Genomic DNA, 57671 nt, shown 5'->3' with positions numbered 1-57671 from the left:
ACAGCAGGCCCGCCTGATGATCAACCATCAAAACCGCGGCGTTGTCCTTGTCCAGACGCTTGTAGGAAGAAGTCATTGCAGTAGTCCTCGCATGTTATCGATGCCGATTGGAAATCGGCGTGGGGTAACCGGTTAGCGCTGGGAGTCCAGCGCTTCGTGTTCGTTCGCCACTTGCTGGGCCTTGAGGTAGCTCTCGATCAGCAACTGATAATGCGGCATGGCCTGGGCGTAGACAGCGGCCCACTGCTCGGCGTCCGGGCGGTTCCACGAACCTTGCAGCTCAGAGAGCGTAGCCATGATGTCGATCGGCACCACCCCGGCCTGGGCCAGACGGGCAACGGTCAGATCAGTGGCCAGTTTCGAGTGGTTGCCGGAGGCGTCGACCACGGCAAACACCTTGTAGCCCTCATGCACGGCGGCGATGGACGGGAACGCCAGGCACACGCTGGTCAAGGTGCCGGCGATCACCAGGGTTTTCTTGCCGGTGGCTTTGACCGCCGCGTGAAACTCCGGGTTGTCCCAGGCGTTGATTTCACCTTTGCGCGCCACGTACTGCGCATGGGGCGCAGCCTCGTGGATTTCCGGGATCAACGGCCCGTTCGGCCCCTGGGGAACGGAAGCGGTGGTGATCACCGGCATCTTGAGCAGGGTCGCGGCCTTGGCCAGGGCAATGGCGTTGGCGCGCAATTGGGGCACGTCCATGTCCTTGACGATCTGGAACAGTCCGCTCTGGTGATCGATCAACAGCATTGCGCTGTCGTTGGGGTCGATGGTCGGTTTCTGGCCGTTGAAGTTGGCCGCGTAGACAGTGTTCATGTGCGTTTCCTCTTTCTTTTGGGCAACAGCCATCCCTGGCCTGAAAACCGGCCTACTCATCCTGTGTAGAGTCGGGTGTAAAAGCGTTGCGAACTAAGCGTGCATCCGGCCGAAGCGACCGGACTGGAAGTCGGCGAAGGCCTGGTGGATTTCTTGCTCGGTGTTCATCACGAACGGCCCGTGACCGACGATCGGCTCGTCAATCGGCTCACCGCTGAGCAACACCACCACCGCGTCTTCGCTGGCTTCGAGGCTCACCTGATCGCCCTTGCGGTCGAACAGGGCCAGTTGTCCCTGGCACACCGATTCCAGGCCGTTGACCTGAACCGTGCCACGCAGAACCACCAGCGCGGTATTGCGCCCTTCATGCAGGTCAAGGGTGAGCAACTTGCCGGCATTCAAACGAATGTCCCACACGTCGACTGGGGTGAAGGTGCGCGCCGGGCCCTTGTGGCCATCGAACTCTCCGGCGATCAGGCGCAGGCTGCCGGCGTTGTCCTTCAAGGGGATGGCCGGGATGTCACGGTCGAGAATCGTCTGGTAGCCGGGGTCGGCCATTTTGTCCCTGGCCGGCAGGTTGACCCACAGTTGCACCATCTCCAGGGTGCCGCCGCTCTTGGCGAAACCTTCGGAGTGAAACTCTTCATGCAGGATCCCCGAGGCAGCGGTCATCCATTGCACATCGCCAGGGCCGATCTTGCCGCCACTGCCGGTGGAGTCCCGGTGCTCCAGCTCGCCCTTGTAAACGATAGTCACGGTTTCGAAGCCACGATGAGGATGCTGACCAACGCCACGCCGTTCGGTGGTCGGGGTGAATTCAGCGGGGCCGGCATGATCCAGCATCAGGAACGGGCTGATGTGCTTGCCCAGGTTGTCGTAGGAAAACAGCGTGCGAACCGGAAACCCGTCGCCAACCCAATGGGTCCGTGGACTGGTGTAGATACCGATGATGTTTTTCATGGTGTCTCCTGGTGAGGTGAGTGAAGCCATGGACAAAGCTTAAAACCGTGACCTTTGCTGCGCTAGACTGCAAAAATCAGCTTTAGCGTTCTATTTGGAGAACGATGGTGGAAGACCTCAACACCCTCTACTACTTCACCCAAGTGGTGGAGCATCACGGTTTCGCCGCGGCCGGCCGGGCACTGGACATGCCCAAGTCCAAGCTCAGCCGACGCATTGCCGAGCTTGAAGAACGCCTCGGCGTGCGCCTGCTGCACCGCACCAGCCGGCATTGCTCATTGACGGAAATCGGCCAGGCCTATTACCAGCGCTGCCTGGCCATGCGGGTGGAGGCGGAAAGCGCCGCCGAACTGATCGAACGCAATCGCTCCGAGCCTCAGGGCCTGGTGCGTGTCAGTTGCCCGACGGCGCTGCTCAATTCCTGGGTCGGGCCGATGCTGACCCGCTACATGCTCAAGTACCCGCTGGTGGAGTTGTTCATCGAGAGCACCAACCGCCGGGTCGACTTGATCCATGAAGGCTTCGACATTGCCCTGCGGGTACGTTTCCCCCCACTGGAAAACACCGACATGGTGATGAAGGTGCTGGGCAACAGCACCCAGAGCGTGGTCGGTAGCCCGGCCTTTTTATCGCGCCTGTCGACACCGGCCTCCCCGGCCGACCTCAGCGGCTTGCCGAGCCTGCACTGGGGCGCGGCGCAGCGTGAATATCAGTGGGAACTGTTCGGTGCCGATGGCAGCACCGCGATGATCCGGCATGCACCGCGCATGGTCACCGATGACCTGTTGGCGTTGCGCCATGCGGCGGTCGCCGGGATCGGCATCGTGCACCTGCCCAGTGTGGTGGTGCGCGATGAAATCGCTGCCGGGCAACTGGTGGAACTGGTGCCGGGCTGGGCACCGAAAAGCGGTGTCATCCATGCGATCTTTCCCTCACGTCGGGGCCTGCTGCCTTCGGTGCGCACGTTGATCGATTTTCTTGGGGAGGAGTTCAGCCGCAGTGATATTGCTTAAGGGCGGGGTAAGGCTTTGGACCGAGTCGCCGCCTTCGCGAGCAAGCCCGCTCCCACAGGGATTCACTGCGTCCACAGCATTTGTGTACGACCCGGATCATTGTGGGAGCGAGCTTGCTCGCGATGGCGTCAGACCAGACACCATCAACACATCTTCCTGCCCCGATTCTTGATTTCCGGTAAACATTGCTTTGCCAATCCAGCGGTTTTTCTCACGGATACAGGCGCGGATACTGCCGCCCATTCCCACTGCAACCTCTGGAGTCTTCAATGTCTATTCCCGCTTTCGGCCTGGGTACCTTTCGCCTGCAAGGCCAGGTGGTTATCGATTCGGTGAGCACCGCCCTGGCGCTCGGCTACCGAGTGATTGATACCGCACAAATCTACGAGAACGAAGCCGACGTCGGCGAGGCTATCGCCGCCAGCGGCATCGCCCGGGAAGAGTTGTTCATCACCAGCAAGATCTGGGTCGCCAACCTGGCCGGTGATCGTCTGATCGACAGCTTGAAAGAAAGCCTGCGCAAACTGCAGACCGACTACCTGGACCTGACCCTGATCCACTGGCCGTCGCCGGACGATCAGGTGCCGGTCGAAGAATTCATGGGCGCCCTGCTCGAAGCCAAACACCTGGGCCTGACCCGGCAGATCGGCGTGTCCAACTTCACCATCGACCTGATGAAACAGGCGATCGCCGCCACGGGTGCCGCGCACATCGCTACCCACCAGATCGAACTGCACCCTTACCTGCAGAACCGCGAGGTCGTCGAGTTCGCACGCAGCCAGGGCATCGGCATAACCTCGTACATGACCCTGGCTTACGGTGAAGTCCTCAAGGATCCGCTCATCCAGCAGATCGCCGAACGCCTGCACGCGACACCGGCGCAGGTCACCCTGGCCTGGGCCATGCAATCGGGTTACGCCGTGATCCCGTCGTCCACTCGCCGGGCCAACCTTGAAAGCAACTTGAAGGCTCGCGAACTGACCTTGAGCGAAGCCGACATGGCCTTGATCGCAACGCTGGATCGCGGCCACCGCTTGACCAGCCCGAAAGGCATCGCACCGAACTGGGATTGAGCCTCAATCCTGCTCCAGATGCCGGTCCAGGCGGGCCATGGCTTGCTGTAGCTGGTCGACGGCGTCGTCGATCAGCACCCCGCGACCGTCATTGCACGCCTGCTCCAGTTGTTCGCAACACTCGACCAGGGCAAGCGCTCGCACCATCAGAGCCCCACCCTTGATCCGGTGTGCCAGTTCCTGCAAGCCCGGGTGATTGCCGCCAGCATGCAAGGCCAGTAAATGCACGCGATCCTCGCGGTTGCTCAGCGCCAGATCGCGCAACAGTTGATCGATCAGCTCACGGTCCACATCCGCAAAGCGCTCCAGCCCGCTCAAATCGAATTCGGCGACGCCTGGATCGTCGATTGCCGTTGAGGGTGCGCTGGAAAACCGCTGGGCGAGCCACGCCTGCAAATCCACCAGGCGAATGGGTTTGAACAGGCAATCGTCCATACCCGCGGCCTGGCATCGGACCTTCTCCTCGGCCTGCGCATTGGCGGTAAAGCCCAGAATCAGTGTCGCCGACAGCCCCTGCACCCGCTCTTGTTCACGTATTGCACCCGCCAATTCGTAACCACTGAGCACCGGCATGTTGCAGTCGGTGATGACCAGGTCGAACCCTTGCCCGCGCCACTGTTCAAGCCCCTGCGCCCCGTCTTCAGCCAGCACCACGCGATGGCCCAGATAGCTCAGCTGCCGCGAGAGCAACAGGCGATTGGCCGGATAATCGTCGACCACCAGAATCGACAACGCCCGGGTCGTGAGCTGCGCCGGATCCAGGGTCTTGCCCCCCGCGGGTAACGCTTGCAGGGCGGGCAGCACCAGGCTGATGTCCACCCGCGTCCCATGCCCAGGCTGACTGTCGAGTTGCAACCGGCCGCCCATCATTTCGCACAGGGTACGACTGATCACCAGACCCAGGCCGGATCCTTGCCGGGCGCTCTGCTGGCTGTTGCCCGCCTGCACGAACGGGCTGAACAGGCGTTGCTGGTCGAAAGCACTGATGCCGATGCCGCTGTCCTCGATCTGTACGCTGACGGCGAGGTGCGCCGGGGCTTGAGGTCGCACTCCCAGCGTCAGCTTCACCTGGCCTTCCCGGGTGAACTTGATCGCATTGCTCAGCAGATTCGACAGCACCTGTTTGAAGCGCGTGGGGTCGAGCATCACGTCACAGTCACTGTGTTCGTCGAGTTCGACCCGCCACTGCAGACTCTTCTGCACCGCCAGTCCTTCGAAAACCCGGCAGACCGACGTCACCAGCGCCTGCAGATTGACCCGCTCCGGCGCCAGCGACAAATGCCCGGATTCGATCCGCGCGACGTCCAGAATGTCGCCGATCAAATCCAGCAATTGCTGCCCGGCGTTGGACGCCACCTCGATGGCGGCGCGGTCGGTCTCCCCTTCATCGGCCCGTTTCAGCGCCAGTTCGAGCATGCCTATCAAGGCGTTCATCGGCGTGCGGATTTCATGGCTCATGGTGGCCAGGAACGTGGTCTTGGCCCGGTTGGCGTCGTCCGCCGCGTCCTTGGCTTCCTGCAGTTGTCCGAGCAATTGCTGACGCTGGCGAATCTGGCGCCGCTGCCAGACGATCCCGGCCAACGCGAGCAACAGCAAGACACCCGCCACTGCAAACGCCTTCACGATCGCCTGCCGGTGTCGCAACCAGTAACTCTGCTCGACCATCGAGTCATAGCGCCAGGGCTGGGTCAGCTCGTCAATTTCTTCGGGAGGGATGCTCAACAGCGCCTTGTCCAGGATCGAATGCAGCTCGGTGGCCTCGCGACTGGTCGCCAGGGTGCTTCGTGCAGGGTCGGTGCCCACGGTGCTGGTCACTTGCAGGCGATCGCGATACTGCCGGGAAATCAGGTAACGGGCGCTGATCAAGGAGTTGATGCCGCCGTGCGTCTTGCCTTGGGCGACCATTTCCATGGCGTCCGTCGACAATGGTGCATCCACCAACTGGATCAGCGGGTAATGCTGGCGAAGGTACTCGCCGACAATGTTGCCCTGGGTCAGTGCCAGGGTTCGCCCTGCCATGTCATCCAGCGTCCTGGGGCTGTCCGCGGCCACGCGGGTCACCAGCACCGAAGGGCTGCTCAGGAACGCCCGGGTGAACAGCAATTGATCTTCACGCTGGGAACTGAGGCCGATACCGGCCAGCACATCGATCTGCCCGCTCCTGATGCCGGTCATCATCTCGGCTACCGATTTCATGCCCCGGATGTCGAATTGCAAGCCGGTGCGCAAACTGATTTTCGTCAGCACATCGACGCCAATACCGCGGAACTTGCCTTCGCTGTCGATAAATGAAATCGGCGGAATGTTTTCGTTGATCGCGACCCTCACCCGTGGGTGGCGTTCGAGCCAGCGTTGCTCGGCCACGCTCAATTGCAATGACTGGGTGCCCGGGATAGACACCCCGTTTGCCCCCCAACGACGCAGGATGTTCATTTGTTCATTGGTGGTGATGGCCGCCAGTGCCTTGTTGACGATGCGCAACAGCGAATCGTTGTCGCGGGCCATCGCAAAGGCAAAACGCCCGGACTCCATGGGCGAGAAGTCCGTCAGGTGCACGTTGTTCAGGTAATTTCTGCTGATCAGGTAATGGGCATTGATCGCATCGCCCAGGTAGACATCGGCCTGGCCGAAAGCCACGGCGCCCATCGCCGCCAATGTCGAAGGAAACAGCTGGACCTGCGCCCTGGAATAGAACTGTTGCACGCTGTATTCGGGCAGGTAGTGATACAGCATCACCAGCCGCTTGCCGGCCAGTGTCGGGTCGAGCACCGGAGGGAAATCGGTGCGCGTGACCAGCACCGGTTGATCGACCGCGTACGCGCTGGACATCTGTAACTGTGGATCTTCGGCTTCAAATCGATTGGCCGTTCCCAGCAGGTCTGCCTGCCCTTCCTTGATGGCCTGCACCGCGTCGGCCCGCGACGGATAACGTTGGACCTCAATGACGACGTTCAGCAATTGTTCGAGCAAGCCGGCGTAATCGGCTGTCAGGCCTTCGAATACCTTGCCCGCCGTGTTGAACTCGAAGGGGGGATAGTCCGGCGCCGAGACAGCCAGCACCAATCGGCCCTTTTTCTGTAGCCAGCGCGACTCGGTTTCCGACAACCTGACGCTCAGGCCTTCGACACTCGAGCGTCCCAACAGGGTCAACGACTGTTGTGCACAGACCGTTGATGCCCAGAGAAGAAGGCCGATCAGTACCCCACCTGCCAGTCGTCGGAGTGCGTTCATTCAGATCAGATGATTGCGCAGGGCGAAATCCCTCAAGTGCACCGACGAGTTCACGTTGAGCTTGAGGGTGAGTCGGGTCTTGTAGGTACTGACGGTCTTGTAGCTCAGGTGCATGATCTCGGCGATTTCGAGGTTTTTCGACCCCCGGGCCAGGTACTGCAGGATGGTCAACTCACGATTGGACAGCCTGTCGATCAACTGCTTTTCGCTGCGTTGCAACTCCCCCATCGACACGGAACTGGAGGGAATCTGAGCGAAATAGGTGTAGCCGGCCATCACGCAATTCACCGCCGCCTTCAGGTCATCCAGGTCCTTGCTCTTGCAAACATAGGCAACAGCCCCGGCACGCATGCAGCGGTCCTGATAGAACTGGGCCTCCAGCGAGGTGAACACCACCACGCGACATCGCATCTTTTCGGTCTTGATACGGTCCATCACCTCAAGCCCCGCCACACCGGGAAGGCCCAGATCAAGCAGCACGACATCCGGTTGATGCTCCCGGATCAACGTCAGGACCTTATCGCCACGGCAGGCCTCGTAAATCCGCTTGAACCCTTCGCCCTTGAGTACGAGTTTGATCATGGAGCGAACCACCGGATGATCTTCCGCAATCAGTGCTGACTTCATGACATCTCCCGTGCAAACCAACACGATCGGGCAAAAAATGCCCTCCAGGCACCGCAGCGGTTGGACACAACGCTGCGCATAGACTTTTGCATGGAAGGCTGCAAAGAACTACCTGACAGAAATGACAGTTCCGACAAACGGTAGCCGACGATCGACAGCGCTCATCAGCTGCGTAATGCACACCAGGTCAGGCAGGGCAGTCCGGCTGACCTGGACGTTGCCCGCGACGGGCGGCAACGGCGTCTGCTGTTCATTGAAGATAAACGCGTGATGAACATGCGGGTTGTCGGCAAAAAAACTCAACAGGTCCAGCCCTTCGCTGGCCATCGCCCCGTTGATAAGCACCAGGTCCAAAGGCTCGCAACCGTACTCCACCAGTGGCAGGAGCTCGTCGAGGCTCTGCACCGGTGCTACGCGAAAGTAGCCGAGCTGATTGAACAGTCGCTCGATCCGCAGGCGGTTGAAGTGCTGCGCATCGGCGATCAGGATGCGCAAGGATTTGTTCGGCATGGTGACCTCCAAAAGGATGTCGATTTCAAGAGGTCGCAAAGCCTACGGAAGACCTTCCTGGGTTTATGTAGGAATTTTCCTAAATAAAAGCCGGTTAGTCTGACGCTTGCCAGGGAAACCTTGGCCCTTACTCCGTGGTACTCGGACTCCAGAACGCCTGCACCACCAGGGTCGAGGTCGAAATCCGTGCCACCAGCGCATCCAGCTCATCACCATCGACCGAAGTGGTGGCCAGGGTGGCTTCGATTTCAATTTCATCCGTGCCGAAGGCGTGCACATCGACATCGCTGGCCGGGTAGTTACTGCGTTCCAGCTCGGCTTCGAGCAAGGCCAGCACGGCTTTCTGCTGCGTGCGTCGGGCAATGACATAGACGATGTTGGTGACCTCCGCCGAAATCACATCCAGCGGCTGACGGTTGATGTTGTTGACGATCGGCCGCAGCAAGGTGTTGGCCGCGAGCACAAACAAGGTGCCAAGCAACGCCTCGGCCAGCAGGTCGGCACCGGCGCAGGCACCGACTGCCGCCGAGGTCCAGAGCGTGGCGGCCGTGTTGAGACCGCGCACGTTGCCCTCTTCGCGCATGATCACCCCGGCACCGAGGAAGCCGATGCCGGAAACTACGTAAGCTACGACCCGCACGGCACCTTCGGCACCGGCGAGACGGTTGGCCATGTCGACGAAAATCGCCGCGCCCACCGCCACCAGCACGTTGGTGCGCAGGCCGGCGGTGCGCTGCCGGTACTGGCGCTCGAAACCGATCAGGCCACCGAGGATGAAGGCCGCGCTGAGGCTGACCAGGGTGTCGAGCAGGGAGGTCAGGTTGAGGTTGTTCAGTGCTTGCATGATGAATCCTTTGAAAAACACACGATCCCCTGTGGGAGCGAGCTTGCTCGCGATGGCGGTGTATCAGTTGACATGGATATCGACTGACACTCAGTCATCGCGAGCAAGCTCGCTCCCACAGGGGTTGCGTTGATTGGCCAGCCTCGCGGCTTTATTGCCAGCCAAACCGACGAATGTAGAACCCCTTCACCGCCTGGGTCAGTGCCATGTACGCCAGCAGGATCACCGGCAGGAACACGAAATACAGCGAAGGCAACGCCTGCAATTTGAAGTAATGGGCCAACGGTCCCATCGGCAGGAAAATCCCCACGGCCATGATCAGCCCGGTCATCACCAGCAAGGGCATGGCCGCGCGGCTTTGCAGGAACGGGATTTTCGGCGTGCGGATCATGTGCACGATCAGCGTCTGGGTCAGCAGCCCGACCACGAACCAGCCGGACTGGAACAGGGTCTGGTGATCCGGGGTGTTGGCATCGAACACGTACCACATCAAGGCGAACGTGGTGATGTCGAAGATCGAACTGATCGGCCCGAAAAACAGCATGAAGCGCCCGACATCCGCCGGCTGCCAGCGCTGCGGTTGCTTGAGCATTTCGTCATCGACGTTATCGAACGGAATGGCGATCTGCGAAATGTCATAGAGCAGGTTCTGCACCAGCAGGTGCATCGGCAGCATGGGCAGGAACGGTATGAACGCACTGGCCACCAGCACCGAGAACACGTTGCCGAAGTTCGAACTGGCGGTCATCTTGATGTACTTGAGCATGTTGGCGAAGGTCCGGCGCCCTTCCAGCACACCCTCCTCCAGCACCATCAGGCTCTTTTCCAGCAGGATGATATCGGCCGCTTCTTTGGCGATGTCCACGGCGCTGTCCACCGAAATACCGATGTCGGCGGTACGCAGGGCCGGGGCGTCATTGATGCCGTCGCCCATGAAACCGACCACATGGCCGTTGCCCTTGAGCAGACGGACAATGCGCTCCTTGTGCGAGGGCGTCAGTTTGGCGAAGACGTTGGTGGTCTCCACGGCTTTCGCCAGTTCGGCGTCGCTCATGCGCTCGATGTCATTGCCCATCAGCAGGCCCTGCTGCTCCAGGCCGACTTCGCGGCAGATTTTCGCCGTCACCAGTTCGTTGTCGCCGGTCAGCACTTTCACCGCCACGCCATGGGCGGCCAGGGCCTTGATGGCCGGTGCGGTGCTTTCTTTCGGCGGATCGAGAAATGCCACGTAACCGATCAGCGTCAGTGCCTGTTCGTCGGCCAGGCTGTAGGTATCGCGGCCTTCGACCATTGGCCGTGCCGCTACCGCAACCACCCGCAGGCCCTCGGCGTTGAACGTGGCCGTGACCTGACGGATGCGCGCCAGCAGTTCTTCGGTCAAGGCCTCATCGACTTCGCCATGACGCACCCGCGAGCACACCGCCAGCACCTCTTCCACCGCGCCCTTGCAGATCAGCAAGTGCGGTTGATCGCGCTCGGCGACCACCACCGACATGCGCCGGCGGGTGAAGTCGAACGGGATCTCGTCGACCTTGCGAAACGCCGTGCCGACCTTCAGTTCACGGTGGATCTCGACGTGTTCGAGCACCGCCACATCCAGCAGGTTTTTCAGGCCGGTCTGGTAGTAGCTGTTGAGGTAGGCCATTTCCAGCACGTCATCGGAGTCATGGCCCCAGACATCGACGTTGCGCGCCAGGAAGATCTTGTCCTGGGTCAGGGTACCGGTCTTGTCGGTGCACAGCACGTCCATGGCGCCGAAGTTCTGGATAGCGTCGAGGCGTTTGACGATGACTTTCTTGCGCGACAGGAACACCGCGCCCTTGGCCAGGGTCGAGGTGACGATCATCGGCAGCATTTCCGGGGTCAGGCCCACGGCGATCGACAGCGCGAACAGCAGCGCTTCGGTCCAGTCGCCCTTGGTGAAACCGTTGATGAACAACACCAGCGGCGCCATCACGAACATGAAGCGGATCAGCAGCCAGCTGACTTTGTTGACCCCGGTCTGGAACGAAGTCGGTGCCCGGTCAGTGGCGCCGACCCGCTGGGCCAGGGCACCGAAATAGGTGCTGTTGCCGGTGGTAATGATCACCGCCATGGCCGTGCCGGACACCACGTTGGTGCCCATGAACAGGATGTTGTCCAGGTCCAGGGGATTGAGCGTGTCACGGTCCTGCTGGCGGGGAAACTTTTCCACCGGCATCGATTCGCCGGTCATGGCAGCCTGGCTGACGAACAGGTCCTTGGCGCTGAGCACCCGGCAATCGGCGGGAATCATGTCGCCGGCAGACAACACGATCAGATCGCCCGGCACCAGGTGCCTGATCGGCAATTCGATACGCTGCGCGCCGCGGTCCTCAAGGTCCCGGCGCATCACCGTGGCGGTGTTGCTGACCATCGCCTTGAGGGCATCGGCGGCCTGGTTGGATTTGGTTTCCTGCCAGAAACGCAGGAAGGTCGAGAGCACCACCATGGAGAAAATCACGACGGCGGCTTTCATGTCTTCGGTCAGCCAGGAGATGACCGCCAGCAACGTCAGCAGCAGGTTGAACGGATTCTTGTAGCAGTGCCACAGGTGCATCCACCAAGGCAGTGGTTGTTCGTGCTCGACTTCATTGAAGCCGAACTGCTCGCGCAAGGCATCGGCTTCAAGCTCGCTCAAGCCGTCGGTGTGACTGCCCAGGGTGTTGAGCAATTGACCCGTGTCGCTGCCGGCAGCGGCCACCAGGGTTTGCGCCAGGCTGGGCGGGACTTCACGGCTGACCGTGGTGTCGGTGAAGGTTTCCAGCAACGCCAGGCTACGGAAGTGCCGGGCGATGTGGCGGTTACGCAGGAAGCCTGCGAAGAATTCCTTGAGGTTAAGTTTCATGGCTGGTGCCCCTTTGGTCAGCCGGGAAACCGTCGAGCAGGCGGGTCCACGCCTCTTGCGCCGGAACAACCGGCAAAGCAAGGCCTGGCACGCCGGTCACGAATGACAGGCGTGTCGATAGAGCGGCGGCCACGACAACAAGTCGAAACCACGCACTGTTCAGCGTCGATGAGAGGGACTTCGGGACACGGCCAGGACGGGCCATGATCGGGATGCCGCTGCTCGCTTGTCGGCGAGACAACGGCACAGGAGACTGCGCGTTATCTTGCCGAGAAAATGCCGGTTACCGAGACCGGCCGACAACTGTCACTCGAACAAGTACCCACTGTGGGTCTCCGTAATGGATGAAAACGCGCGAAGCTTACGCCCCGAAGTTTGGAGAGTAAACCCGCTATAAAAGCTTGCCGGGGGGAATCGCGGGGTTCTTCAGGAAGGGTTCAGGATTGACTGTTTTGGGTGATTTCAATGGCCCCATCGCGAGCAAGCTCGCTCCCACATTGGTCCTGTGGACACCGGTCCACTGTGGGAGCGAGCTTGCTCGCGATGGCGGCCTTTTAGTCGCCGCAGGACTCAGCTGGCAGTGGCCAACAACAAATCCACCACCGACCGGCCATGCCCGCGATGCTTGCCGTGTTCATACAGCGAGCCGGCGATTTCATCGGCGCGAATCGGCAGGATCGACAGCAAGGTGTCGCTCAGCCCATGGCTGGCCTGGCAAAAGCCCTGCATGTAGAGGCCGGCCTTGCAGCGTTCATCGGTGATCAGTTTGTAGTTGCGATCGACCTCGAAATCACCCAGGTACTCTTCGAGCGGTGCCAGCAGCTTGCGGTGCATCTGCCGCTCGTAACCGGTGGCCAGCACCACAGCGTCGTAGTGACGCACCGAGACTTCGCCGGTGGCGTTGTTGCGCAACACCAGTTCGATGCCCCGTTCGTTGGCGGTGGCCTTTTCGATGGTGGTCAGGGTGCGGAACGCATGACGGGCGATGCCCGAGACCTTCTGCCGATAGAAGATGCCGTAGATTCGCTCGATCAGATCGATGTCCACCACCGAGTAGTTGGTGTTGTGGTACTCGTTCACCAGGCGCTCGCGCTCGCTGCCTGGCTGCTGGAACACCAGGTCGGTGAACTCCGGGGAAAACACTTCGTTGACGAAGGGGCTGTCGTCGGCCGGCTTGAGTGCCGAGCCGCGCAGGATCATGTCCACCTGCACCGACGGGAAGCTGTCGTTCAAATCGATGAAGGCCTCTGCCGCGCTCTGCCCGCCTCCGATGATCGCGATGCTCATCGGCCGGTTGTCCACGCACGGCTGCTTGGCCATCTGCGCCAGGTACTGGGAGTGATGGAACACCCGACCGTCATCCCTGAGTGCCTTGAATACCTCGGGAATACGTGGCGTGCCACCGGCGCTGACCACCACCGACCGGGTGGTGCGCACCTGCTGATGCCCGGTCGCATCGCGGGAAATCACCCGCAACGCCTCGACCTGATGGTTGTGCAGCACCGGCTCGATGGTCAGCACTTCTTCGCCGTAGCGGCTTTGCGCGGTGAACTGCCCGGCGACCCAGCGCAGATAGTCGTTGTACTCCATGCGGCACGGATAGAAGGTGCCCAGGTTGATGAAGTCCACCAGGCGCCCGTGGGCCTTGAGGTAATTGACGAACGAGTAAGGGCTGGTCGGATTGCGCAGGGTCACCAGGTCCTTGAGGAAGGAAATCTGCAACTCGCTCTGGGTCACCAGGGTGTTGCCGTGCCAGCGGTAGTCGGCCTGCTTGTCGAGAAACAGCACATCCAGGTTGCCCTGGCTCGCCCCGCGCTCTTGCAGCGCGATGGCCAGTGCCAGGTTCGAGGGGCCGAAACCGACGCCGATCAGGTCGTGAACGAGGGGCGATACAATTGCCTGTGTCATTTCCAGTGTCCTCTGGATGTTCCCCTCAAAGGCGGGGGCATTGAACCTAAGTGACCTGACCGACCAAGGGCCGCACAACAGGTCGTCTGTTGATTAGGAACGAGGACCGTGAAAAAAAATTTAACCGCGCAGGCTCACTGGGTGTCCCACTGTCGCATCCGTATACGGCAATGCTTCATGGCATTGACAATGTGCTTCTCGACCATTGCCCGGGAAATGCCCAGTTGCTCGGCAATTTGCGGATGGGACAGGCCTTCGATCTTGCGCAGCAGGAAACTCTCGCGGCACAACCTCGGCAACTCCGCCAGGGCACACTGGAGCATTTCCAGACGCTGGCCATGATCGAGCACGTTATGCGGCGAAGGGGTGAAATAGCGCTCTTCATTGTCGAGCACCTCAAGAGGTTCGGCCTGACGCAGGGTGTTGCGCCGATGGTCGTCGATAACCAGGTTGAGGGCGGTGCGATAAAGGAACGCCCGGGGTTGCTCGATCGGCGTATCACTGGAACGCTCCAGGACCCGCAGATAAGCGTCATGCACCACATCTTCGGCCACCTGACGGTTGCCCAGCCTGGCGTTCAGGAAACACACCAGTTCGCGATAGTAGTTTTCCAACATGACTCCCGTCCGCACGGGGGTGCGGTTTCTGTCCTTGAGCCCTTTGCGCGACCGTTGAAATAAACAGTGGCACGATAATGGCAGTTCGAGTCGCGTAATTTATAGTAATTCTCATATAGATTTAAAGTACTGCTTCAACTTGCCTGGTATTTAGTCACGACCCCTGTAGGAGCGAGCTTGCTCGCGAAGGCATCAAGGACAACGTGTTGACCCAGACGGCACGCGTTATCGTTAACGTGCATCGCGATCAAGCTCGCTCCTACATTAGTTTGTGTCAGCACCTAAATTCCCCGGCGCTTTCTACGTTTACAGGACAGCTCCCCGTCCCTGTCCGGCCCTGCCGGCAGCGTTCAGCCATCGACCTGCTGCTGAACGACGGGCCGATTTCCTAGGCCGGAACCCTGCATGAAACGTCCCCGACAGACCCGACGCGCCCTGCTTGCAGCACTTTGTCTGATCCCCGTGGTTGCCGTCGCCGCCTGGCAGTTCATCCCGCCGGGCCGCGACGGGCTCGTCACCGTTCAGGTCAGCCGCACCGACATTGAAAGCAGCGTCACGGCATTGGGCACCCTGCAACCGCGGCGCTATGTCGACGTCGGCGCCCAGGCCTCCGGGCAGATCCACAAGATTCACGTGGAAGTCGGCGACGTGGTCAAGGAAGGCCAGTTGCTGGTGGAAATCGACCCGTCCACGCAACAGGCCAAACTCGATGCCGGGCGCTTCTCCATCGAAAACCTCAAGGCGCAGCTGCAGGAGCAGCGAGCGCAGCACGACTTGGCCCGGCAGAAACACCAACGTCAACAGAACCTCGCCGCCGGCGGCGCCACCCGAGAAGAAGACGTGCAGACCGCCCAGGCCGAACTGCGCGCCACCCAGGCACGGGTCGACATGTTCCAGGCGCAGATCCGCCAGGCCGAAGCCAGCCTGCGCAGCGATCAGGCGGAGCTCGGCTACACGCGGATTTATGCGCCGATGGCCGGCACCGTGGTGGCGCTGGATGCCCGGGTCGGCCAGACCCTCAACGCCCAGCAGCAAACGCCGCTGATCCTGCGCATCGCCAAGCTGTCGCCGATGACCGTGTGGGCCGAGGTCTCGGAGGCCGACATCGGCCACGTCAAACCCGGCATGCACGCCTGGTTCACCACCCTGAGCGGCGGCACCCGGCGCTGGACCAGCACCGTGCGGCAAATCCTCCCCGTTCCGCCCAAGCCGCTGGACCAGACCAGCCAGGGCGGCGGCAGCCCCGCCAGCACCAGCAAAAGCGGGAGTGCCCGCGTGGTGCTGTACACCGTATTATTGGACGTCGACAACGCCGACAACGCCTTGATGGCGGAAATGACCACCCAGGTATTTTTCGTCGCCAATCAGGCGCAGAACGTTCTCACCGCGCCCATCGCCGCCCTGCAGGCAGGCCCGCAGACAGACCAGCAGACCGCGCAAGTGGTCGCCAGCAACGGCAGCATCGAGCAGCGCAACGTGCGCACCGGCATCAGCGACCGCCTGCGGGTGCAGATCCTCGATGGCCTGCAGGAGGGCGATCACCTGTTGATCGGCCCGATCGACGGGAGCGGCGGTTAAATGCACACGCCCCTGATCGACCTTTCGGACATCCGCAAAGCCTACGGCGGTGGCGACGCGCCTGAAGTCCATGTGCTGCGCGGCATCGACCTGTCGATCCATGCCGGGGAGTTCGTGGCAATCGTCGGCGCTTCCGGCTCCGGCAAGTCGACGCTGATGAACATCCTCGGCTGCCTCGACCGCCCGACCTCGGGCGAATACCGCTTCGCCGGGGAAAACGTCGCGGCGCTGGACAGTGACGAACTGGCCTGGCTGCGTCGTGAAGCCTTCGGTTTTGTGTTCCAGGGCTACCACCTGATTCCCTCCGGTTCGGCCCAGGAAAACGTCGAGATGCCGGCCATCTACGCAGGCACCCCAGCCGCCGAACGCCACGCTCGCGCCGCCGCCCTGCTCGACCGTCTCGGCCTGGCTTCGCGCACCGGCAACCGCCCCCATCAACTCTCCGGCGGGCAGCAGCAAAGGGTGTCGATTGCCCGCGCATTAATGAATGGCGGCCACATCATCCTGGCTGACGAACCCACCGGTGCCCTCGACAGCCACAGCGGCGCCGAGGTCATGGCCCTGCTCGACGAACTGGCCAGCCAGGGCCACGTGGTGATCCTCATCACCCACGACCGCGAAGTGGCGGCCCGGGCCAAGCGCATCATTGAAATTCGCGACGGCGAGATCATCAGCGACAGCGCCCGGGACAATCCCACCGCGCAAAACTCTGCCAACCCCGGCGCCCTGCAAGCCGTCGATTTGCGCAAGCGCCTGAGCGAAGGCGCCGAAGCCACCGGCGCCTGGAAAGGCGAATTGGTCGATGCCGTGCATGCGGCGTGGCGAGTGATGTGGATCAACAAGTTCCGCACCGCGCTGACCTTGCTCGGCATCATCATAGGCGTGGCCTCGGTGGTGGTGATGCTGGCCGTGGGCGAAGGCAGCAAGCGCCAGGTGATGGCGCAGATGGGCGCGTTCGGCTCCAACATCATTTACCTCAGCGGCTCGGCGCCCAACCCGCGCACGCCCATGGGCATCGTCACCCTCGATGAGGTCGCCGCGATTGCCAGCTTGCCCCAGGTGATGCGGATCATGCCGGTCAACGGCCAGGAGGCCGGGGTGCGCTTTGGCAACCTTGATCACATGAGCTACGTCGGCGGCAACGACACCAACTTCCCGGCGATTTTCAACTGGCCGGTGGTCGAAGGCAGCTACTTCACCCACGCCGATGAACAGAACGCCGCGGCGGTCGCGGTGATCGGACACAAGGTGCGGACCAAATTGCTCAAGGACGTGGCCAACCCGATCGGCCAGTACATCCTGATCGAAAACGTCCCCTTCCAGGTGGTCGGCGTGCTCGCGGAAAAAGGCGCCAGCTCCGGCGACTCCGACAGCGACGACCGTATCGCCATCCCCTACTCCGCCGCGAGCGTGCGCCTGTTCGGCACCCACAATCCCGAGTACATCGCCATCGCCGCCGCCGACGCGCGCAAGGTCAAGGAAACCGAAAAAGCCATCGAGCAACTGATGCTGCGTCTGCACGACGGCAAGCGCGACTTCGAACTGACCAACAACGCGGCGATGATCCAGGCCGAGGCGCGCACGCAAAACACCCTATCGCTGATGCTCGGCTCGATTGCGGCCATTTCGCTGCTGGTGGGCGGGATCGGCGTGATGAACATCATGCTCATGACGGTGCGCGAGCGGACTCGCGAGATCGGTATCCGCATGGCCACCGGTGCCCGCCAGCGCGACATCCTGCGCCAGTTCCTCACCGAAGCGGTGATGCTCTCGGTGGTGGGCGGCCTCACCGGGATTGCCCTGGCGCTGATCGTCGGTGGCGTGCTGATTTTCAGCGAAGTCGCTGTCGCGTTCTCCCTGATAGCGGTGCTGGGTGCCTTCGGCTGCGCCCTGGTCACCGGTGTCGTTTTCGGCTACATGCCGGCCCGCAAGGCTGCCCGACTCGACCCGGTCACGGCCCTTACCAGTGAATGATCGATTGATGAAGCCGCCACTCAGTGTGTTAACCCTGTGCCTGTTGCTCGGCGCCTGCGGCACCCCGCCACAGCGCCCCGACAGCGGCGTCCAACCGCCGGCTACCTGGCAATCCCGGCACACCGCAGGCGCTGTCCATGACAACCAGCAATGGTGGAACCGCTTCGGCAGCCCGCAACTGGGTCGCCTGATCGAACAGGCGCGGCTCGGCAGTTACGACTTGGCCGCAGCCATCGCCAGAGTGCGCCAGGCCCAGGCCGACACGGTGATTGCCGGCGGCTCGCAACTGCCCGAAGTCAAGGCAGGGGTCAACGCCAACCGCCAGAAATTGCTGCGCGGCAACGGCTACAGTCAGCTCGATGCCGACAGCGATAACGACGCCGTCGACTACTTCACGGCGAACCTGGTTGCCAGCTACGAAATCGATTTCTGGGGTGGCCAGCAGGCCAGCCGCGACAGCGCGCAATTCAGTCTCAAAGCCAGCGAGTTCGATCAGGCCACCGTGGAACTGACGTTGCTCAGCGGTGTGGCCAACGGTTACGCGCAAGCCTTGTCGTTGCAGGAGCAGAGCCGCATCGCCGAGTTGAATCTGGCCAATGCCCAAAGCGTGTTGAAACTGGTGCAGACCCGTTTCGATTCGGGTTCGGCCACAGCCCTGGAACTGGCACAGCAAAAAAGCCTGGTGGCGGCGCAGCAACGCCAGCTGCCGCTGGTGCAGCAACAGGCCGAAGATGCACGGATCAGCCTCGCCGCCCTGCTCGGCCGCCCGGTTCAGGCGCTGTCGCTGGGTCAGGAACGCTTCGATCAACTGACCTGGCCTGCGATTGACGCCGGGGTACCCAGCCAGTTGCTCAGCCGCCGTCCGGACATTGCCCGGGCCGAGGCGCAACTGGCCGCGGCCCAGGCCGACGTCACCGTCGCCCGGGCCGCGATGCTGCCGACCGTGACCCTCACCGCCGAAATCGGCTCCGGTGCCGACCGGGCCGACGACATCCTGCGCAGCCCCTTCTACAACCTCACCGCCGGGCTGCTTGCGCCGGTGTTCAACAACGGCCGCCTCGGCGCCCAGCGCGACAAGACCACGGCGCGTCAGCAAGAACTGCTGGAAACCTATCGCGGCGCGATCATCAACGGCTTCGCCGACGTCGAAAAAGCCCTCAACAGCATTCGCGGACTGGATGAGCAGCGCGGGTGGCAGAGTGAAGAACTGAGCCAGGCGCAGACCGCCTTCAATATCGCGCAAAGCCGTTATCAGGCCGGGGCCGAGGATTTGCTGACGGTGCTGGAGACCCAGCGCACCTTGTACGCGGCACAGGATTTGAACGTGCAGCTGCGGTTGTCGCGGATGCAGGCGAGTATTGCCCTGTACAAGGCGCTTGGGGGTGGGTGGCAAGTCTTGTAGTTGCTGGGCCTGACAGGACGCCATCGCGAGCAAGCTCGCTCCCACAGTGGATCGTCAGTGAACACAAAGTCTGTGTACGACCAGGTTCAAATGTGGGAGCGAGCTTGCTCGCGATTGAACGATAACGCGGTATCAAGCCTGGCTTTGTTTAGCCTTCAGATTGCGCGCATACCACGGCCGCTGGGGCACTTTGCGGAACAAATCCTTCAGTTTCGTCTCGTCCTCGCCAAAGGTAATGCGCAACGCCAGCTTCATGGTTTCCGGGTCCATTTCCACTGACTTGCCGGCCTGCAACCCCGGTGTGGTGCTGCAACCGTGGGTGCTCGGGCCGAGCCACGGGTCGTCGATCTCGACCCAGCGTCCCGGCGCGAACCATTGCACGCCGTTGACCTGCAGCCGACTGACCTGCCCCGGATGAAAACGCTCGTGGGCGCGAAACCAGTCTTCCAGGCGATCGTCGATCCAGCCATGGAAATGCCAGAACACCGGGCTGACATGGGAAGAAAACGGGTCGCCGAGAAAATCGTTTTCCGGTGCAAACCAGCGTGCGGAAAAGTCCGCCGGATCCCGGGCGAACGGCACCGGCTGACCGTTGGACGGATCACGCGGCACCGAAGCCCAGCGCATGTGCAGCCAGTCGTGCAGGCCCAGTTCGACCTCCGAGCCGAACTGGCCGAGGGTCAGCGTCGACAGGTAACGCGGATCGCGGTAGCGGGATTCCCAGACCTGGAAATTGCTGTGATACGTCTCGCCGGTCTTGATGTCGCTGACCCATTGCGAGTACTCGTCATCGTCCTCGGCCAGCCAGGTCGGCGGCAGCGCGGTGCCGTCGTGATTGTCGAAGTAACGCGCAAAGCCGAGCCGGTCCCGCGCCAGCTCCGGTTGTGGCAACGGGAAATGCGTCCAGGACGGCAGGTCCTGCATCGAACGCGCGGTGCCGAGCATGTGCCGGTGCATGAAGAAAAAGTCCACGCCAGAACCGTTGCGATCCTTGCGCACACCTCGGGCATCGCGCTCCTGGTCCCGCGGTCCGGGTTGCCAGCCGAGCCCGCGCAAGGCGCCGCGCTGGTCTTCGGACAGCTTGTGCCACTTGTCCCGGGAGGCATGCCAGAGCTGGTGGAACAACCGGTGCTCCGGCGATACCAGCCAGGCGAGCAGGGTCGGATTGAGGCCGGCGCGCTCGCGAGCTTCAGGGAATACCCGTTTGACGGCGATGAAGCGATTGTCCTGGGCGGTCAGCATCAGTGGCCGATTCAGGTCCAGCACACGTCCACTGAGACTGCCGCTGCCAGCATTACCGAAACCGGCCCAGACCTCGTCCAGGGTCATGTCGAACTCGTAATCGCAACAGCCGCTGGCGCCCAGCAGACGCCAACCCAGTTGCTTCGGGTTGGTCCCGGACAGATCGCCGAGCACCCGGTAACGGGGCGCTTCGGTGGAGCGCAAACGCTCGGCGGTGTCGAGATAACCACTGACACCGCGCCCCTTGTGGCCGATGTCGAGGAGCACCTCCAGGCCTTCGAGGGGCAAGCCTTCGATACCGGCGTCACGACCTTCGAAACGAATCTGCCAGACCCCGCGCAAGGTATCCGCCAAGCGTTGGCCGGCAACATCCGCCACCTCGAACGAAGCTTCGCCGGGGGTGATCGTCGGGTCCGGCCTGGTCAGTTCGCGATGCCCGTAATACACCGCCGGCACGGCGGCACCGGTCAGCGCCAGACCCGCGAGAAACCATCGTCGAGAAATCGTCATTGCCCTACCTGTGTCAGCCATGGAGCAGGCTTTATCCAAGCTAGAACGTTTGTTGCCCGCATAAATTTAAAAGCATCGCGAGCAAGCTCGCTCCCACACTGGATCTATGTCGCACTGAAGATCCCTGTGGGAGCGAGCTTGCTCGCGATGAGGCCATCAGCCACGCTAAATTTTCCGGTCAGCCACTCGTTCCCCCCAGATAGCAAAGGCCCCAGCGCCTGATCCGGGGCGGCGAACCTGACTGAGACGGCAATGACAAAACCACGTTCGAAAAAGGCTCTTTTCATCGGCCTGCCGCTGGCCCTGGCGATCAGCGCGGGTGCAGGCTTCGCGGCCTGGGATCACTGGTTCAGGGACAACCCCGGCTACCCGGTCAAGGTGATGAAACAGGCCGAGCAACTGCAGGAACGCATCCTCTCGTTCGACAGCCACATCACCGTGCCCATGGATTTCGGCACCGCCGGCAACGAAGTCGACAAGGACGGTGAAGGCCAGTTCGACCTGGTCAAGACCGGTCGCGGGCGTCTGTCCGGGGCGGCGCTGACGATTTTCGGCTGGCCGGAAATCTGGAACGGTCCCAACGCGCCCCATCGCCCTACCGCCGGCTTCGTCGACGAAGCCCGCTTTGAGCAGGAAACCCGCTACAAGATCATCAGCGCGATGGTGCGTGACTTCCCCAATCAAGTGGCCATCGCCTACACCCCCGACGACTTGCGCCGCCTGCACGGCGAAGGCAAGTTCGCGGTGTTCATCAGCATGCTCAACGCCTACCCGCTGGGCAATGACCTCAATGCCCTGGACAAGTGGGCTGCGCGCGGTATGCGTATGTTCGGCTTCAGCTACGTGGGCAACAACGCCTGGGCCGACTCGTCGCGGCCGCTGCCGTTCTTCAACGATTCCCGGGATGCCTTGGGCGGGCTGTCGGACATCGGCAAGCAAGCGGTGCATCGCCTCAACGACCTGGGCGTGATCATCGATGTGTCGCAGATGTCGACCAAGGCCCTGGAGCAAGTGGCGCAACTGAGCCGCACGCCGATGGTCGCCTCCCACTCGGCACCGCGCGCCCTGGTGGACATCCCGCGCAACCTCAGTGACACGGAAATGCAATTGATCAAGCACAGCGGCGGCGTGGTGCAGATCGTCGGCTTCCCCACCTATATCCGCCCGCTGAGCCAGGCCACCCAGGACAAACTCAACGCCCTGCGCGCCCGTTTCGACCTGCAACCGCTGCAAGGTCTGGAGATGGCATTGATGCCCGGCGACCCGGTGATCACCGTCTGGCCCGAGCAGCGTTTCGGCGAGTACGCCAGCCAGCTCTATTCGATCCTCGACGAAGAACCCAAGGCCACCCTCAAGGATTACGGCGATGCAATCGACTACACAGTGAAAAAAATCGGCATCGACCACGTCGGCATCAGTTCCGACTTCAACGACGGCGGCGGCCTGGACGGTTGGAAAGACGTCAGCGAGGCCCGCAACGTGACCGCCGAACTGATCAGCCGCGGCTACAGCGACGCCGACATCGCCAAGCTCTGGGGCGGCAACTTCCTGCGGGTCTGGGACCAGGTGCAGAAGTCTTCCCGGCCTGTCGTAAAAAACTGATTTTTCCTTTTGCCAAAGCGAACCGAATCCATGACCAACCGTCGTTCATTCCTCAAGCAGGCCGGCATCCTGGCGGCCGGCATTCCCCTGGCCTCCGCCGTGAGCCTGCCAGCACGGGCCGCCAGCCCCGCGCCGTTGCCCAAGGACAAATGGGACCAGTTGCGCCAACTGTTCACGCAGGACCCGAACTACCTGCACTTCGCCAACTTCCTGGTGACCTCGCACCCGCTTCCCGTGCGTGAAGCCATCGAGATGCATCGCGCCAATCTCGATCGCAACCCGGGCCTGGCCATGGACTGGCATCGCGGCGAAACCGAACGCCGCGAAGAAGAGGTGCGCGTGTGGGCCGGTCGCTACTTGAAGGCCAAGCCGTCGCAGATCGCCCTGACCGGCAGCACCACCGAAGGCCTGGCGATGATCTACGCCGGTATCCACGTGCGCCCGGACCAGGAGATCCTCACCAGCGAACACGAGCACTACGCCGCCAACAGTGTGTTCGAATACCGCACCCAAAAGGACGGCACCCAGGTTCGCAAGATCAAATTGTTCGAAGACCCGTACAAAGTCTCGACCGCCGAAGTGCTGGCCGCGATTGAACGCAACATTCGCCCCGAAACCCGTGTACTGGGCATGACCTGGGTGCATTCCGGCAGCGGCGTGAAGCTGCCCATCGGCGAGATCGGCAAACTGGTGGAGGAGAAAAACCGTGGCCGCGCCGACAAGGACCGCATCCTCTACGTGATCGATGGCGTACACGGCTTCGGCGTGGAGAACGTCGACTTCCCGGACATGCACTGCGATTTCTTCATTGCCGGCACCCACAAATGGATGTTCGGCCCACGGGGCACGGGGATCATCTGCGCCCGCTCCGACGAGCTCAAGGACGTGACCCCGACCATCCCGACCTTCTCTGAAGCCACCCAGTTTTCCACCGTGATGACCTACGGCGGCTACCACTCGTTCGAACACCGCTGGGCACTGACCGAAGCTTTCAAGTTGCACCTGGAGCTGGGCAAGGCCGAGGTCGCGACGCGCATTCACGACATCAACAGCTACCTGAAGAAACGTTTGCAGGCACACCCGTCGGTGGAGCTGGTCACGCCGCTGTCGCCGGAGTATTCCGCCGGTTTCACCTTCTTCCGCATCAAGAACCAGGACTGCGACGAAGTCGCCAACTTCCTGATGGATCAGCGCGTGGTGTGTGACGCCGTGGACCGTGATGTCGGGCCGATCATTCGTGTGTCGCCGGGGCTGCTCAATACCCAAGCGCACATCGACAAGTTGATGGAACTGATGGCCAGCAAGCTCTGAACCGCCGATTCCCTTTAGCGAGAACCCTTATGAAAAACATCCTGAACAGGGGGCGTTCCAAAGGCCTGGGCGCCCTGATGCTGCTGGCATTGCTCGGCAGTGCCATGCCCGGCCTCGCCCAGGCGTATACGGCGCCGCTGCCGGGCAAGGTCTTCAAGGATTGCCGTAACTGCCCGGAAATGGTCGTGCTGCCCGCCGGCACATTCACCATGGGCACCCCGGAAGACGAAGTCGGCCGTGAGCCTGATGAAGGCCCGATGCATGAGGTGACGTTCGACAAGCCGTTCGCCATGAGCCGCTACCAGATCACCGCTGGCGAATGGGACCAGTACCTCAAGGAAACCGGAATCACCCTGCCCGATGGCGACACCCGCCCCGGCCGCGAGTGCATCAACAGCAAGCCGCGTTATCCACAGAGCCCGCGTCAGCCGGCGGTGTGCATGAACTTCGCCGAAGTCAGTGCCTACGTCGCCTGGCTGTCGATGAAGACCGGCCAGCACTACCACATCGTCAGCGAGGCCCAGCGCGAATACGCCGCCCGCGCAGGGTCAACGGGTCCCTTCCCCTTCCCGTTCGACCCCGGCACCGAGTACAGCATCGCCACCCACGCCAACACCTACGGCCCCACCGATGGCTACAGCTACAGTTCGCCGGTCGGCAGCTACCCGCCCAACGCCTTCGGTATGTACGACATGCACGGTAACGTCTACGAGTGGATCGCCGACTGCTACCACCCGGACTACGTCGGCGCTCCCACCGATGGCAGCGCCTGGACCGAACCGAACTGCGACACCCTGCGCATCCGTGGCAACGACTGGGGCGAAGCACCGGTGTTTTCCCGCTCGGGTAACCGCAATGACATCGACCCGCAAACCCGTGGCGACTGGATTGGATTTCGTGTAGTACGCACTCTCTGATCTCCAGATCCCTTATGGGAGCGGGCTTGCTCTCGAAGGTGGCCTGTCAGTCGACATCTTCATTGGCTGACAGCCCGTCTTCGCGAGCAAGCCCGCTCCCACAGGTTTGGCACCACCTGTCTCCCACCGTTTAAATTAAGCCCTTCACCAGACGTTCTACTGGGTATCTGCCTTACGACCCAAGGAACTGTCTGCCATGACCCAGCCTACCCGAGGCGCCATCGGCGAATTACTGGCCCTGTTGAAACCGTTTCGACTGATCGTCGCCGCGTCCATTTTCCTGGGCATGGTGGGTGGCCTGAGCGTGACGGTGTTGCTGGCCACCATCAACAACGCGCTGCATTCGCCGCACGGCCTGACCCAAGGCGTGGTCGCGCTGTTCGGCGGCCTGTGCCTGCTGGCTCTGGGTAGTTCGATCTGCTCCGACATCGGCACCAACTATGTTGGCCAGCACATCATTGCCAGGCTGCGCAAAACGCTGGGGGAGAAAGTCCTTTCGGCCCCCATCGAGCAGATCGAGCGCTATCGCAGCCACCGGCTGATCCCAGTGCTGACCCACGACGTCGACACCATCAGCGACTTCGCCTTCGCCTTCGCGCCGCTGGCGATTTCCCTGACCGTGACCCTTGGCTGCATGGGTTACCTGGCGATGTTGTCGTGGCCGATGTTCCTGATGATGGTGCTGGCAATTGCCATCGGCACCGGCATCCAGTTCTATGCGCAGGGCAAGGGCATCCAGGGTTTCATGGCCGCCCGCGATGCCGAAGACGATTTGCAAAAGCACTACAACGCCATTGCCGGCGGTGCCAAGGAATTGCGCATCCACCGCCCGCGCCGCCAGCGCATGTTCGTCAAGGGCATCCAGGGCACCGCCGATTTCATCTGTAACACCCAGGTGCGTTCGATCAACACCTTCGTGATCGCCAAGACGCTGGGCTCGATGCTGTTCTTCGTGGTCATCGGCCTGGCGCTGGCGCTGCAATCGTTCTGGCCGAGCGCCGACCAAGCGGTGATGAGCGGTTTCGTGCTGGTGCTGCTGTACATGAAAGGCCCGATCGAGCATCTGGTCAGCACCTTGCCGATCGTGAGCCGGGCGCGGATTGCCTTCCGCCGCATCGCCGAGCTGTCCAGCCAGTTTTCCTCGCCCGAGCCGCACCTGCTGCTCAACGACAACGGCATCCGGCCAACCGTGCTCGACCGCCTGCAACTGAACAATGTCAGCTACGCCTTCCCCGCCGCACCGGGCAGTGACGCGTTTCGCCTGGGCCCGGTGAACCTGACCATCGAGCAAGGCGACATCATTTTCATCGTCGGCGAAAACGGCTGCGGCAAGACCACCCTGATCAAGTTGCTGCTGGGCCTCTACGCGCCGCAACAGGGTTCGATCCAGCTCAACGGCCAGGGCATCGATGCGCACAATCGCGACGACTATCGCCAATTGTTCACCACGATTTTTGCCGATTACTACCTGTTCGATGACGTGGTCCAGGGCGACCAGCACATCCCCGAAGATGCCAACGCCTACCTGCAACGGCTGGAGATCGCGCACAAGGTCAGCGTCAGGGACGGCAGCTTCACCACCACCGACCTGTCCACCGGCCAGCGCAAGCGCCTGGCGCTGGTCAATGCCTGGCTGGAAGAACGCCCGGTGCTGGTGTTCGACGAATGGGCCGCCGACCAGGACCCGACCTTCCGCCGCATCTTCTACACCGAGCTGCTGCCGGACCTCAAACGCCTGGGCAAAACCATCATCGTCATCTCCCACGACGACCGTTATTTCGATATGGCCGATCAACTGGTGCGCATGGAATCGGGCCGGGTCGTCACCGAGCGCGCAACCGCCTGAGCGCCGTGGCCGCACGCAAATCATTGTTTTTTGAAGTTTGTTTTCCGGTTTAGCCAAAGTGGTCCGTCTAATAATAATTATCATTAACTAAAAAACTGCACACACCATTCTGGAGCGATTCGAGCAATGCAAAGCCTTACTCTGTCCCGCGCACCCTTGGCGTTAGCCATCGAACGGCAAAAGAAATTCCGAACGGTCGTGCCGGGCGCGCTGCTGACCCTGTTGCTGCTGGGTACGTCCCAGGTCGAGGCAGCCCCGGTGAACGTCAATGTACCGGCTCAGTCGCTGGCCAGCGCATTGCGCCAACTGGGCCAGCAGACCAACCTGCAGATTCTCTACAGCCAGGACATGGTCAACGGCATCAAGTCCACGGCGGTGTCCGGCAACATGGAACCGGAACAGGCACTGAAAACCTTGCTGCTGGGGAGCGGCATCAATTTTCAGTTGAATGGCAACACCGTGTCGCTGGTGCCATCGGCCGGTGACTCCAGTGCATTGCAACTGGGTGCGACGTCCATCACCGGCTTGGCGCTGGGGCCAACCACCGAAGGCTCGCACTCCTACACCACCAATGAAGTCACCATCGGCAAAGGCAACATCAAGCTCAAGGACATCCCGCAGTCGGTGTCCGTCGTCACGCGCCAGCGCATGGACGACCAGAACCTGAACAGCCTGCAGGACGCCATGCGTCAGGTCACCGGCGTGACCATCAAGACCTACAACTCCGGCTCCAGCCTCAATGACGTCTACATGCGTGGCTTCCTCGTCGACCAGGTGCAGGTCGACGGCGTCTCGCAGCCCACCGGCCAGGGCGACATGGCCACCAGTTTCGACCTGGCGATGTACGACCGCATCGAAGTGCTGCGCGGCCCGTCGGGCCTGTACCAGGGCGCGGGCGAACCCGGCGGTACCATCAACGTGGTGCGCAAGCGCGCCCTGAGCAAATTCGCCCTCGGTGGCGAGCTGGCTGCCGGCTCTTACGATCGCTACCGTTCTTCGGTGGATGTCACCGGCCCGTTGAACGAACAGGGCACCGTGCGCGGTCGTTTCATCACCGCCTACGAGAACAACCAGTCTTTCGTCGACTACGCGCAGAACGAACGCCCGATGGTCTACGGTCGCCTGGAATTCGACCTCGACCCGGCCACCACCCTGTCGGTCGGCGGCGCTTACCAGAAGAACAACTCCACCCCGGCCTTCGGCCTGCCGGCCTACGCCGACGGCTCATTGCTCGACGTGCCGCGCTCGACCTTCGTCGATGCCAAGTGGAACACCCTCAACGAAAAAGTCTGGGAATCCTTCGCCGAGCTCGACCACGAACTGGACAACGGCGGTCAGTTCAAGACCACCCTGACCTACCGCGATGCCGAAACCCCGGAGCGTAACTTCACCTGGGCCGACGGCGCAGTCGACCCGGCCACCGGTGACAGCTGGGCCGTGGCCTACGACTACTACACCCACATCAAGACCGTCGGCGTCGACAGCTTTGTCACCACGCCGTTCGAGTTCGCCGATCGCCGACACGAGTTCACCGTGGGTGCCGAGTACCAGCACCTGGACAAGGATTTCACCTACGGCGGCGGCGAGTATTTCCCGATCAACGTGTGGAATCCGGGCAGCATCGACATTCCCCGCAATGACTATGCGCACGTCAACGGCAACTGGTCCAAGTCCGATCAGTACGGCGTCTACACCCGCGCCAAGTTCAACGTCACCGACTGGCTCGATGTCATCGGCGGCAGCCGCGTGACCTGGTACGAAAGCGATGCGAAGAACGCCAACGCCTTCTTCAACAACTTCGGCGAAGCCCACACCAGCATCAACCGCAAGGTCGTGCCGTACGGCGCCATCATCGGCAAGATCACCCCAGAACTGTCGACCTACTTCAGCTACACCGGCGTGTTCAAACCGCAAAGCGAAATCGGCACAAACGGCGAGCCGGTCGGCCCGCGCGAAGGCAAGCAATACGAAATCGGCCTCAAGCGCGAATTCTACGACGGTCGCCTGAACGCCAGCATCGCCGCCTTTCGCATCTACGATGAAAACCGCGCCGAATACGACAACACCTCCGGTGCCTACATGACCGAAGGCAAGGCACGCAGCCAGGGTTGGGAAACCGAGTTGAGCGGCAACCTGACCGACAACTGGAGCATCGTCACCGGTTACGCCTACACCTCCACCAAGTTCCTGGACGGCGACCAGGCCAACAAAGGCAAGACTTTCAGCACCATCACGCCCAAGCACAACTTCAACCTGTGGACCAAGTACGAGTTCACCGACGGCCCGCTCAAGGACTTCAGCGTCGGCGGTGGCGTGCGTGTGGTCAGCGACACCTACTACCAGCGTGACGTGAAGTTCCATCAAGGCGGCTATGCTGTTACCTCGGCGCAAGTCGGCTACAAGTTCAACGAACACCTGTCGTCGACACTGACCGCCAACAACCTGTTCGACCGCAAGTACTACGACCGCGTCGATGCCTCCTGGGGCACCAACTTCTACGGCGACCCGCGCACCCTGACCCTGAGCCTGCGCGCGCAGTACTGATGGCCGACTGCCTCCACCTGTAGGAGCGAGCTCGCTCCTACAGTGGCTGGCGCCGCGAACCCGATGGCTGACTGCTTCCACCTGTAGGAGCGAGCTTGCTCGCGATGGTCGTTAACGATAACGCGTGTTTACTGGTTGAACGCTGCGCCTATGAGTCCATCGCGAGCGAGCTCGCTCCTACATTAGTGGCCCGGTGCCGTTTTCTGCTTGCGCAGCGGCCCTGAGTTGCTCGGTATCGACACGGACAAACGTGGAGTCCCCGACAGCGGTCAGGACATCCCCGGCGAAGACCTCGCAAATAACCCGACTTTTGCGCCCGACCTCGCCCTCGACTTTTGCACGCAGTGTCAGGGGGACACCCATCGGGGTGGGCTTGATGTACTTGATGCCCAGGTTACCGGTGACGCAGGTGATGTGGGGCAAGCTGCCTACCTCGCGCTGTTCTGCCCGGTAGTGATAAGCCATCGCTGCCCAGTTGGAGTGGCAATCGACCAGCATCGCGATCAAACCGCCGTAAACCAGACCCGGCCAGCCGCAATACTTGTCATCCGGCATGTGCTGCGCCATGACATGCACGCCGTCTTCATGCCAGAAGCTCTTGATGTGCAGCCCGTGCGGGTTTTGGCTGCCGCAGCCATAACAAACGCCTTCAGGTGCGGCGATGTCTTGAAGCGAAATGTCCTGCGTGGTCATACCGTGTCCATCCTTAATACCGGGTGGTTCAAAACGGACCAGGTCGCCCTGGTCCGCACCGTCTGATCAATACTGGCAGAAGCGAATCCGGTTGCCGAACGGGTCGTAGACTTGCAGCTCCTTGCCCCAGCCCTGCTGAACAATATCCGGGCGTCCGTATCCGTAGCGCTTGCCCTGCAATTCGTCCCTGAGCAGTTCGATGTTGTGCATGGGCACGAACACCGTCGAGCCCGGGCTGGCATCGCCGTGGTGCTCGGAAAGATGCAGTTGCAGCCCGTCGCGACTGATGCCCAGGTACAGCGGCAAATCCGCCTCGAAACGATGCTCGAACTCGACGCTAAAGCCCAGGAAATCCAGATAGAACTCACGCGCCTTGGCTTCGTCGAACATCCGTAAGATTGGAATAGGTTTGTCGAACGTTGCAGCAGGCGTGGACGGGGTGTTTGCCTGGGCAAGCAACGCTGACGCGGTGTTCCAGTCCTTGTAGCCCAGTTGCTGGGCGACCAGTTCCAGCGCAGTGGAATGGGTCACCACTTGATTGCGTTCCTCCAGCGAGGCGCGCAACTGTCTGGCCATTTGCTTGGCTTGCTCGATTGAAAACATGACTGCTCCTGTAGCCGAGATGCTTTGGTGCTCGCGTTGCCAAACCTCGACCGTCAAGAGAGGCGACAGGGTTTGTAGAAGGAGGAGACGCTTTCACCTTTCCCAACGGGAGCGAGCGGCGGGCAGCATCGGGCCGAGGTCGATAATACATAGCCGATACGGAATGCGGAAGATGGCTCGGCAGAACCCTGTCCGAGGCCTGAGGACTACTCCTTTAGACGTGAAAGTTGCTGAACCACAAATGCCCCGGCGGTCACCGCGCTGGCTGCCCATGCGCAAGCCACCTGCCAATACCTGAAGGGACCGAGCACATCTCCCATCAGGAAACCGGTCGAAAGCAGAAACAGAAACAACGCAATGGCTGCCAGGACGACGCGTGGAATCGCCATCAACCACCGCCACCAGGCCCCGGGTTCAAAACGCCGCGCAACCCATCGAGTCAACGCTGTCAGCCCAGCCAGCAACGGCGCGGCAATCACCAGCAGGAGTGGAATGATAAAGAGCGCCAGCGTGGGCTCGACTTCTCCACCGTCCTCACCGGGTGTGTAGAAGTTTTCTGTCCAGATTTCCCTGCACAGGGCGGAGGTCAGGAAAATGACGGCCACAGGGGCGATAGGGAATATCAGGCAACTGATGAGGTTTTTTTTAAGTTCCATCAATGAGTCGTCCTTGGTTTTTTTTCAGAAGGCCGATGGGCTTGATTCTGCGTGGTCCGCTACCGCGTCCATTAGACTTTGATTCGAGAAGAGCTCGCATATCAACCATTACCTGATCATACGGGACGTTCGGGTACGGGCTTTTAAGCGAAGCCTGCACCTTGGAGCGGAACCAGCAGTCATAGCTGGCGGCATGTTCGTCAGTTTCGAACTTTGGGGTGGTGGTGGAAAGCTCGGTGCTCACATTGACCTCCGGGATCGCTGTCGTCGCTGGCAAGGTGGTCTGTCATTTGCCGGTCCAGCTGTTCATTGCGCGATAGATCGTAAACACCAGACTTCCGACGGCCAACCGCAAACTTTCGTAGGATTCTTCCGGCCGATTCCGAGGTTTTCAACGCTCTCTGACAAGGCAAAACAGCGGGTTAAATGCCACTCGACAGTGTTTGTTTAATCGGCCTACAGGTTACTTCGTGAAAGCCACAACGCCTTGCGTCGTTGCCTACAGGTACGCCAGAATCCGCCGGCTTGTGCGCCTTGGGGGTCATCGGTAACTTGATTCGGGTCACTGATTGTCAGTGATCGGGTTTAGTAGCCCGCACTCCCCACTCTCGGTTGCATAAGCGTCATTTAGTCAGGCTCGCCTGCACTCAATGGTGGCTGTGCGCATGGCGTCCTCGGACGCGCCGGATTTGGTGGGTTCTCCGGTCTACTAACTTGCGCACAGCCGCCACCCTTTCGTTTAGTAGCGAAATGGTCGTGGCCCCATTAGGAAATCCACCTATGTTCAAAGTAACTCCGAATCCGCCGGACTCCGACCCGGCCTCCCCGCACGAAAGCCTCGATCACCACCTCAACCCCGGCTCCAACATCATGGCCACTCCGCGCACACCCAGCACGATGTTCATCGTCAACCCCGAACTCAGTACCGAAACCCTGCTGGTGCATGCCTGTGAGTCGCTGGCGTCGGCCAATGTCATGGCCAACGATCTGGTGGATCATCTACAAGGAACAAGCCGCAATGCGCTGCTGGGGATTGCGCAGGTGATCATGCTGGGGGAACTGGCGGTGAATCGGGCGCTGGATCGGCTTGATCCGCCTTAGTTATCCGAGTCAGCGCAAAACAAACTGTGGGAGCGAGCTTGCTCGCGATGGCGGTGTGTCAGACACATCAATGTTGAATGTGCTGCCGCTATCGCGAGCAAGCTCGCTCCCACAGGGGGACGGCGTCGCTGATCACTACGCCATACGTCAGGCCAGACTCTCGCTGATCTGCGCCGCCAGTTGCACCAGCATCCCCGGCACCTCCTGGACCATCTCGCCCATGCGCGCAAAGTCGTGGGTCATGCCGGCCTTGACCTCCAGCATCAGGGGTTGCCCCGCAGTACGCAGTTTCTCGGCCCAGGCCAGACCTTCATCGAGCAACGGATCGTATTCGGCCAGCCACAACACCGTCGGCGTCAGCCGTTGCACGCACTCGGCGTACAACGGTGAAAGACGCCAGTCGGCACGATCCGCTTCACTGCGTTGATATTGCTGGTAGAACCATTCCAGCGTGGTGGCTTCCAGCAGATAGCCTTCGGCGAATCGCTCGAGGGATGGGCGTTTTTTTACCGCGTCGATCACCGGGTACAGCAACACTTGCAGGCGCGGCACAAGCGGCCATCCCAACGGGTCCTGGGCAATGGCGATGCACAGCGATGCCACCAGGCTGCCGCCGACGCTGTCCCCCGCCAGCGCAATGCGCCTGGCGTCCAGCCCCAGCGCCTTGGCTCCGGTGATGGCCAACCAACGCGTGATGTCTTCGGCATCGTTGTAAGCGGTGGGAAAACGGTGCTCAGGCGCCAAGCGATAGTCCGCTGACAACACGGCAAACTCCCCCGCCAGCGCCAGTCGCCGGCACAGGGTGTCGTGGGAATCGAGGCTGCCCACCACGTACCCGCCGCCATGGAAGTACAGCAACACCGGGCGCGGCTCGTTGTCCGGTTGTGGTTTGGCGTACAGCCGCGCATTGAGCACATGCCCATCCCGTGCAGCAATGCTGACCTCCGTCACCGTCAACGCCCCCGTTGGCGCCGCATCGAGCAACTGCGAAGTCTGTTCGAATTGCTGCCGCGCTTCGCTCGGGTTCAGCTCATGCATGGGTTGGCTTTTGCCGCTGAGGCGGCCGAACTCGGCCAGCTCTAGAAACCCTTCGATGTCCGGGTGCAGTGCCATGGGCGGTAGTCTCCAAAAATAAACAGTCTTGCCCTGGTAAACGAACCGGGCGGGATGTTCATTAGGGTTCAATGAAGACCCTCCCATGCCGAACGAAAACATGTGGCGAGGTGGCTTGCCCCCGTTGGGTCGCGAAGCGGCCCCAGAACCAGCGTTTGAGATTAGTCAGACATACCGCGTTGTTCGGGTTTGCGACTGCTTCGCAGCCGAACGGGGGCAAGCCCCCTCGCCACAGGGAAGCCCCGTCAACACAAATGATTGGTTTAGAGCTCTGGCACCACCTCCCGGTCAAGCGCCGCCACCACGGCGTCCAGGCACTCCTCCTGCTGCAGGATATCGAAGTGGCCGGCCGTTACCGTTTGCACCTTGCGCAGCCGTGGTCGCTGACGCTCCAGTGTCGCGCGTTCGGTCGTCGGGTTGCCATCGGCCCACCAGCAATGCAGCTCGGCCTGCGGAATCGGCAAGGTCTCGACCTGTCGCGACAGCGCCTTCATCCGCGTGCTGACCATGAACGTCTGGGCCAGCTCATCGGCACCGAGCAGCGCGTAGCCGCTGGCCTGATCGCTTTCGCTGTCGATCACCGCACGAATGATCCGCGCCACTGCCTCGTGGTCCCCCGTCGACTCGGTACTCAACACCCGGGCAATCACCTCGCCATCCATGCCCAAGGTTGCACCGAGGAACTCGGCCAGATCCGTGCGCCACTCATCCGGGCTGGCGACGGCATTGACCTGGGTCGGCACAAAGCTGTCCACCAGGCCGACAAACGCCACTCGCTGGCCCTGCTGTTCGAACAAGTCACTCACCATCAACGCCAACGCCCCGCCCAGCGACCAGCCCAGCACGTGGTACGGCCCCTGGGGTTGCCGGGCGCGGATCGCCTCGACGTAATCTTGGGCCATCTGCGAAAGCGAGCTGTCGTGCCACTGCCGGTCGAGCAGCATCCGGCATTGCACGCCGTACACCGTGCGCTCGCCATCCAGGCGTCGGGCCAATGGCTCGTAGTCGAACACCGTGCCGAAACCGGCGTGCAGGCAGAACAGCGGCGGCTGATCATTCACCACCTGGTTTAGCAGCAACAGCGGTTGCGGACTCTGTCGCAGCGGCTGTTCATCGACACCGGACAACCCGGCAATCGTCGGCTTGGCCATCATGTCCCGCAGCTTGAGCTGGAAGCCCGGCTCATTCAGGGCACGGACTTTCGAGATCACCTTGAGGGTACGCAGCGAATCGCCGCCCAACTCGAAGAAGTTGTCGGTAATGCCAACCTTCTCGATGCCCAGCACCTGTTGCCAGATATCCGCCAGCGCCCATTCCAGCGGCGTGCGCGGCGCCACGTAGTCACGGCCGGTGAAGGCCGGGTCCGGCAAGGCCTTGCGGTCGAGCTTGCCGTTAGGGGTCAACGGGAAGCGCGGCAGCACCACGACCTGGGTCGGCACCATATAGTCGGGCAAGCTCTCGCGCAATGCCGCCTGGCAACGCGGGCCGAGGCCATCGTCTTGCGCCGCTACCACATAGCCCACCAGCTGCGGCCCCTGACCGTTGTCACGCACCACCACCAGCGCATCGTTGACCCCGGCCTGCTCGCGCAGGCGGGCTTCGATTTCACCCAGTTCGATGCGGAAGCCGCGCACCTTGACCTGGTGGTCGATACGCCCGACGTAATCGAACACACCATCCTCGCGACGGCGCACCAGGTCGCCGGTGCGGTACAGGCGCCCGCCTTCGGTGCTGAACGGATCGGCAACGAAGCGCTCGGCGCTCTGCCACGGGTGACGATGGTAGCCACGCGCGACACCCCGTCCGCCGATGTACAGCTCGCCGACCATGCCCACCGGCAGCGGGTTGAGGTCCATGTCCAGTACGTGCAGGCTGCGGCTGCCGACACGTTGGCCAATCGGCGCATACATCGCCTGGCAGTGGCCGTCGGCGGCGATTCTCCACAGCAGCGGCGTGACCACGGTTTCCGTCGGCCCATAGCCGTTGACCAGGAACTGCGGCTTGAGTGTGTGCTTGACCCGCTCGAAGGTGGCGTCCGGCACCGCATCGCCACCGAAGCAATAGATGCGCACCGGTGGTGGATCACCGCCCTGCAATTCGGCGTGTTCGGCCAGTTGCAGCAGATAGGCTGGCGGGAAGCAGGCGACGCTGATGCGCTGGCGGTGCAGCACCGCCAGGGTCTGCTCGGCGGTCCACAGATTGTTGTCGCGGATCACCAGGGTCGAGCCGCTGATCAGCGCGGTGATCCAGCGTTCATGGGCGCCGTCGAAGGCGAACGACATGAAATGCAGCTCGCGATTGTCCGGGTCCATCTCGTACAGTTCGGCAATGGCTTGCACGTGCATGCTCAAAGGCCCGTGGGCGACGGCGACGCTTTTCGGCTTGCCGGTGGAGCCCGAGGTGTAGATCAGGTAGGCCAGTTGCTCGGCGTGCACGGAACTCGATGGCACCGCCACATCGACGTCTAGGTTCAAGCGATCCACTGCGACCATCGCCGTGCCCGGATTGAGTTGCGCGCTATCGCACAGACGCTCCTGGGTCAGCAGCAAGCGCATATCGCTGTCGGCCATCATGTAGCGCAGGCGTTCCTGCGGGTATTGCGGGTCCAGCGGCACGTAGGTCGCACCGCACTTCATCACCGCCAGCAGCGACACCACCAGCTCCAGCGAGCGCTCCATGAACACACCGATCACATCTTCGGCCTGCACGCCTTGCTCCAGCAGATGCACTGCCAGGGCATCGGAGCGACGGTCCAGCTCGGCATAACTCAACTGCTCGGCGTCGCGATCGGCATAACTGAGCACCAGCGCCGTGTTATCCGGTTGCAGTCGCGCACGCTGACGGATCAGTTCGTGCACTGGCGTCTCGTCACCCTCAGCCACCACCGGTGGTTCGCCGTCCAGCGCCCGGCCTTCGTCCAGGGTCAGCAGGCCCAGCTCACCGACGGCGCGCCCGGCATCGTCGCACAGGCGCTGCATCAGGCTTTCCATGTGGCTGCGCAACACTTCGACGGTCGCCAGATCGAACTGATCGCGCTGGTGCATGTACTCGATGCGCAGCCCCTCGTCGAGGCTGACCATCAGGTCCATGGCGAAGCTGGTCAGGCCGAAATCGGAGACGTCCTCGAAGCGCAGGGAATCGCCGTTCCACTCGCGCAGGGTACGGTCCACCGGCTGGTTTTCGAACACGATGATGCTGTCGAACAACGACTGCCCGCCCTGCCCGGCCCAGCGCTGAATATCACTGAGCGGGGTTTGCTGGAAGTCGCGGATGTCGAGGTTGCAGGCCTGGATCTCCCGCAGCCAGTCGCCGACGCTGGCTTCGGTCGGCACCGTGTTGACCACCGGCAAGGTGTTGATGAACAGCCCGAGCATGTTCTCCGAGCCGTTGAGTGTTTCCGGGCGCCCGGACACCGTGGCGCCGAAGGTCACCGTGCGCTGGCCGGTGTAGCGCTGCAACAGCAGCAACCACGCGGCTTGCACCAGGGTGTTGAGGGTCACTTGCTGTTGCTGGGCAAAGGCCTGCAAACCCGCGGTCTGCCCGGCGCTCAGGTGCGTATAGATCGCGTGATAACCGGCTTGCGGCGCCTTGACCGGCAGTGCGCGAGCCAGGTGCGTGGCGCCTTCGAGATTATTGAGTTTGTCTTTCCAGAACGCTTCGCTGGCCTCGGCGACTTGCTGGCCGAGCCAGTCGATGTAGTCGCGATAGGCGGCCACCGGCTCGTGCTCCTCACCGCTGTAATGGCGCAGCACTTCACCGATCAGGCGCGACACGCTCCAGCCATCCATGAGGATGTGGTGGTAGGTCCAGATCAGGCGATAGCGGTCGTCTTCCAGGCGCACCAGCAACAGGCGCAACAGCGGCGCACGGTTCAACGAGAAACCGCGTTCGCGCTCCTCGAGGGCCAGTTGGCGGGCGCGCTCAGGCTGACCATCGAGCCCGCGCCAGTCCAATTCAGTGAGCAGTGACGGCGCGTCACGCAGCACCACTTGCAGCGGTTCCTTGTCGCCTTCCCAGAGGAATGCGGTGCGCAGAATTGCGTGACGCCGGGCGGCATCGGCCCAGGCCTCGCGGAAACGCGTACCGTCTACCCCGCGCACGCCTACTTCGATCTGGTTGACGTAGAGCCCCGACTCGCCGTCCTGCACCGAGTGGAACAACATGCCTTGCTGCATCGGCGACAGCGGATAGACGTCCTCGACTTCGTCCGCCGTCAATTCCAGCGCTTGATACTGCGCGTCACTCAGCTCGATTTTCGCTGCCGGTGCAACCAGCGCCGGCACGGCTTCATCCGCCACGACCGGTTGGACCACCGTCGCCAGCCCGGCCAGGGTCGGATGGCTGAACACGTCCTTGGGTGAAATGCTCAAACCGGCCTTGCGCGCCCGGCTGACGACCTGGATCGAGACGATGGAGTCGCCGCCCAGTTCGAAGAAGTTGTCGTGCATGCCCACCTGCGGCACTTCGAACAATTCTTGCCACACCGCTTGCAAGGTCGATTCCACGGCATTGCGCGGCGCCACGTACTCGCGCACTTGCTGGTCCGGCTGTGGCAGCGCGCGGCGGTCGAGCTTGCCGTTGGGCGTGACCGGCAACTGATCGAGCAACAGCACGTGGCTCGGCTGCATGTGCTCGGGCAGCGCGTTGCGCAAGTGTTGCTTGAGTGGATCAACGGCAACAGGACCTGTGACGTAAGCCACCAATTGCTTGGACTTGCCAACGTCGAGGGCGATCACCACGGCCTCGCGCACCGATGGATGCTCCAGCAGGCAGGCTTCGATTTCCCCCAGCTCGATGCGCAAGCCGCGGATCTTCACTTGATGGTCGATGCGCCCGACGTATTCGATCACGCCGTCCGCGCGGTAACGCGCCAGGTCGCCGGTGCGGTACAGGCGCTCGCCCTGCTCACCGAACGGGCTGGCAACGAAGCGTTCAGCGGTCAGCTCCGGACGGTTTTGATAACCACGGGCCAGGCCGATGCCGCCCAGATACAGCTCACCCACACAACCTTGCACTTGCGGTTGCAGACTGTCGTCGAGGATGTAGGTCACCAGGTTGGCAATCGGCTGACCGATCGGCACGCTGAAGCCGCCGTCGTCGACACAAGTCCAGTGGGTCACGTCGATGGCCGCTTCGGTCGGGCCGTACAGGTTGTACAGGCCAACGTTGGGCAGCACGCGGAACAGGCTGTGCTGCAAGTCCGCCGACAGGGCTTCGCCGCTGCACATGACCTGCCGCAGGCTGGCGCAACGCTCGAAGCCTTCGCCCTGCACGAACGCCTGCAGCATCGACGGCACGAAATGCAGGGTGCTGACCCGGTACTGCTCGATCAGGCTGACCAGTTGCGCCGGATCGCGATGGGCACCCGGCTCGGCCACGGCCAGGCGTGCGCCGGTCATCAATGGCCAGAAAAACTCCCAGACCGACACGTCGAAACTGAACGGGGTTTTCTGCAATACGGTGTCGCGCCCGTCCAGTGGGTACGCGCCCTGCATCCACGCCAAGCGGTTGTACAAGGCCTCATGGTGGTTGGCCGCGCCCTTGGGTTTGCCGGTGGAGCCGGAGGTGTAGATCATGTAGGCCAGCGATTGCAGCTCGACCACACAGGGCAGGTTTTCGTTGCTCAGGCCGTCCAGCAAACCGGCCATGTCATCGAGACAAATCGCCGTGGCGGCGGGCGGAATCGGCAACTGCTCAAGCAAATGACGCTGGGTCAGCAGCAGGTGTACGCCGCTGTCGTCGAACATGTGCTCCAGGCGTTCGCGCGGGTAGTCCGGGTCCAGCGGCACGTAGGCGCCACCGGCCTTCATGATCGCCAGCAGGCCGATCACCAGTTCCAGCGAACGCTCGGCGGCAATGCCCACCAGCACTTCGGCGCCGACGCCCTGGCTGCGCAGGTAGTGCGCCAGCCGGTTGGCCTGTCGATTGAGTTCGCGATAGCTGAGGGTCTGGCCGGCAAACACCAGGGCCGGGGCCTCCGGGGTTCGCAGCACTTGGGCTTCGAAGCACTGGTAAACCGGACGCACATCCGGCCAGGCCTGCGCGGTGCGGTTGAAACCCTCGATCTGCTGCGCCGTTTGCGCGGCATCGAGCAGGTTCAAGCGCCCCAATGGCAGTTGCGGCGCACTGACCATGGCATCGAGCAATGCCAGCAGACGTGTGCTCAAGCCTTCGATGGCTTCGGCGCTGAACAGCGCCGTGTCGTAGTTGAAACGCAAATCCAGGCATTCACCCAGCTCGGCGGCGATGGCCAAGGGGAAGCTGGTCTGGTCGTGGTTGCTGATGCCGGAGAACTTCAGCGCGCTGGCATTGCCCTCCTCCAGCGCCTGGGCCACCGGATAGTTTTCGAACACCAGCAGCGTGTCGAACAGCGCCTCGCCAGAGTGACCGGCCCAACGCTGCACATCCGCCAGCGGTGTGTATTCGACTTCGCGCAACTTGAGGTTGAGCGCCTGGACTTCATCGATCCATTGGCTGACCGTGCGCTCGGGGTGCGGTGTGGCGATCACCGGCAAGGTGTTGATGAACAGACCGATCTGCTGCTCGATGCCTTGCAATTCGCTTGGACGCCCCGACACCGTGGCGCCGAACGCCACTGTTTGCTGCCCGGTGTAGCGCTGCAACAGCAACAACCACGCCGCTTGCAACAGGGTGTTGGGCGTGACGCGGGCCTGACGGGCGAACCCGCTCAGGCGCTCGGTGGCCGCGCGGTCCAGGCTCAGGTGCAGGGTGCGATGAGCATCGCCCTGCCCGGCAACCGGCCCCGACAAGGCGCCGGCCAGTCGCGTCGGTTCGGTGAACGACTGCAATTGCTCCAGCCAGAACGCTTCGCACGCGGCGCGATCCCGGGTGCCCAACCAAGTCATGTAATCGCGATAACCGCCAACACTCGGCGCCGGCATGATTCCGCAATACCGCTGCAGCACTTCGCCGAACAACTGCGAAGTGCTCCAGCCGTCGAGCAGGATGTGGTGGTTGGTGAAGATCAGGTGATGGCGGTCATCGGCGGTCTGCACCAGGGTCAGGCGCAGCAACGGCGCCAATGTCAGGTCGAAACCGCGCAGACGGTCGTCCTCGACCAGGCGATCCAGCGCTTCGGTAACCTGGAGTTGATCGCGCCAGTCGAGCACGGTCAGCGGCAGCGTGGCGTCGGCCAGGATCACTTGCAGCGGCCGCGAACCATTGCTCTCGCTAAAGAACGCCGCGCGCAGCACTTCATGGCGCTGCAGCGTCTGCTGCCAGGTAGCGCGGAACGCCTCGACGTCGAGCCCCTGCACATCCACGCGCATCTGCGGGATGTAGGCCCCGGCATCCGGGGCGAACAGGCTGTGAAACAGCATGCCCTGCTGCATCGGCGACAGCGGCAGGATGTCTTCGATCTGGCTGGCCGCCAGCGGCAAGGCATCCAGCTGCGCCTGATCGACGCGCACCAGTGGCACGTCGCTCGGGGTCAACCCGCCGGCACCGCTCAGGCAATGTTCGATCAGCTGTTGCAGCTCCAGGGCGTAGGCATCGGCCAGACGTTGCACGGTCTGCGGGTTGAACACGTCACCGCTGAAGGTCCAGCTCAGGCGCAGTTGCCCGGCATACACCTGACCGTTGATGCTCAGGCCCCGGTCCAGTTCGGCCGATGCGCCCTGCTCGGCGCCACCGTTTTCCCGGGCCGGACGCCACGGCGCCTGCTCGTCGAAACTGGCGTCGAACTGGCCCATGTAGTTGAAGGTGACGTGCGGCGACGGCAGATCCTCAAGGCCGGCGTCGGCCAGATAACGCAGGATGCCGAAGCCGATACCTTTGTCGGGCACGGCGCGCAGCTGTTCCTTGACCGCTTTGATGCTGCCGGCCAGATCAGTGGCCGGGGTGAGTTTCACCGGGAAGATCGAGGTGAACCAGCCCAGGGTGCGGGTCAGGTCGATGTCGTCGAACAGGTCTTCGCGGCCATGGCCTTCCAGTTTCACCAGCGTCGAAGTTTGACCGGTCCAGTTGCCCAACACCCGCGTCAGTGCCGTCAGCAACAGGTCGTTGACCTGAGTGCGGTAAGCCGCCGGGGCGTCCTGCAGCAGTTGGCGGGTCAATGTGCTGTCGAGCAACGTTTCCACGCTCACGGCATGCTGGCTGGCCAGGCTGCCTTGGGGGTTGTCGGCGGGCAGTTGCACCTGTACGTCGCGGTACTGGTCTTGCCAGTAACTGGCTTGGCTGGCCAATGCAGCACTTTGCGCATGAGTTTGCAGGCGAGCGGCCCAGGCCTGATAGGCGCTGGTTTTCGCTGGCAGACGCAGGGGTTGAGCTTGCTGCGCTTGTTGATACGCGGTTTGCAAATCTTCCAGCAGCAATCGCCAGGACACGCCGTCCACCGCCAGATGATGCACCACCAGCAGCAGGCGCTGGCCCGCCGCGCCCATGTCCACCAGCAAGGCACGCAACAGCGGGCCGTCCTGCAGATTCAGGCTGGCCTGCGCGGCGTTGCACAGTTCCAGCAGTTCATCGGCATTGGCGGCCTGGCGCTGCCACAGCACCTCGGCACTGTTCCACTGCTCGGCCTGGGCCTGTTGCCAGACGCCGTCGACCTGACGCAACCGCAGGCGCAACCCGTCGTGATGTTCTACCAGCGCGGCCAAGGCCTGTTGCAGGCTGGCACTGTCCAGCGGCTCGCGCAGTTCCAGCAGCAGCGACTGGTTCCAGTGGTGACGGGCCTCGATGTCCTGCTCGAAGAACCAGTGCTGGATCGGCGTCAGCAGCACCTCGCCACGCACCGGCCCCTGGTCGATGACCAACCCGGCGCTGCGTACCGCGACCTTCGCCAGGCTCTGCACGGTCTGGTGCTGGAACAGGTCCCGCGGGGTGATGCGAATCCCGGCCTGACGCGCGCGGCTGACCACCTGGATCGAGATGATCGAGTCGCCGCCCAGTTCGAAGAAGTTGTCGTCGATGCCCACGCGCTCGAGCTTGAGCACGTCTTGCCAGATCGCCGCCAACTCGGTTTGCATAGCGTCCATCGGCGCGGTGTAGACCTGCTGCGCCAGCGTTGCGTCGGGCTTGGGCAATGCAGCGCGATCGAGTTTGCCGTTGCCGGTCAGCGGCCATTGGTCGAGTTTGATCAGATGCGCCGGCACCATGTAGTCCGGCAAACCGGCCTGCAAATGTTCACGCAGGGAGTTGCGCAAATCGCTGTCGCCGCCGCTCGCGGTGAACCACGCGACCAATTGCGGGCTGCCATTGACCTGCGGTGCCAGAACCAGCGCCTGCTCGATGGCCGGATGGCTTTGCAGACGATCCTGGATTTCCCCCAGTTCGATGCGGAAACCACGGATCTTCACCTGATGGTCGATACGCCCGGCGTACTCGATGCTGCCATCGGCGCAATAACGCGCCAGATCGCCAGTGCGATACAGGCGCGCGCCCGACTCGGCGGCGAACAGGTCCGGCACGAACCGCATGGCGGTCAGGTCGGCACGTTGGTGATAGCCGCGGGCAAGGCCGGCACCGCCGACATACAGCTCACCGACGCAGCCCTTGGCCACCGGGTTCAGGCGCGGGTCGAGCACGTACCAACGCAGATCGCCGATCGGCTCCCCCAGCGGCGAGCTATTGGCGCCATCGAGGTCGGCGCGGGACAGCGGCCGGTAGGTCACATGCACGGTGGTTTCGGTGATGCCGTACATATTGATCAGCAACGGCTGCCGGTCGTCGAAGGCGTCATACCACGGACGCAGGCTGGCCACGTCCAGCGCCTCGCCACCGAACACCACATACCGCAGGGCCATGTCTGGCGCATTGGCGCAGGCGAACGGCATCAACTGGCGAAAGGCCGAAGGGGTCTGGTTGAGTACCGTGACTCCCTCATCACTGAGCAAGCGGGCGAAGTCTTCCGGGGAGCGGCTGACCGCGTGGGGCACCACCACCAGCTTGCCGCCGTAGAACAACGCGCCAAATATTTCCCACACGGAAAAGTCGAAGGCATAGGAGTGGAACAGGCTCCACACATCCTGCGCATTGAAACCGAACCAGTGCTCGGTGGCGCTGAACAGCCGCGTCAGGTTGCTGTGGGGCAGCAGCGTGCCTTTGGGTTTGCCGGTGGAACCGGAGGTGTAGATGACGTAGGCCAGGTTCGCTGGAGCGGTCAGGTTCGGCAGGTTGTCGGCACAGGCCTCAAGCAGCCAGTCGCTGGCGTGATCGAGGCAGATCACTTCAATGCCTTCGTTCAACGGCAGCTGTAGCAACAGCGCGGAATCGGTCAGCAACAGGCGCGTGCCGCTGTCGGCGAGCATGTAGGCCAGGCGGTCCTGCGGGTATTGCGGGTCCAGCGGCACGTAGGCGCCACCGGCCTTGAGGATCGCCACCAGGCTGACGACCATCTCCAGCGAACGCTCCAGGGCGATGCCCACCAACACATCGGGGCCGACGCCGCGCTCGCGCAGGCGATGGGCGATGCGGTTGGCGCGTCGGTTCAGTTCGGCGTAAGTGAGGGTGACGCCGTCGCAGGTCACGGCGATGTTGTTCGGGTGCGCGGCGACCTGGGCTTCGATCAGTTGATGGGCGCACAACAGGTTCGCCTGATCGCTGTTCAACCCGGCAGTGCGATTCCAGTCGCGCAAGGTGGCCTGCTGCTCGGAGGCGTCGAGCATGCACAGGTCCGCCAAGGCAACCGTGCTGTCAGTGCAAATCGCCTGCAACAGGTTCAGCAAGTGCCGGCCGAGACGCTCGATGGTCGAGGCGTCGAACAGCTCAGTGGCGTAGACGAACGACGCGTGGATGCCCTCGTCGCCCTCGACGGTGTCGAGCATCAGGTCGAACTTGGTGGTTTTCTCATCCCAGATCAGCGGTTCGACGCTCAGCCCCGGCAGGTCCCAACGTTGCGGGCCGCCACTGTCGCGCTGGTGATTGAACATCACCTGGAACAGCGGGGTGTGGCTCAGGTTGCGCTCCACGCCCAGGCCATCGACCAGTTGCTCGAACGGCAGGTCCTGATGGGCCTGTGCGCCGAGTGCCGCGGTCTTGATCTCGGCCAGCAACTGCACAAATGGCTGGTCGGCCCGGGGCTGGCTGCGCAACACCTGGGTGTTGACGAAAAAGCCCAGCAGGTTTTCCACGTCCTGGCGGGTGCGGTTGGCAATCGGCACGCCGACACGAATGTCCTGCTCGCCGCTGTAGCGATGCAACAGTGTCTGCAACGCTGCCATCAGCACCATGAACAGGGTGCAGCCTTCGCGGCGGGCAAGATCACGCAGTTGGGCGGTCAACGCAGTGGGGATTTCCAGCTCGACGCTGGCACCCTGCTGGCTCGGGATCGCCGGGCGACGACGGTCGGTCGGCAGGTTCAGTGGCGGGTGTTCGCGGCCCAACTGCACGCGCCAGTAATCGAGCTGGCGTTCGGCCTCGCCGGCCTCCAGCCACAGCCGCTGCCAGCGGGCGAAGTCGGCGTATTGAATACCCAGCTCCGGTAGCTGCGGGGCCTGACCGGCGCTCAGTTGTGCATAGAGCCGGGTGAACTCCTGCAACAGGATCGGCAGCGAACCGCCGTCGGTGACAATGTGGTGGAAGGTCAGCACCAGCACATGTTGCTGCGCATCGAGGCGGATCAAGCGGCAGCGCATCAACGGACCGCTGTGCAGGTCGAACGGCTGCTCGGCGTTGAGGGCGATCTGCCGTTGCAGTTCGGCCTCGTCGCCAGCGCTGACTTCGAGCAGCGGCGCATCCATCTGTGGGTGAATCTTTTGCAGCACTTGCCGGTCGTCGAAAACGAAGGTGGTGCGCAGCACTTCGTGACGCTGCACCAGCGCGCTCAGGGTCTGCGCCAGCGCCTCAGGGTTGAGTTCGCCACTCAGGCGGAAGGCACCGGTCAGGTTGTAGGCAGTGGCCTGGGGCTGCATCTGCCAGAGGAACCACAAGCGCTGCTGCGCGTAGGACGCCGGCAGCGTGTCGACGGCGCGGTCCCGTGGCGGGATCGGCAGCAGTTCCAGGGTCAGCCCCTGGGCATGCATCTTCTGTTGCAACGCGCGCCGGGCGTCCGCGCTCAAGCCGCAGAAACGCTGGGCCAGGGTCATCATTCTGTCCGGTGCAGCACTCATCGCGCGTGTTCCTCATCCACTTCGTCGAACAACGCTTCAAGGGCGTCTACATCGTTTTCTTTATGTTCATTGTGCTGACGGAACTGCTCGATCTGCGCCGCCAGGCGTTCCAGGGTGTCACCGTCGAAAAACAGCTTGAGCGGGATCGCCAGGTTCAGTTCTTCCTGAATCCGCGCACGAATGCGCGTGGCCAGCAGCGAGTGCCCGCCGAGTTCGAAAAAGTTGTCGTGCACGCCGACGCGTTCGACGTGCAGCGCTTCGGCCCAGATCGCCGCCAGGGTTTTTTCCAGGTCGTTGCGCGGCGCCACGAAGACGCTGCGGCGCACATCGAGATCGAGCAAGGCCTGGCGATTGAGTTTGCCGTTGGGCATCAACGGGAAGCGCTCCAGCACCTGCAAGCGCGCCGGTTGCATGTGCTCGGGCAACGCCTCGGCCAAGTGGCTGCGCAATTCGTTGAGGCGGATGTCGGCGGTGTCGGCCGGGGACACCACGAAGCCAAGCAGTTGCGGGCCGGTCGGGGTTTCCCGGGCAATCACGGCGGCGTCCTCGATGCCCGGCGCGTTACGCATGACCGACTCGATTTCGCCCAGCTCAATGCGGAAGCCACGGATTTTCACCTGGTGATCGACCCGACCCAGATACTCCAGCACGCCATCGGCGCGATAGCGCGCCAGGTCGCCGGTGCGGTACAGGCGCTGGCCCGCCGCCTTCGCGAACAGGTCGGGGACAAAACGCTCGGCGGTCAGCGTGGCCCGTTGCAGATAACCTCGGGCAATGCCGGCCCCGCCGACATACAACTCGCCTTCGACGCCCACGGCCACCGGTTGCAGGTCCGGGCCGAGCACATGGATGCGCATGCCGGCAATCGGCTGGCCGATGGGAATGCTGTCGTCATCGTCGCTGAGGGGCAACTCCCAGGCCGAACACCACACGGTGCCCTCGGTCGGGCCGTATTCGTTGACCAACGCCACCCCCGGCAATGCCTCGCGATGTCGCTGTACCAGTGCGTTGCTGCAGGCTTCGCCAGCGACGATCACACAGGCCAGCGCCTGGCGGTCGAGGTGTTCGAGAATCTGTGCGTGGTACGACGGCAAGGTCAGGTAGTGGGAAATCTCCTCGCGCTGGATCAGCGCCGCCAGTTGCGCCGGATCCTTGTAGCTGTCTTCGTCCGGCAGGCACAGGGTCGCGCCCTGCCCCAACGCCCAGAAAACCCCGGCCACCGAGCTGTCGAAGGAGAACGACGAGAGCATCAGGAACCCGCGCAGCGGCTGGCGATAAAAGGCATTGCGCGCCAGGGTCGAGGCCACGGCGTTGGCATGGCTGATCATCACGCCCTTGGGTTTGCCGGTGGAACCGGAGGTGTAGATGACGTAGGCCAGATTGGCGCTGTCGCCTTGTGGCTCAGGCCGAATTTGCGCGGCGGACCAGACTTCGGCCCCCGGCATCAGGGAAATTATCCGCTCACCAGGCAATGCATCCGGCAGCGTTTGGCAGGCCAGCACATGGCGCGCGCCGGTATCGGCGAGCATGAACGCCAGACGCTCGATCGGGTAGTTCGGGTCCAGCGGCAAGTACGCAGCGCCAGCCTTGAGCGTGCCCAACAGGGCGATGACCATTTCCAGGGAGCGCCGGCCGTAGACCGCAACAATTTCATCCGGGGTCACGCCTTGGCCGCGCAAGGCATTGGCCACCTGATTGGAGCGTGCATCCAGTTCGGCATAGCTCAGGCGCTGACCGTTGACGCTCAGGGCGATGCGTTGCGGATGCAGGTGCGCCTGTTCGCTGAACAGTTCTTGCAGGAAGCGGAACGGCAATGCCTGCTCGGTGGCGTTCGGGTTGAAGCCTTCGACCAATCGGGTCAGTTGTGCGTCATTGACCAGAGTCGCCTGAGCCAGGGTCATTTCGGGCGAACCCAGCAATTGGTGACTGAACTCGACAAACTGCTCCAGCCATTCAACCAGCATCGGTTCGGGCAGCGCACCGTCAAGACACGACAAATGCAACTGATCGCCCTGCACTCGCAGGCGAAGGACTTCGGGGTTGCCGTCGTCCACCTCGATAGCGCTTTCAATGGCGGCCTGATAGACGAAGCCGTAACGCAGCGGCGCGGTACCTTCGACGCTCAGTTCGAATTCGTTGAGGCAATCGAGCCACGACAGCGACTGTTCGACGCTGGCGGCAAACGCCACCAACGCTTGTGCCAGTGTCTGCTGGCTGCGGTGATCGAAGGCCACCGGCAAACGCCGGGCGAAACGTCCGAGGGTGGCGATGGTTTGCTCGTTGCGCCCCTCCACCTGCCAGCCCATCAGCAGCTTTTCCTGGTGGCCGATGCGTGCAACGAATGCGGTCCACAGCAAAAGCGCCAATTGCTCTGCCTCGGCGCCCGTTTCGGCAGCGACCCGTTGCACGCCAGCAAGCCATGGGGCGTCAATCAACGTTGCCTGACGACGAACCAGAGTGACTTCGACGGTTTTTTCGAACGGCACGCGATGAGCCACGACGAACTGCGATTGCAGGTTGCGCCAGAACGCCGCGCCCTGGTGGCCGATGTCCTCTTCGCGCAGTTCTTCCTGCCATGCGCTGTAGTCCAGGTATTGCAGCGCGTCCTCGTCGTCGACCAGAGTTTCACCGCGCAACAGGCTGCCAAGTTCACTCGCCAGCACCCGCAGCGATGCCTCGTCGATGCTGCATGCCGGGGTCAGCAGGGTGATGAAAGGCTGCCCTGCCCCGTCTTCAACCTGCGCCAACACCAGCGCCTGATTCGAATCTTCAACCATGACTTCACGGCTGCGGCTCAAGGCCTCGGCCACTGAAGGCTGGTTACCCAGCAGGGTGAGCGGCAACCCATCGCACAGGCTCTGCACCGGCCACTTCATGCCCGGCAGACGACGGTACAGCGTGCGCAGGATTTCATGGCGCTGACTGAGTGTTTCCAGTGCCCTGCGCAACGCCCGGGCGTCCACTGGCCGGGCGACCGGCAACGTCAGCGTGGCGAACAGCGGTCGTGCGCCCAGCTCCTGGGCCCGCAAATAAAAGGCCTGCTGGGCCGAAGTCTGGAATACGTCTACCGAAGGTTCGAGGGCGGTGGTGTTCATGTCGGGTGTCCTTATTCCTGATCCAGGTCGGCGCTTTTCTGCGCGATGGCCATGGCCGTGAGGATTTTTCTGTAGCCGGTGAATTCGTTGCGCGCGTGCACGCTGAGGATGTTGTCGAGCAGGACCACGTCGCCCTTCTCCCAGGCGAACTCAACCATCACCTCGCGGTAGATGCCTTGCAGGTGACGAATCACGTCCTCGGGAATCGGCGAGCCGTCGCCGAAGAAGGTGTTTTGCGGCAAATCTTGTGGGCCGAATTCACGCAGCAGGTTGTCGCGGATGCTGTCCGGCAGGGTCAGTGCGTTGAAGAAGGTGCCGTGGTTGAACCAGATGCGCTCGCCGGTCAGTGGATGGCGCACGATGGCCGGGCCGTTCTGCCGGGTGCGCAGGCGGTTGCCCGGCTTCCATTCGGCCTGGATGCCGATTTTGGCGCAGTAGGCCTCGACTTCGCTGCGATCCTCGCTCTGGAACACGGTCTGCCATGGCAGGCCCATGCCGTCGCCGTAGTTGCGCACGTACATGATGCGTTTGCGGGCAAACTCTTCGCGCACCGCCGGGTCGATCCGCGCGAGGATCCGGCGGGTATCGCCGAAGGGTGTTTCACCACCGGTGGTCGACGGCGTGTCGCAGTAGAAATACAGGTGACGCGGGAACACCGGTGAATACGAGTGTTCGTTGTGCGGGAAGATTTTCTCCGGTGCCGGGTAGTCGGTGGAGCTGTAGATCTTGAACTGGCCGCTGATCTGGGTCCGTGGCGAGGCGCGGAACAGGTACTCCAGGGCACCGCCGGAAATCCCGTCGACGCAGCGGTTGAACTCGCCGATATCAGCCACCTGGAAGCCACGGAACAGGATCACCGCGTGTTCCAGCAGCTTGCTTTCGATCAGCGCGCGATTCTGGGTCGCCCATTCCACCAGGCTCACGCCGGACACGGCCGGACGGCACACCAGCGGCATGCTGAGGCCTTCGAACATCGGCGCAAAACTCACCAGCCGCGTCGGATCGGTGGACAGGCTCTTGCGGGCACCACGACCCATCTTGGGAATGGACTTGGTCGTTGAAACGGTCATAAACCCCTCCAGAAAATGTTGACGGCGGCGCTCAAAGGCGCCGCCGACTGAATCAGTCCGCCGCGGATTGCGTTGCCGGTGCGCCACGGTTCGCCGAGCGGCGCTTGATCGCCATGGCGCCGCCGAGCAACGCCTTGCGTTGCTCGCTCAAGCGCGCATCGGCACGGCGTTGCACATCGGCGGCCAGGTCCAGCAACTCACCGACCTGCACTCCGTCAGCGCGTATCAGCGCCTGGAGTACCGCCCGGATCTGTTCGAACAAACACTCCAGCGTGCTCGGCAGGTACTGGCCCACCGGCGTTTCGAAACTCAGGTGAATGTGTTCGGCATCGTTGTAGAACGCGGCGACCATGCCGATCTCGGCAGCCTGACGCCCGGACGGGAAGTCCTCGACCTCCAGGCCCTCCATCGACGACAAGCGACCTACGCCTTCCTGGTAGATCAGCTTGATGTCGAACAGCGGCGAACGGCCGGCCCGGCGCGGCAAGCGCAAGGCTTCCACCAGACGCTCGAACGGCAGGTCCTGATGGTCCGAAGCCTCCAGCACCGCCCGGCGACAGGCCTCCAGCAACTGCGCCGCCGACTGCTCGGCATCGACCTCCACTTGCAGTACTAATTGGTTAACGAAGAAGCCGACCATTTCTTCAAGCTCGGCTTGATTTCGGTTGGCGATATCGGTGCCGATACGCACCCGACTGACCTCGGTACGCTGGCGCAGGACGAGGGTGAAACCGGCCAGCAGCAGCATGAACAGCGACAGATCGCGCTGTTGGGCAAAGTCGCGCACCTGCTGGCTGAGTTCGGCGCTGAAGGTGAAATGAGCACTGGCACCCTCTTGCGCCGTGCGCCGGTCGCCATCGGCGGGCAACTCGAGCACCGCTTGTGGCTCGGCAAGGCGCTGCTGCCAGTAGTCGAGTTGGCGCTGCAACTCGCCGCCCTGCTCCAGCCACTGGCGCTGCCATTTGGCGAAGTCGGCGTACTGCACACTGTGCGCCGGCAGTTGCGGAGTCTGGCCACGGTTGAGGGTTGGATAGAGCGTGACGAATTCATTGATCAGGACGCGGAACGACCAGTCATCGGCGACGATGTGGTGCACCGTCAGCAACAGCACATGTTCGTCATCCGCGACCCGCAGCACCCGCACCCGCAGCAACGGACCGTGGCGCAGGTCGAATGGCCGGGCGACCTCCTCGCGGGCCAGTTGCTGCGCTTCGACGTCCGGCGCCGGTCGATGCCGCAGGTCGCTGGCCTCGAAGCTCAACGGCAATTGCCCGTGCACCCGCTGCCAGGCCTGGCCGTCTTCTTCGTAAAAGGTGGTGCGCAACACGGCGTGACGCTGCACCAAGGTTTCGAAGGTTCGATGCAGGGCGTCGAGGTTCAGTTCGCCGCGCAGGCGCAAGGCACCCGGCATGTTGTACATCGAACTGTCGGGCTCCAGGCTCCACAGGAACCACAAGCGCTGCTGGGCAAAGGACAACGGCTGGCGTTCGCCAGAGGTATCCGCCACCAGCGCCGGGCGCTCACAGCTGTGTTGCAGCGCCTGCACCCGGGCGGCGAAATCCTCGAGGCGCGGGTGTTCGAACAGGCTGCGCAAACTCACCGAAAGGCCCAGGCGCTGGCGGATCTGCGAGACGATTTGCGTCGCCAGCAACGAGTGCCCGCCCAATTCGAAGAAGCTGTTTTCCCGATCGATGCGACTGACCTGCAACACCTGCCGCCAGATCTGCGCCAGTTCGATTTCCAGTGCGCCTTGCGGGGCGCTGCCGACGTCGGCCTCCCAGACCTGCGGGGCCGGCAACGCGGCGCGGTCGAGTTTGCCGTTACGGTTGAGCGGCAACGCGGCCAGCAACACCAGTTGCGCCGGCAGCATGTAGTCCGGCAGGCGCTCGCCCAGGGCGCGGCGTACGGTGTCGGTGAGTTGACGGGGATCTGAGTTCAGCCATTCATCACTGGCCGGCACTACGTAGCCGATCAATTGCTTGCCACCAACGCCTTCATGCACCAGCACTGCGGCTTCGCTGATCATCGGCAAGCCTTGCAGATGCGCTTCCAGCTCACCCAACTCAACCCGGAAACCACGGATTTTCACTTGATGATCGATGCGTCCCAGGTACTCCAGCGCACCGTCCTCGCGATAGCGCGCCAGGTCGCCGCTGCGGTAAAGCCGCGCGCCCTGCGTGCTGGAAAACGGATCGGCGATGAAGCGTTCGGCGCTCAAGCCCGGTCGCTGGTGATACCGCTGGGCAAGGCCGGCGTCGCCACCGATGCACAATTCGCCGACGCAACCGGTCGGCAGCAGGTGGCCTTCGCTGTCCAGCACATACAGCGCACGCCCCGGCAGGGCTTTGCCGATGGGCACGCCAATGTGATTGCGGGTATCGGCCAGTGTGCATTCGTGGGTGCTGGACACCACCGTGGCTTCGGTTGGCCCGTAGGTGTTGAGCAGGCGCACATCGCCCAGGCCGGCGGCGTGCCACAGCTTCAGGCCCTCGAGGGACATGGCTTCGCCGCCGACGTGGACCTGACGCAAACGCCCCTTGTCCCGCTGCGGGTGTGCGGCCCACTCCTGAGACAGCAGGAACCAGTAGGCCGCCGGCAAATCCGCCAGGGTCACGCCATGCTCGATGATCTGGCGATAGAGGGTGTCGGTGTCCCACAGTTCATCGCCGCGCATCACCAGCGCCGCGCCCACGCACAATGGCGGGTAGCACTGCTCGACAAAGCCGTCGAAGCTGAACGTTGCGAACTGCAGCACGCGGTCTTGCGGGGTGAGTTGTGAATAGTGCGCCGCGATCACGCAAAACTCGCGCAGTGCCGCATGGGCCAGGCACACGCCTTTCGGGCGTCCGGTGGAGCCGGAGGTGTAGATCAGATAGGCCAGGTCTTCGGCGCTGGCGAGGTTGATCAGGTTGTCGGTGGAATACCCGGTGTCTGCGCCCGGCTCCAGCGCCAGGCGCGGCAAACCTTGCGGCAGCGCTACATCGGCCAGCAGGCCCGGTTGCGCCAGCAGCAGGTCCATGCCGCTGTCTTCGATCATGTAGGCCAGGCGCTCGGCCGGGTAATCCGGGTCCAGCGGCACATAACCGGCACCGGACTTGAGGATCGCCATCAGGCTGACGATCATTTGCGCATTGCGCCGCACCGCCAGGCCCACCCGCTGCCCCGGCGCCACGCCCTGGGCACGCAGGCGATGGGCGAGCTGGTTGGCTTGCGCATTGAGCTGGGCGTAGGTCAGGCGCTCGTCACCGACCATCACCGCCAGCGCATCGGGGGTGCGTGCCGCTTGTTGCTCAAACCGCTGATGAGTCAACAACGGGCTATCGATTGGCGGCGCCGGCGGACGGGAACACGCCAGCACCATTGCTTGCGCCTGTGCATCCAGCAAGCTGACCGCGCCCAATGCCTGTTGTGGCTGTGCGACGAACTGCTCCAGCACCTGCAACAGGCTGGCGCCCAACTGGCTGATCTGCGCGGCACTGAACCGGGTTCGGTCGAAACTGAAATCCAGGCGCAGGCTGGCGCCGACTTCGATGCCCAGGGTCAGTGGGTAACTGGTGATTTCGTGATTGTGCAGCGCACCGAAGGTCAGGCCCGCCGGCGCCCCTTGCTTGAGGGCTTCGGCCACCGGGAAGTTCTCGAACACCAGCAGGCTGTCGAACAGCGCCCCCTGTTGCCCGGCCCAGCCCTGAATGTCGTACAGCGGCACGTGTTCGAACTCGCGCAGGCTCAGGTTCAGGGCTTGCAGGTCGTTGAGCCACTGGGCCACCGACTGCCCCGCTTGCGGCGCGGCGATGATCGGCAAGGTGTTGATGAACAGCCCCAACTGCTGCTCGATGTCCGGCAGCGGCGCGGAGCGTCCGGCAATCGTTGCGCCAAACGCCACACAGGACTGGCCCGTGTAGCGTTGCAACAGCAGGCCCCAAGCGCCTTGCAACAAGGTGTTGAGGGTGATTTTCTGCTGGCGGGCAAAATCGCTCAGGCGCTGTAGCGCGGCGCTTTCAAGGGTCAATTGATGTTCACCCATGCCGTACCCATGGGCAGGCGTCGGCAAGGCTTGCGCCAGCAGCGTCGGCGTTTCCAGCGGCGCCAACGCTTGTTTCCAGAACTGCTCGGCGGCCAGCAGCGGCTGCTGTTGAATCCAGCCCAGATAGTCGCGGTATTGCCCCAACGGCCTGGCCAACGTCTGGCCGGCATAGTGCTGGATCACTTCGCCGAGCAACTGCGCGTTGCTCCAGCCGTCCATGAGGATGTGATGGCTGGTATGGATCAGGTGCCAGCCTTCACTGCCCCGGCGCACCAGCAGCAGGCGGAACAATGGCGCGGCGCTGAGTTCGAAGCCACGGCTGCGCTCCTCGGCGGCCAGTGCATCGAGATCGATGTCGGCTGCTTCGATCACTTGCAGTTGCAGGTCGATCTGGCGATGAATCACCTGATGCGCGCACTCAAGCCCCAGCCAGTGAAAGCTGCTGCGCAGGATGTCGTGTCGGTTGATCGCGGCCTGCCAGGCCCGGCCGAATGCCGCCAACTCCAGCCCCTGGATGTCCAGGCGCAATTGATTGATGTAGGCCTCGGCCTGGGGTTCGTACAGGGTGTGGAACAGCATGCCCTGTTGCATCGGCGTCAGCGGGTAAACGTCCTCGATGGCCGGCGCCGCAACAGGCAAGGCATCGAGTTGTGCCTGGGTGATGCGCGCCAGTGGGAAGTCCGACGGCGTAACCTGGCCTGGCGCTGTCGCGCAGCAATGCTCGATGAGTGCCTTGAGTTCTTCGGTGTAGGCATCGGCCAGTCGCTGCACCGTGGACTCGGCAAACATGTCACGGCTGAAGCCCCATTGCAGCGAGAGCTGCCCGCCATAGACCTGGCCCTCCACGGTCAGCCAGTTGGCCAGTGGCGCATCATCGCCCTGGGCCTGCCCGCCGCTTTCCGGGGCCGGGACGAACAGCGCGGCGTCGTCGAACTGACGGTCGAACTGCCCCAGGTAGTTGAAGGTGATCCGTGGCGCCGGCAAGTCTTGCAGGGCCTGGCGCTGCGCCGGTTCGCCCAGGTAGCGCAGCAGTCCATAGCCCAGGCCTTTGCCGGGAATGGCGCGCAGTTGCTCCTTGATCGACTTGATCGAATTTACCACCCCGGCCTCGGGTTGCAGGCGGACCGGAAACAGGCTGGTGAACCAGCCGACGGTGCGGCTCAGGTCGAGGTCGTCGGACAGGTCTTCGCGGCCGTGGCCTTCCAGCTGGATCAGCGTCGAGCCCTGCCCGCTCCAGCGGCAGATGACCCGCGCCAACGCCGTGAGCAACAGATCATTGACTTGGGTGCGATAGGCCGCCGGGGCCTGTTGCAGCAACTGGCGGGTCAGTTCCTCATCCAGTTTCGATTCGATCTTGTGCCCGTGGCGCTGCTGCAAGCTGCCCTTGGGGTTGTCGCACGGCAGGTCCCGGGCGTCCGCCAGTTGCGCCTGCCAGTACGGCATTTGCCCAGGTAAGGTGCCGGCATGCTGTTGCAGATGTGCGGCCCAGGCTTGATAGGCGCTGGTTTTCTCGGGCAGCGCCACTTGCCGGTAAGCCTGTTGCAAATCTTCGAGCAACACCCGCCATGACACCCCGTCCACGGCCAAATGATGAACCACCAGCAACAGGCGCTGACTGCCATCGTCGAGGCTGACCAGCAAGGCGCGCAGCAGCGGCCCGCTTGCCAGATCGAGGCTGCGTTGGGCTTCATCGCACAGGGCGGTCAAGGCTTCGGTCGAAGACGCCCGACGTTGCCACAATCCAGCTGACTCGACTGGCGCCGCGTGGCGCTGCTGCCAGCCTTCGGCACCGTCGATGAAGCGCAGGCGCAAGGCGTCGTGGTGGTTGATGACGGTAACCAAGGCCTGCTCCAACACCTCAGGATTCAACGCGTCCCGGGGCGTCAACAGCAGCGACTGGTTCCAGTGCTGACGCTGGGCGATGGCCTGTTCGAAGAAGTAATGCTGTGCCGGGGTCAGGATCACCTCGCCACTGACCGGGCCTTGATCGACAGTGCTGCGGCTGTCGAACGCCGCGACCAGCGCCAGGCTACGCACGGTCTGGTACTGGAACAGGTCGCGCGGGCTGAGGCGAATGCCCGCCTGGCGGGCACGGCTGACCACCTGGATGGAAATGATCGAGTCGCCGCCAAGCTCGAAGAAATTGTCTTCGAGGCCCACGGGTTCCGCGCCCAATACGTCCTGCCAGATCTGCGCCAGCGCGATCTGCATCGCATCTTGTGGCGCAACGAATGCCTGTTGCGGCGTGGCATCGGGCGGCGGCAAAGCCTTGCGGTCGAGCTTACCGTTGGCGGTCACCGGCAAGGCGTCCAGCGGCATCAGGTAGGTGGGCACCATGTATTCCGGCAGGCTGTCGAGCAGCCAGGCCTTGAGGGTTTGCGGCCACTGCGCATCGGTGTCGGCGTTTTCCAGCACCAGATACGCCACCAGATGCTTGCCGCCCTGCACCAGCACCACGGCCTCACGCACCAACGCATGCTGCATCAGCCGGGTTTCGATTTCCCCCAGTTCGATGCGCAGGCCGCGCAATTTGACTTGATGGTCGAGGCGCCCGAGGTATTCGATCACCCCATCGGCGCGCTGCCGCACGCGGTCGCCGGTGCGGTACAAGCGCGCACCGTCATGGAAGGGGCACGGCACAAAACGCTCGGCGCTGAGCGCCGGACGCCGGTGATAACTGCGCGCCAGCCCGGCGCCACCGAGGTACAACTCCCCCGCCACGCCGGCCGGAACCGGCAACAATTGTGCATCCAGCACATGGGTGCGCAGGTTGGCGATGGGCTGGCCGATGGGCACGCTGTCGGCGCCTTCGTCGATGCAGGTCCAGTGGGTGACGTCGATGGCCGCCTCGGTCGGGCCGTAAAGGTTGTACAACCCGGCACCCGGCAGCTTTTTGAACACCTGCAATTGGGCATCCAGCGGCAAGGCTTCACCGCTGCAGACGATGCGCTTGAGGCCGGCGCACGCCTCGACACCCTGCTCGTGGATGAACGCCTGGAGCATCGAAGGCACAAAGTGCAGCGTACTGATGCCGTACTCACCGATCAGGCGGATCAACCGCGCCGGTTCACGATGCGCCCCCGGCGGCGCCACCACCAGGCGCGCGCCGGTCATCAGCGGCCAGAAGAATTCCCACACCGATACGTCGAAACTGAACGGGGTCTTCTGCAACACCGAGTCGCCGCCATCCAGCCCGTAAGCCTGCTGCATCCAGCACAAGCGGTTGACCAGCGCCGCGTGACTGTTGCCGGCGCCTTTGGGCTTGCCGGTGGAGCCGGAGGTGTAGATCACATAGGCCAGGTTCAGTGGATGCACTTCAACTGGCGGGCAGGACTCGCTGTAGCCGTCGAGCCAGTCTTGCTCCTGATCCAGGGCGATGACCTTGACGCCCTCGGTGGGCAGTGCGCCGAGTAAAGTGCTTTGGGTGAGCAGCAGGCCAATCGCACTGTCTTCGATCATGTAGACCAGGCGCTCAGCCGGGTATTCCGGGTCCAGCGGTACGTAGGCACCACCGGCCTTGTGAATCGCCAGCAGGCCGATGACCATTTCCAGTGAACGCTCGACACAGATCCCCACCAGCACATCCGGGCCGACACCCTGCTCGCGCAAGCAGTGCGCCAGTTGATTGCTGCGGGCGTCGAGTTGCGCGTAGCTGAGCTGACGTTCGCCAAACACCAGCGCCGGCGCGTCGGGGGTGCGTCGGGCCTGGGCCTGGATCAATTGGTGCATGCACTGCTCGACCGGATAGATCTCGGCGGTGCGGTTCCAGTCCTGTACCAACACTTGCTGCTCATCCGCCGTCAGCATCGGCAACTCGCCGATTTTTTGCGTCGAGTCGTCGACTATCGCCTGCAACA

31 protein-coding genes (2 of these 31 cut by a window edge) are annotated in these 57671 nt (G+C 62.7%); 11 read left to right on the top strand and 20 right to left on the bottom strand.

Translation table 11 applies throughout. The features are described 5' to 3' along the window. From ycaC to AC1RS8_RS22875, 3 genes are all read right to left on the bottom strand, one after another. On the bottom strand, nucleotides 1–76 hold the beginning of the coding sequence (ycaC, locus tag AC1RS8_RS22885) for an isochorismate family cysteine hydrolase YcaC (RefSeq protein WP_057713962.1). 551 nt of this gene lie to the left of the window's left edge; the window shows 76 of its 627 coding nt (coding positions 1–76); the start codon lies at nucleotides 74–76; the stop codon falls past the left edge of the window. Between the two features lie 56 nt (nucleotides 77–132). Continuing rightward, nucleotides 133–816: an isochorismatase family protein gene (locus AC1RS8_RS22880; protein ID WP_008049795.1), complete on the bottom strand. Its 684-nt coding sequence runs from the start codon at nucleotides 814–816 to the stop codon at nucleotides 133–135. A 93-nt stretch (nucleotides 817–909) separates the two neighbouring features. Beyond that, nucleotides 910–1776 carry a pirin family protein gene (locus tag AC1RS8_RS22875; RefSeq protein ID WP_489338961.1) on the bottom strand — a complete coding sequence of 289 codons (867 nt, stop codon included), beginning with the start codon at nucleotides 1774–1776 and terminating at the stop codon, nucleotides 910–912. A gap of 104 nt (nucleotides 1777–1880) precedes the next feature. On the opposite strand from AC1RS8_RS22875, the gene AC1RS8_RS22870 reads away from it, so the two are divergent. Both AC1RS8_RS22870 and dkgB read left to right on the top strand, forming a co-directional pair. Beyond that, the gene (locus AC1RS8_RS22870; RefSeq protein ID WP_057713960.1) at nucleotides 1881–2789 is read left to right on the top strand and encodes a LysR family transcriptional regulator; all 909 of its coding nucleotides are present in this window, start codon (nucleotides 1881–1883) and stop codon (nucleotides 2787–2789) included. Nucleotides 2790–3058: 269 nt separating this feature from the next. Beyond that, nucleotides 3059–3862, top strand: coding sequence for a 2,5-didehydrogluconate reductase DkgB (dkgB, locus tag AC1RS8_RS22865; RefSeq protein ID WP_489338963.1), 804 nt, complete (start codon nucleotides 3059–3061; stop codon nucleotides 3860–3862). 3 nt (nucleotides 3863–3865) lie between these two features. On the opposite strand, the gene AC1RS8_RS22860 is transcribed toward dkgB, so the two are convergent. The 7 genes from AC1RS8_RS22860 to AC1RS8_RS22830 form a co-directional block, all read right to left on the bottom strand. Further along, complete coding sequence (locus tag AC1RS8_RS22860) at nucleotides 3866–7093, bottom strand: transporter substrate-binding domain-containing protein (RefSeq protein ID WP_493163654.1); 3228 nt, start codon at nucleotides 7091–7093, stop codon at nucleotides 3866–3868. Further along, nucleotides 7094–7720, bottom strand: a complete 627-nt coding sequence (locus tag AC1RS8_RS22855; RefSeq protein WP_057713957.1) for a response regulator transcription factor — start codon at nucleotides 7718–7720, stop codon at nucleotides 7094–7096. It abuts the gene before it with no gap. 108 nt (nucleotides 7721–7828) lie between these two features. After that, nucleotides 7829–8230 carry a chemotaxis protein CheY gene (locus AC1RS8_RS22850; protein WP_489338965.1) on the bottom strand — a complete coding sequence of 134 codons (402 nt, stop codon included), beginning with the start codon at nucleotides 8228–8230 and terminating at the stop codon, nucleotides 7829–7831. A gap of 127 nt (nucleotides 8231–8357) precedes the next feature. Beyond that, entirely contained in the window at nucleotides 8358–9074 is a 717-nt protein-coding gene (locus tag AC1RS8_RS22845) for an MgtC/SapB family protein (protein ID WP_057713955.1), read from the bottom strand. Nucleotides 9075–9225: 151 nt separating this feature from the next. After that, nucleotides 9226–11940, bottom strand: coding sequence for a magnesium-translocating P-type ATPase (gene mgtA, locus AC1RS8_RS22840; RefSeq protein ID WP_489338966.1), 2715 nt, complete (start codon nucleotides 11938–11940; stop codon nucleotides 9226–9228). Between the two features lie 570 nt (nucleotides 11941–12510). Continuing rightward, a complete protein-coding gene (locus tag AC1RS8_RS22835) occupies nucleotides 12511–13848 on the bottom strand; it encodes a lysine N(6)-hydroxylase/L-ornithine N(5)-oxygenase family protein (protein ID WP_489338967.1) in 1338 nt (445 codons plus the stop codon). Between the two features lie 134 nt (nucleotides 13849–13982). Further along, on the bottom strand, nucleotides 13983–14465 hold the full coding sequence (locus AC1RS8_RS22830) for a sigma-70 family RNA polymerase sigma factor (protein WP_057713952.1): 483 nt from the start codon (nucleotides 14463–14465) through the stop codon (nucleotides 13983–13985). Nucleotides 14466–14870: 405 nt separating this feature from the next. Between AC1RS8_RS22830 and AC1RS8_RS22825 the strand changes: the two genes are divergently transcribed. Genes AC1RS8_RS22825 through AC1RS8_RS22815 form a run of 3 tightly spaced genes read left to right on the top strand, consistent with a single transcriptional unit; the run spans nucleotide 14871 to nucleotide 19419 of the window. After that, nucleotides 14871–16043, top strand: coding sequence for an efflux RND transporter periplasmic adaptor subunit (locus AC1RS8_RS22825; RefSeq protein ID WP_489338968.1), 1173 nt, complete (start codon nucleotides 14871–14873; stop codon nucleotides 16041–16043). Beyond that, a complete protein-coding gene (locus AC1RS8_RS22820) occupies nucleotides 16044–18017 on the top strand; it encodes a MacB family efflux pump subunit (RefSeq protein WP_090456893.1) in 1974 nt (657 codons plus the stop codon). Between the two features lie 7 nt (nucleotides 18018–18024). After that, nucleotides 18025–19419, top strand: coding sequence for an efflux transporter outer membrane subunit (locus AC1RS8_RS22815; RefSeq protein ID WP_489338969.1), 1395 nt, complete (start codon nucleotides 18025–18027; stop codon nucleotides 19417–19419). 132 nt (nucleotides 19420–19551) lie between these two features. Here the strand turns inward: AC1RS8_RS22815 and pvdP are convergent, their stop codons facing one another. Then, nucleotides 19552–21171, bottom strand: coding sequence for a pyoverdine maturation tyrosinase PvdP (gene pvdP, locus AC1RS8_RS22810; protein WP_489338970.1), 1620 nt, complete (start codon nucleotides 21169–21171; stop codon nucleotides 19552–19554). A 252-nt stretch (nucleotides 21172–21423) separates the two neighbouring features. On the opposite strand from pvdP, the gene pvdM reads away from it, so the two are divergent. The 5 genes from pvdM (at nucleotide 21424) to AC1RS8_RS22785 (ending at nucleotide 29391) form a co-directional block, all read left to right on the top strand. Next, nucleotides 21424–22773, top strand: coding sequence for a pyoverdine-tailoring dipeptidase-like protein PvdM (pvdM, locus tag AC1RS8_RS22805; RefSeq protein WP_154861475.1), 1350 nt, complete (start codon nucleotides 21424–21426; stop codon nucleotides 22771–22773). 30 nt (nucleotides 22774–22803) lie between these two features. After that, nucleotides 22804–24084, top strand: coding sequence for a pyoverdine-tailoring periplasmic protein PvdN (gene pvdN / locus AC1RS8_RS22800; RefSeq protein WP_489338971.1), 1281 nt, complete (start codon nucleotides 22804–22806; stop codon nucleotides 24082–24084). Between the two features lie 29 nt (nucleotides 24085–24113). Continuing rightward, on the top strand, nucleotides 24114–25001 hold the full coding sequence (gene pvdO, locus AC1RS8_RS22795; protein ID WP_154861477.1) for a dihydropyoverdine dehydrogenase: 888 nt from the start codon (nucleotides 24114–24116) through the stop codon (nucleotides 24999–25001). 196 nt (nucleotides 25002–25197) lie between these two features. After that, nucleotides 25198–26847, top strand: a complete 1650-nt coding sequence (locus AC1RS8_RS22790) for a cyclic peptide export ABC transporter (protein WP_218498072.1) — start codon at nucleotides 25198–25200, stop codon at nucleotides 26845–26847. A 126-nt stretch (nucleotides 26848–26973) separates the two neighbouring features. Beyond that, a complete protein-coding gene (locus tag AC1RS8_RS22785; RefSeq protein WP_489338972.1) occupies nucleotides 26974–29391 on the top strand; it encodes a TonB-dependent siderophore receptor in 2418 nt (805 codons plus the stop codon). 177 nt (nucleotides 29392–29568) lie between these two features. Here AC1RS8_RS22785 and AC1RS8_RS22780 read toward each other — a convergent pair whose 3' ends face one another. From AC1RS8_RS22780 to relB, 4 genes are all read right to left on the bottom strand, one after another. Beyond that, nucleotides 29569–30084: a PaaI family thioesterase gene (locus AC1RS8_RS22780; RefSeq protein WP_340316049.1), complete on the bottom strand. Its 516-nt coding sequence runs from the start codon at nucleotides 30082–30084 to the stop codon at nucleotides 29569–29571. A gap of 66 nt (nucleotides 30085–30150) precedes the next feature. After that, a complete protein-coding gene (locus tag AC1RS8_RS22775) occupies nucleotides 30151–30687 on the bottom strand; it encodes a glyoxalase superfamily protein (protein ID WP_057713941.1) in 537 nt (178 codons plus the stop codon). Nucleotides 30688–30893: 206 nt separating this feature from the next. Beyond that, nucleotides 30894–31343 carry a hypothetical protein gene (locus AC1RS8_RS22770; protein ID WP_489338973.1) on the bottom strand — a complete coding sequence of 150 codons (450 nt, stop codon included), beginning with the start codon at nucleotides 31341–31343 and terminating at the stop codon, nucleotides 30894–30896. Then, entirely contained in the window at nucleotides 31333–31587 is a 255-nt protein-coding gene (gene relB / locus AC1RS8_RS22765) for a type II toxin-antitoxin system RelB family antitoxin (protein ID WP_489338974.1), read from the bottom strand. The genes AC1RS8_RS22770 and relB overlap by 11 nt, the downstream gene beginning before the upstream one ends. A 536-nt stretch (nucleotides 31588–32123) precedes the next feature. Between relB and AC1RS8_RS22760 the strand changes: the two genes are divergently transcribed. Next, entirely contained in the window at nucleotides 32124–32444 is a 321-nt protein-coding gene (locus AC1RS8_RS22760; RefSeq protein ID WP_489338975.1) for a DUF6124 family protein, read from the top strand. A 147-nt stretch (nucleotides 32445–32591) separates the two neighbouring features. On the opposite strand, the gene AC1RS8_RS22755 is transcribed toward AC1RS8_RS22760, so the two are convergent. From AC1RS8_RS22755 to AC1RS8_RS22735, 5 genes are all read right to left on the bottom strand, one after another. Next, nucleotides 32592–33557: an alpha/beta hydrolase gene (locus tag AC1RS8_RS22755; protein ID WP_489338976.1), complete on the bottom strand. Its 966-nt coding sequence runs from the start codon at nucleotides 33555–33557 to the stop codon at nucleotides 32592–32594. A 263-nt stretch (nucleotides 33558–33820) separates the two neighbouring features. Then, on the bottom strand, nucleotides 33821–45625 hold the full coding sequence (locus AC1RS8_RS22750; protein WP_493163645.1) for an amino acid adenylation domain-containing protein: 11805 nt from the start codon (nucleotides 45623–45625) through the stop codon (nucleotides 33821–33823). Further along, nucleotides 45622–48720, bottom strand: coding sequence for a non-ribosomal peptide synthetase (locus tag AC1RS8_RS22745; RefSeq protein WP_489338978.1), 3099 nt, complete (start codon nucleotides 48718–48720; stop codon nucleotides 45622–45624). The genes AC1RS8_RS22750 and AC1RS8_RS22745 overlap by 4 nt, the downstream gene beginning before the upstream one ends. Before the next feature lie 11 nt (nucleotides 48721–48731). Beyond that, nucleotides 48732–49790 (bottom strand): TauD/TfdA family dioxygenase, encoded by a 1059-nt coding sequence (locus AC1RS8_RS22740; protein ID WP_090456919.1) that lies wholly within the window; start codon nucleotides 49788–49790, stop codon nucleotides 48732–48734. Between the two features lie 52 nt (nucleotides 49791–49842). Then, nucleotides 49843–57671, bottom strand: the 3' portion of a protein-coding gene (locus AC1RS8_RS22735) for an amino acid adenylation domain-containing protein (RefSeq protein ID WP_493163642.1). Its footprint extends 1408 nt past the window's final position; the window shows 7829 of its 9237 coding nt (coding positions 1409–9237); the start codon falls outside the window, past its right edge — the gene reads right to left on this strand; it ends in the stop codon at nucleotides 49843–49845.

The organism is Pseudomonas sp. GW821-FHT12A04 (assembly GCF_058807755.1).
The sequence above is the reverse complement of the archived record's forward strand: the minus strand, read 5'-3'. Positions and strand labels throughout refer to the sequence as shown.

Bases quoted from the DNA above. Each gene is read 5' to 3' on its own strand.
- pvdP (WP_489338970.1), bottom strand. From the start codon at position 21,171: ATGACGATTTCTCGACGATGGTTTCTCGCGGGTCTGGCGCTGACCGGT.
- AC1RS8_RS22855 (WP_057713957.1), bottom strand. From the start codon at position 7,720: ATGAAGTCAGCACTGATTGCGGAAGATCATCCGGTGGTTCGCTCCATG.
- pvdM (WP_154861475.1), top strand. From the start codon at position 21,424: ATGACAAAACCACGTTCGAAAAAGGCTCTTTTCATCGGCCTGCCGCTG.
- mgtA (WP_489338966.1), bottom strand. From the start codon at position 11,940: ATGAAACTTAACCTCAAGGAATTCTTCGCAGGCTTCCTGCGTAACCGC.
- AC1RS8_RS22845 (WP_057713955.1), bottom strand. From the start codon at position 9,074: ATGCAAGCACTGAACAACCTCAACCTGACCTCCCTGCTCGACACCCTG.
- AC1RS8_RS22860 (WP_493163654.1), bottom strand. From the start codon at position 7,093: ATGAACGCACTCCGACGACTGGCAGGTGGGGTACTGATCGGCCTTCTT.
- AC1RS8_RS22880 (WP_008049795.1), bottom strand. From the start codon at position 816: ATGAACACTGTCTACGCGGCCAACTTCAACGGCCAGAAACCGACCATC.
- AC1RS8_RS22755 (WP_489338976.1), bottom strand. From the start codon at position 33,557: ATGGCACTGCACCCGGACATCGAAGGGTTTCTAGAGCTGGCCGAGTTC.
- AC1RS8_RS22825 (WP_489338968.1), top strand. From the start codon at position 14,871: ATGAAACGTCCCCGACAGACCCGACGCGCCCTGCTTGCAGCACTTTGT.
- AC1RS8_RS22815 (WP_489338969.1), top strand. From the start codon at position 18,025: ATGAAGCCGCCACTCAGTGTGTTAACCCTGTGCCTGTTGCTCGGCGCC.
- pvdN (WP_489338971.1), top strand. From the start codon at position 22,804: ATGACCAACCGTCGTTCATTCCTCAAGCAGGCCGGCATCCTGGCGGCC.
- AC1RS8_RS22775 (WP_057713941.1), bottom strand. From the start codon at position 30,687: ATGTTTTCAATCGAGCAAGCCAAGCAAATGGCCAGACAGTTGCGCGCC.
- pvdO (WP_154861477.1), top strand. From the start codon at position 24,114: ATGAAAAACATCCTGAACAGGGGGCGTTCCAAAGGCCTGGGCGCCCTG.
- AC1RS8_RS22745 (WP_489338978.1), bottom strand. From the start codon at position 48,720: ATGAACACCACCGCCCTCGAACCTTCGGTAGACGTATTCCAGACTTCG.
- AC1RS8_RS22770 (WP_489338973.1), bottom strand. From the start codon at position 31,343: ATGGAACTTAAAAAAAACCTCATCAGTTGCCTGATATTCCCTATCGCC.
- AC1RS8_RS22830 (WP_057713952.1), bottom strand. From the start codon at position 14,465: ATGTTGGAAAACTACTATCGCGAACTGGTGTGTTTCCTGAACGCCAGG.
- AC1RS8_RS22750 (WP_493163645.1), bottom strand. From the start codon at position 45,625: ATGAGTGCTGCACCGGACAGAATGATGACCCTGGCCCAGCGTTTCTGC.
- AC1RS8_RS22785 (WP_489338972.1), top strand. From the start codon at position 26,974: ATGCAAAGCCTTACTCTGTCCCGCGCACCCTTGGCGTTAGCCATCGAA.
- AC1RS8_RS22760 (WP_489338975.1), top strand. From the start codon at position 32,124: ATGTTCAAAGTAACTCCGAATCCGCCGGACTCCGACCCGGCCTCCCCG.
- AC1RS8_RS22850 (WP_489338965.1), bottom strand. From the start codon at position 8,230: ATGCCGAACAAATCCTTGCGCATCCTGATCGCCGATGCGCAGCACTTC.
- AC1RS8_RS22875 (WP_489338961.1), bottom strand. From the start codon at position 1,776: ATGAAAAACATCATCGGTATCTACACCAGTCCACGGACCCATTGGGTT.
- AC1RS8_RS22790 (WP_218498072.1), top strand. From the start codon at position 25,198: ATGACCCAGCCTACCCGAGGCGCCATCGGCGAATTACTGGCCCTGTTG.
- dkgB (WP_489338963.1), top strand. From the start codon at position 3,059: ATGTCTATTCCCGCTTTCGGCCTGGGTACCTTTCGCCTGCAAGGCCAG.
- AC1RS8_RS22740 (WP_090456919.1), bottom strand. From the start codon at position 49,790: ATGACCGTTTCAACGACCAAGTCCATTCCCAAGATGGGTCGTGGTGCC.
- AC1RS8_RS22870 (WP_057713960.1), top strand. From the start codon at position 1,881: ATGGTGGAAGACCTCAACACCCTCTACTACTTCACCCAAGTGGTGGAG.
- AC1RS8_RS22820 (WP_090456893.1), top strand. From the start codon at position 16,044: ATGCACACGCCCCTGATCGACCTTTCGGACATCCGCAAAGCCTACGGC.
- AC1RS8_RS22780 (WP_340316049.1), bottom strand. From the start codon at position 30,084: ATGACCACGCAGGACATTTCGCTTCAAGACATCGCCGCACCTGAAGGC.
- AC1RS8_RS22835 (WP_489338967.1), bottom strand. From the start codon at position 13,848: ATGACACAGGCAATTGTATCGCCCCTCGTTCACGACCTGATCGGCGTC.